Here is a 55,251-nt window from a genome sequence, read left to right on the forward strand (position 1 = left end):
TGGTTCGGGAAACAGGGGGGGGGAGGGAAAAAGGCGGCGGGCGATTTTTCTTCGTCAGCGTTTCAGTTCGAAGCTGCTCCGGGCGAGGTGTTGGCCGTTGATCAGGATGTCCACATCGTGACGTCCGGGATGATGCACGCGTGTGGTGAAATCGCGGATGCTCTGGCTGCGCGTGATCTCCACCGTCTCGCCCGGACCGAGCGTGAGTTCTTTCAACTTAAAAACCTTGGGCGCGGCGGCACCGGATTTTTTTACGTAGTGTATCGCGTAATCCACGACAAGGCGCTGGGGTTTGGTGGACGCGGAGGCGGACTCAAGGCGGAACGAGAGCGTGACACGCTGGCCGAGGCGGATGACGCCCGGATGGAGTTGAAAGTTGGATACACGAACGCGCGGTTTGCCGCCGGCGCCGATCACGGCCAGCGCCCGGCGGTCGCCGCGTTTGATGAGGGTGCGCAGGGCGCGTTTGACGATCCAGGTGGTGTGCGGGTTGTCGGTCAGCCAGGCTTCGACGCGCGCCAGCACCCAGGCGGGGTGGTCCTTGGTGATGTCGTTGAGGTGATTGCCGACGGATTTGCGCACGTAGAGGCTGGGGTCGGTCTTGAGGTTTTCCAGGATCGGCGCGACCGGCGACGGATCGGCGACAAGCGGCTCCAGCCGGAACGACCATGGCAGGCGCGGGCGGCAGCCTTCGCAGGCGAGGCGGCGAACGTGTTCGTCGGGGTCGCGCGACCAGGTTTCCATAATGGCGAGCGCGCGCGGCTGGTCGCGTCGCAAAAATTCGCGCACGGCAAATTCGGAGGAACCGAAGGTTGTGAAGAATTTCAACGTGTCCATCGACAGGTCAAAATCCGCCGGTGAAGTGTGGGCGGGACCGTACTGGCCGACGTAATCGGGCAGGGCGAGTGTCACGAAGCCGCGTCCGATCCGCGGGGCGAGTCGGCGCAGGAGGGCGAGCGTGGCGCGGTAGTCGGTGCCGGCGTCGGGCAGCGTGGCGTGCAGGCATTCGGTCATGCGGCGCAGGCGTTGCATGAGGGAGAGTTCGTCGAGGGCGGGACGTTGCGCGGTGCCGCGCAGGGAGAGCGCGAGGAAGCGGCGGGGATCGAAGCGGGAGTCGAGTCGCGCCACCTCGGCAGCGACGAATCGGAAACGATCCGCGTCGAACATATCCTTGAGCGCGGGAGCCGGTTGCGGGGCGGGGGAGGCGTTGGTTGCGGGCATGAGAGAAGCCTTTTCAACCACTAATGCACACTAATGGACACTAATGATCCGCATCGGAACCGTATCGGGAAAATAATTACCACACCCTTCTTATTAGTGTCCATTAGTGTGCATTAGTGGTTGAAACCCACGTTACCCCAGAAATCCGTGCACCAAGTCGTAGAGCTGCGGTGACTCCAGGAGGAACGAGTCGTGGCCGAGGTCGGTCGTGAGTTCGGCGTAGCTGCAACGGGCGCCGGCGCGCAGGCCTGCCTCGGCGATGAGGCGGTTTTGTTCGGGCGGGAATAGCCAGTCGCTCGTGAATCCCACCACGAGCACTTCGGCAGAGACGAAACGAAAGGCGTCCTCCAGCGACCCGTAGGATGCGGCGAGGTCAAACTGGTCGATGGCCCGCGTGATGTAGAGATACGAGTTGGCGTCGAAGCGGTTGGTGAACGAGCGCCCTTGATAGCGCAGGTAGCTCTCGACCTCAAAGCGCACGTCAAACGCCGCCGCCACGCCTGCGCCGACCGGGGGATCGTCGCTGATGGCCGCCTGTACCTGACGCCGTCCAAATTTGCGGTCCATCGACGTATCGGAAAGATAGGTGATATGGGCCATCATGCGGGCAATGGCCAGGCCCACACGCGGGCCGCCGCCGGGCGGGTAGTCGCCGTTGTTCCAGTCGGGGTCCTGCATGATGGCCTGGCGGCCCACCTCGTTGAAGGCGATGGCCTGCGCGCTCTCGCGGGCGGTTGTTGCCATGGCGACGAGCTTGCGCACGAAGCCGGGGTATTCGATTCCCCATTGCAGCACTTGCATGCCGCCCATGGAACCGCCGATGACGGCGTAGAGTTGTTTGACGCCGATGCCGTCGAGCCAGATTTTTTGCGCGCGCACCATGTCACGAATCGTGACGACAGGAAACGAGATGCCATACGCGCGCCCCGTGCGCGGGTTGGGGGAGGAGGGGCCGCTGGACCCCTGACAGCCGCCGATGACGTTGCAGCAAAGGACGAAAAACTTATTCGTATCCACGGCTTTGTTAGGGCCGATGAGGTTGTTCCACCAGCCGGGTTTGCGGTCGGTGAGCGAGTGGATGCCGGCGCAATGGTGGTCACCGCTGAGGGCGTGACAGATGAGCACGGCGTTGTCGCGCGTGGCGTTGAGGCGTCCGTAGGTCTCGTAACGCAGGGTGAAACCGGGCAGAATCTGGCCGTCGCCAAACGTGAAGGGTTCCGCCGTGGTGAAGTCGTGCGCCTCCACGATGCCCACTTCGCCGGGTTCGGCGGGCTCGGCGCGATGCTCGTGGCTCGTAGGGAGAAGGAGATCGTCGTTGTTGGCGTCGTTCATGGAGGCGTGAGCGGGAAACACACGCGCAAGCGCCTGCGATGGCAAGCTTGGTCCGGTGCCGTCGCGTGCTGGGTCACATGGCGTGTGGCACCTCGTCCTGCATTCTGGAAATAACCGTTTCGCCTTACGGCATGATAAACAGTCGCCAGCGTTCTTTCTCGTATCCGGGATCGGATACCTGCGGCGCAAGCAAGGTCAGAAAACCGTCATCCGTGTAATGCGAGGCGGCCAACGCGAGCAGTTCGCGGAGAACGGGACGCGCAGCGGTTTGGTTGTCGGTTTTCGAACTTTTGCTTTCCGCGGGCGGTGTCCAGCGAACCGGCGAATTGGCATAGGGGGAAACAAACTCAAGCGCCTTGCGCAGACGCGGCACGGCTGAGGTCGCTCCGGTTACTCTCTGATTCTCTGATGTTATCCGTGCCAACTATGCTCGATCCGCCACGCTGTCGCGTTCGACGAGTTGATAATCCAACACCGTTTCTTCCGGGAAATCCTGCCGACGGAGGCGGGCGTCGATCACATCCACGGTTGCGACCGCCAGCGCGTTGTAATCCTGCGTGATCGCCGTTTGCGGAGGAATGCAATAGCGCGAAACCATCGCCCGCTCGGAAACGACCAGCGATATGTCGTCGGGAATCCGCTTCCCATAGAGCGACAACGCATAGGCCGTAATGATGCCCCCCGAACCTCCGGGACTGAAAATCGCATCGGGTTTGTTTCGCAGCAACTTGCCGATTTCCTCCACGAAATTCGCCTCCGTCACCAAGCGCACCAAGGCCCTGCCCGACGGCAGATTTTTCTCCGCAAGGATCTCCTCAAGATGCCGCGCACGCTGCAACGGATTCCCCAGCTTCGACATGCTGACCATGCAGCCGATGCGCCGATGCCCGCGCCGATACAGATAATCCACCGCAAGCTCCATCCCCTGCCGCTCATTCGAGCGCACGGAAAACACCCCCGGGCACCGGGACTCCACCTCCCGGTCAACCAACACCAGCGGCGCATCGAAGCGTTTGCCCCAGTTGGGCCGCGGCACCTCGCCTGACCCAATCCGGATCGCCCCGCAAAACTGGATGCTCTCCAAACGATCCAGATTATCCTCCGGCAGAATCTCGATCCGGTAACCCCGTCCCGCGAGTTCACCAGCCAGATGCGACACCACCATCTCGACGTAGTTTTGAACCGGATACTCCGTCCTTGACGGCGTCATCAAGATCACATTGCGACGCCGCACGGACAGGCGCGGATGGTAATCATGTGAACGCGCAACCTTCAAAACACGCTCCCGGATACCCGCCTTCACGTTCGGGTGATTGCCAAACACCCGCGAGACAGTTGCCGTCGAAACCCGCGACTCACGGGCGATTTCCTGGATGGTTGTCATTGAAATAAAATTACTGATTGGATATCTATTGATGTGTTTTCAATAAACCCTGATATCTATTGAAAATAGAATCTATTTACATCGCATCTTTCAAGATGTTTTCAGGTTCCCGCTTGCCCCCGTCTCCTCTCTTCCGGCAAATTTTCGAGCAAACACCGGGAAGGAAAACCACCCTCTCGAAAACTCCATCCATCCAATGAAAGGTTACCGCATCGCCTATCCCGCCGCTCGAACGGCGAAACTCGAACCATTTGACCTTCCGGAAAACTGCCCGTCCGGCAGCGTGTTGTTGAAAACTGAATACACGCTGATCTCGCCCGGCACGGAAAAAGCCATGCTCCTCGCGATGCCCAACACCTGCAACGGCGCCGGATTCCCGCGTTATCCAGGCTACAGCGCAACTGGCAAAATCCTCGCTATCGGCGATGGCGTGACAGACCTCAAGGCAGGCGACCGCGTCGTTGCCTACCACAGCCCGCACGCGAGCATATCGATAAAAGAACAACGCCACGTCGTGCGCATCGAGGACGCCGCGCTCGATTCAAAAACCGCCGTGTTTGCCATCATCGCCGCGATGGGACTGCAAGGCGTGCGCAAATTGAAAGTCGAACTCGGCGAATCCGTCATGGTCATGGGACTCGGCCTCCTCGGTTTGTTCGCCACGCAATGCGCACGCCTCAGCGGAGCGATGCCCGTTATCGCCGTGGATTTTTCCGAAGCCCGCCGCGCCCTCGCCCTGAAACTCGGCGCGGATCACGCTTTTTCTCCCGACCACGACGCAAAAAATCTGGCCGCGACAATCAAATCCCTCACGGGCGGAGGCGTGAATGCCGTCGCCGAAATCACCGGCGCGCCCAACGCTGTCAAACAAGCCTTTGCCTGCATGGCTCCGATGGGACGCATCTCCCTCACGGGCTGCTCCCGCACATCGACGCCCGATGTCGATTTTTACAACGACGTTCACAAACCCGGCATCACAATCATCGGCGCGCACAATTTCGTGCGACCTTCCGAAAACTCCTTCCCAGGCTACTGGACCCTGCGCGACGACCTGAAAATGCTGCTGCGCTTTTTCGCCGCCGACCGCCTCCACGCCGCGCCGTTGATCTCCGACATCGTCGCCCCGCAAAACGCGCCGGAAGTTTATCAACGCCTCGCCACGGGCGACACAAACCCGCCCGGCATCCTCTTCGATTGGCGAAATTTTTAAGCCAGACCGTCTGAAACCAGCATGAAACCCAAACCCATCAAAATCGGCCAAATCGGCATCGGACACAATCACGCGTCAGAAAAAATGAATACACTCCGCCGCTTGCCGCATCTCTTCGAGGTGGTGGGTGTCGTCGAGGACGATCCCGTCTGGCGTGAACGCCGCGGCAACATGGCGGCCTACGCGGGACTTCCCTGGATGACCGAGGAGGAACTTTTTAAGGTTCCCGGCCTCGAAGCCGTCGCCGTGGAGACCGACGGTTTCGATCTCGTCCCGACGGCCAAACGCTGTGCCGCACGCGGCCTTCACATGCACCTCGACAAACCCGGCGGCGAATCGCTCCCCGCCTTCAAGTCGCTGCTCGACGACTGCGAACGCCAGAACCTCTGCATCCAGCTCGGCTACATGTATCGCAACAACCCCGCCATCAATTTCTGCAAACACGCCGTGCGCGCCGGTTGGCTCGGCGAAATTTTCGAGATTCACGCCGTCATGAGCCGTCTCGACAACGACGATTACCGCAAGTGGCTTTCCAACTTCAAGGGCGGCGCCCTGTATATTTTTGGCGGATACCTGATTGACATCATCATCTCGATGCTGGGTCGCCCCGACAGCGTAGTGCCATTTCAAGGACAGACGCGCGACGACGGCCTTTGCGACAACGGTTTTGCCGTGCTGCGTTATCCACGCGCCACCGCCTCCATTCGCACATCGGTTGTTGAAATTGAAGGATTCAAGCGCCGCCAACTCGTCGTGTGCGGCACGAAAGGCACGGTCGAAGTCTGTCCGCTGGAACATCACAACACCCGCTACGCGCTCGACCCGCTGCACGTGAAATTGACGCTCGCCGAACCCTGCGGCGAATACACCGCCGGCACGCACATCGTGGACGTCGGCATCATGAATGGGCGTTACACGGAACAGCTCACGGAACTCGCCCGCATCATTCGCGGCGAAATGAAAAACCCATTCCCGCTGCACCACGAATTTCTCGTCCAAGAGGCACTCCTCGCCGCCGCGGGCTATTGACAGGAAGACACTGAAAACCAACCGCGAATGAACGCGAATAGACGCGAATGATGGAAACCTGATTTTAATTTTCCCCGGTTTTAATTCGCGCTCATTCGCGTCCATTCGCGGTTAAAAAATTCAACACGCCACTCACCACACTATGAAACTGCAAAACCAAGTCGCCATCATCACTGGCGGCGGCGGCGTCCTCGGAGGCGCCATCGCCCGCAAACTCGCTGCCGAAGGCGCCAAAATTGCCCTCTTCGACATTCGGCAGGAATTCGCCGAAAACACCGCCGCTGCGATCACCGCCGCTGGCGGCGAAGCCACCGCGCACGGTGTTGACATCACCAACGCCGACGACGCCCGACGCAACGTGGACGACGTTTTTGCGCGATATGGACGTCTCGACATCCTCGTCAACTGCGCCGGTGGCAGCGCGCGCAAACAGATGAAATTCTTCCACGAACAAACGCTCGACGTCGTGCGCGACGTGATCGCCGTCAACCTCTTCGGAATGCTCAACTGCACCCACGCTGCCGCGAAGCATATGGTGGCGGCGCGCTTCGGCAAAATCGTCAACATCGGTTCCACCGTCGGCGTTCAGGGACTTGAGAAGTCGGTTGATTACGCTGCTGCGAAAGGCGCGATCATCGCCGCCACGCGAGCGCTCGCCAAGGAACTCGGCCCGCACGACATCAACGTCAACTGCGTGTCCCCCGGCATTGTTCTGCGCGAACCCACTGCCGACCCGCTCGCCTTCGCCAAAAAACATTCCAGCATGAACCGCCTCTGCACGCCCGACGACATTGCCAATGTGGTAGTGTTCCTGACCCTACCCGAGTCCGGCTACATCATCGGCCAGAACCACATCGTCGATGGAGGCCGCAGCCTCGCCATGATGGGAAGCGGCATCCGCTAGCGTCGTTTCATTTAACGTGTAGCCATTTTACACCTGGTAGGGAGGCCTCTCCGAGGCCTCCGCCTCCCGCCCTCCCGCCGTTTGCGAATGAAAACCCAAATGCCAAAAAAGAAGACTCCGACATTGGATGTTGGATGTTCGACGTTGGATGTTCGATGTTCGCGCGAAGCGCCTCCCCCCCCCCCCCGACCTATGAAACTCAAAGACAACGTGGCAATCGTGACAGGAGCAGGCGGCGGCATAGGCCGGGCCATTGCGCAACGACTCGCCGCCGAAGGCGCGACCGTGATTGTCACCGACATCAACGCCGACAACGCGCAAGCCGTTGCCGACGCCATCAACAACACTGGCGGCAGTGCGCTGGCCATAAAAGCCGACGTCACCAAAAGCCACGAAGTGGGTGACATGGTCCGCGCCACGCTCGACCGCTTTGGCCGGATCGACATCCTAGTGAACAACGCCGGAGGCAGTGCCGGACTGCTGAAAAAACTCAGCCATTTCAAAGACACCACCGAAGACATCTGGAAATGGGTGTTGGACCTCAACCTCAACGGAACCCTCATCTGTATCCACTCCGTCCTCACGCACATGGTGGACCGCCGGCGCGGCAAAATCATCAACATTGCCTCCATTGCCGCCGAAGTTGGCATCCTCAACCGCGTGGATTACTCCGCTGCGAAAGGCGCGGTCATTTCCCTGACCCGCGCGCTCGCCATGGAAGTCGGCCCGCACAACATCAACGTCAACTGCGTTTCCCCCGGCGCCATTGCCACGCGCAACTCCAACCTCGCCACCGGCACCTGGCTGGGACGCGAAGGCCAGCCCGCCGAAGTCGCCTCACTTGTCGCCTTTCTCGCCTCTGAAGAAGCCGCCTACATCACCGGCCAAAACCACATCATTGACGGCGGACGAGTCCTCGGTCCCAAAGCCAAATCACCGACAAACCACAACGTAACGAACCCATAAACCCACATGGAGTGCGGTGATTCATCACCGCTTTTGACGAAGCGATTTATCGCGTCGCCTCCCTCCTCCTCCCGCCTCCCCCCTCCTTCTCCCCTCTCCTTCCCTGTTTCTCCTCCCCCCCCCCCCCCCCCCCCCGCACACATAGGCGGGCCGTTAAAACGACCCGTCAAAGCGGCGATAAATCGCCGCACTCCATATCCTGCCCTGCCTCATGGAAACAACACAGACCGACAACGTAATGGATAACACACTACACGCAAATCCCGCCGGTGGCGCATGGCGCGTGGTCGTGATCGACCACCACCGCAACCAACAAAAAGGCGGACACGGCGTGCACCTCGCATTCACTGGATTGCCCGGCGTGGAGATGTGCGCAGTGGCCGATTCCGACGAACCCAGCCGCCTCTCACTGCAACAGGAAACAAACGCGACGCGGATCTACGCCGACTGGCGTGAAATGCTCGAACGCGAAAAACCTCACATCGTTTGCGTCTCCTCCCGTCTGCCCGGACAACACACGGAAATCGTCACCACTGCGGCCCGTGCCGGATGCCACATCTATTGCGAAAAACCCCTCGCCCTCAGCCTTGCCGATGCCGACCACATGATCGCCGCCGCCGATGCCGCGAACGTGCGTCTCGCCGTCGCGCATCTGGGACGCCACGCAGCGGTTTTCCAGACCGCCCGCAACATGATCCGGGCAGGCGGCATCGGGCGTCCGCTCTCCGTTCACTGTCGCGGAAAAGAAGACCATCGCGGCGGCGGTGAAGACATGCTCGTGCTCGGTTCGCACCTGCTGGATTTATGTCACTTTTTCTTTGGCGATCCGCAATGGGTCTTCGCCCACGTTGGCATCGGCGGACGCGACATGCTGCGCGCCGACATTCACGAACCCACCGAACCGGTCGGCCCAGTCGCGGGAGACGACATCGTCGCACTCTACGGATTCGCCAACAACGTTCGCGCAACCTTTGAAAGCCGCCGCGACCTGCACCGCGCAGGCGAATCGTTCCGCATGGGAATCACGATCACCGGCACCGAGGCGACGCTGGCTGTTCGTTACGACGACGAACGCCGTTTGCGTATCCGAAAAAGCGGACGCCCGCTGGAAGAAGGCGGCGAATTTCAGGAAATCGAAACGCCCTGGCCCGACGATCCTCCCGGTGCCACGCCTCCGCTTCTCCCCCGTTCGCATTCCGTCGGCGCGTCGCGTTATTACGCTCATTGCAACCGCCATGCCGCGCTCGATTTGTTGCGCGCCATCTCGGAAAACCGCGAGCCCTTGTCCAGCGGACGCGATGCGCGCTGGTCCCTGGAAATGATCCACGGCGTTTACGTTTCCCATCTCGCAGGCCGAGCCATCGCCCTGCCACTGACGGACCGACTGCATCCGCTCGCCTCAGTCGTATCCTAACTTCTGTTACAAAATAAAAACACAAACCATTACCATGAACGCTATCCTCATCGACTCTCAAAAAAACATGCGCTGGCAACCCGTTCCAACGCCCGAACCTACCGGCGCGGAAATCTTGATCGACGTGCACGCCGCCGCGCTCAACCGCGCCGACCTCCTCCAACGCGAAGGCAAATACCCCCCCCCCCCCGGCTGGCCTGAATGGCCGGGTCTCGAAGTCGCCGGCACCGTCGCCGCCCTCGGCCCGGAGTGTTCGGGACGCTGGAAACCGGGCGACAAAGTGTGCGCCCTGCTCGGCGGCGGCGGCTACGCCGAAAAAGTCACCGCGCACGAAGACCTCATCATGCCCGTCCCCGCCGGACTCACGATGGAACAAGCCGCCGCGCTGCCCGAAGTGTTCGCCACCAGTTGGCTCAACCTCGTTCACGAAGCCGCGCTCAAATCCGGCGAGACGGTCTTCATTCAGGCCGGAGCAAGCGGACTCGGCATCGCCGCAATCCAGACCGCAAAATTCCTCGGTGCCAAAGTCATCACAAGCGTCGGCTCCGACGAAAAAGCCCAAAGCCTCCGTCGCTTCGCGCCCGACATCATTGTGAACCGCGCCACGGAATCGCTCGCCGCCGTTTTCGACAAAAACCCGGTTCACGTCGCGCTTGATTGTGTCGGCGGCGATGCGCTTGCGGAGTGTTTTCCGAAGATGGCCACCGGCGGACGCTGGGTGCTCGTCTCCACACTTGGAGGCGAATTTGCGAACATCAGTCTGCGTCCCGTATTGAAAAGTGGACTACGCCTGATCGGCAGCACGCTCCGAAGCCGTCCGCTGGCAACAAAAGCCCGGATACTGCGCGAACTCACGGAAAAAATCTGGCCCGAAATCGAGGCCGGGAAAATCGATCCTGCCGTTTGCAAAATTTTCCCAATCACCGAGGCGGAGGCCGCCCACGGGGTCCTGCAACGTCGTGAAAACATCGGGAAAGTCGTCCTGTCCATTTGCTGAAAAAAGGCGCGCCATGCTTATCGATTCACACGTTCATCTCCCCTCGCCCGAAGTTTCCAAGGGGCACAGTTGCGAAGGCATTTTTCGCACGGTTGCCGACGCCGTTGCGCTGCTGAAAAAATGCGGTGTCACGGGCATCGTTTTCAATATGTGGCGGGGCGTTTTCGCCGACTCGGAAGAGGATGTAAACCGGGCCAACGAACAGGCACTCGCCTTGTATGACGAAGATCCGGGCTTCTTTTATCCGGGCGCTGTCATCCATCCCCTGTTTCCCGACGCATCGGAAAAATGGCTGGAGCGGTTTCGGGAAAGAAACCTGATGTGGGTTGGCGAAGTCGTCCCCTACCGAAGTCACGTCGAATTTGGTCAGCCGGAATGGATGCGTCTTTTCGAGATTTGCCGGCGCAACGGCCAGATCGCGCACTTGCACGGGAGCAAGGGTGTGCTCGATGTGGCGCGCGCAATGCCGGACCTGAAAATCGTTTCCGCTCACATTTTCCCCGATTTTCTCAAGGAACTGTCGGCCTGTCCCAACATCTGGCTGGACCTCAGCGGAGTGGAGAGCGGGCAGCGCCTCGGTCGCATGGAAATGGCGCTGGAACATTTTGGCCCCGACCGGCTGATCTGGGGCACGGATTTTCAGGTTTTCGACCCGGAGGTATTCATTGTCCGAGCGCGTAACGCATTTCCGGATACGGAGACGCGGGAAAAGATATTTGCCGGAAACCTCCTGCGGCTGCTGGCCTTGGCAGGGGGCGTCCCGGCGTTTCAGAAAAAAGCGGTTTGACCGACCGGCTTCCACGGATGCCACGTGCACGAACCATTTACTGGCGGATGGCCCTGCTGCTGGCCGCTACGGGGCTTTATTTCTTTGCCAACGTGCAACGGGTGGCGATTCCCGGCGCCATTTTCAACACGCTGCAAAGCGAGCTGGATGTATCCGCCGCGTGGATAACGGGCCTCGGCGCCGTGTTCATGTATGTGTATGCGATCAACCAGTTGGTCATCGGGTTTCTGGCGGAGCGTTACGGCGGGAGCCGGATCATTCTTTTTGGCGCACTGGTGTTTTGCGCGGGTTCGATCCTGTTCCCGCTTTCGCACGGATTGTTTCAACTCTATCTCAGTCGGGTGCTCGTCGGGTTTGGGGCGAGTTCAATTTATCTGAGTCTGGTGAAGGAAACGGGACGGGTGTTTCGCGGGAGACATTTCCCGGTCGCGCTTTCGGTTGTAATTTTTGTTGGATACGCGGGAGGGATCATGGCGAACGCGCCCTTTGTGATCGGGGCCGGGATGATCGGCTGGCGCAATCTCCTGCTTCTGGCCGGGCTCTGTTCCGCCGTGTGCTGGCTTTTGTTCATGGGCGCGGGGATCGTCCTGAAGGTTCCTGCAACGCGGGCAAAGGCGCGTTTCAGCGTTCGCCCATTCGTGGCGCTTTTGGCTAAAAGCAACAACCGTAATCTCTGTCTTTGCGCGGGAATCAACTTCGGCCTTTATTACGTGCTGCAGACGGTGATCGGGAAAAAATTTCTGGAGGATTTTTGCCAGATGGCGCCTGGGAGCGCGGCATGGATACTGTCGTTGATGGGGATATTGTCGGCGATGTCGGGGATTTTTTTCGCGGTGTTGAGCCGGGCGTTCGGGAACCGGAAGCGGGTTTTCATCCGGCTTTCCGGGTGTGTGTCGGCGTTTGTTTTCACGGCGATGGGGTGCCTGATTTTGCTGGACGCGAGGAGTTCATTTCCGGCGGTTTTGCTCTGCCTATTGTCTATGACGGCGAGCATTTCGTCGATTGCGATTCCGTTGCTTTACCAGACCAATGGACCAGGCGAGGCGGGGTTTTCGGTGTGTGTGTTGAATTTCAGTTTTTATTTTTTCGTCGCGATTTTTGGCAACGGGGTAGGTGTGTTATTGAATTGTTTCCAGCCGGAGATGAGCGGTGAGTTTCGGGTTTACACGCGAGGGGCGTGGCTGGCGGCGTTTGGCATGTTTTTTGTATTTTCGTGGATCGCCTCGGTATTTTCGTTCCGCGTGTCGGAGGGGCGATGGGGGGGGGGGGAGGGGGGAGGCGAGCCTAGAGTTTGCCGCGGCGTTCTTCGAGGAGGCGGCGGGTTTCGCGGGCGCGTTCTTCGGTGATGGGGAACCACCAGAGCAGGATCAGGGCAATGATGGCGGAGATGGAGGGGATGAAATAAAACCACCAGCGCATGGCGTCGATTACTCCGGCAGCTTGCGCGGAACCGGAGGCGGCTTGATAGCCGGTGACCGCCAAAACAAAACCGGCCAGAACCGCAGTGGCCGATGTGGAGAGTTTGCTGATCCAGGCAGAGACGGATCCAATGGCTCCTTCACGGCGAAAGCCGGTGTTGAGTTCGTCGTCGTCGCAGATGTCGGCCTTGATCGAGGCGATAAGCAGCCAGAAGCCGGAACTGGCTGGCACCGTGAAGAGGTTGACCCACAGGCTGAGCCAGGGCGACTCCGGGCGATAAAAGAGCCATTTGGCAAGTCCACTGACAACGAGCAGGAGCAGACAGATGACAAGTGTCTTGCGTTTTCCGATACGTTGCGAGAGGCGGTTGAGCAGGAAAACGGAAAGGAGGCCGACAACGAGGGCAACGTTGCCGTTGATGCCGGCAAGGATTCCTTGCTTCACCGTGTCGCCGTCAAAGAGGTAATAGAGGCCGATGTAAAAGCCGAGGTGGTTGACGGTGCGGCCTCCCACCACGGTGAAAAAGGTGATGCCCACCATCAGAAGAAAGGGACGGTTTTTCAGCGTCATTCCGACGGATTTCAGAATGGGGATTTTGGCCTGTTTTTGGGCGCTTTTGAAGAAGCGTTCCCGCAGAAATATCACTGGAATGAGGCCGCTGAGAACAATGATTACTCCGGCGCAGATGCCCATCCAACGGGCGCCGGTGAGGGTGCTACCGCCCCAGACCGGGAGTTGCGTGAAGGCAAAGCTCCAAGGGACGACAAGGAGGGCTGCGGTGCCTAGGTAGGCGCGCAGTTCCATGACGCGGGTGCGTTCATTGTAGTCGGGCGTGAGTTCGTAGCCGAGCGCCATGTAGGGGATGGCAAACAGGGTCTGGCAGGTGAAAAAGAGGATCGAAAAGGCGGTGAACCAGATGAAGAGGCCGGTTGATCCCAAGCCGCCGGGCACTAGCCAGATGAGTGGAAAGGTGAGGGCGGCACTGATGGCGCCCAGAAACATGAGGGGGCGGCGGCGTCCCCAGCGGGTGCGGGTGTTATCCGAAATCGCCCCGACGACGGGGTCGGTGATCGCATCCCAGAGGCGCATGATGGCGATGGCCACGCCGAGGAGGCGTGGGTCCATGTGGAGCGCAATGTTAAAGATGGGGTTGGCATTGGACATCAGGGTGTCCGTGCCGATGTGGTCGGAAAAGTTGCCCATGCCGTAGGCGACGCGTTTGGCGGGCGGAACGCGGTCTTCAGGCGCGGTGGGCTGGACTTTGTGAAAGAGTTTGGTTGCCACGAAACTTCAGGGAAGGAGGGACGAAGGAGGGGAGGGGGGGGGCGGCAGCTTCGCTGAACATCCAACGCCGAACGTCGAACATCCAATGTCAGCAGGACGGAAATAGAGATGTGTGGGGGGGTGGGGGGGAATGAGTGCACCCTGTGCCCACCGTGTTTTTCAACTATTACCGCCGACTGTTGCGGTGACGGGCACGGAGCACCAGAATCAGGATGGCTACGCCTGCAATGAGGACGGTGGTGGCGGGCTCAGGGACGGGAATGGGAACGGAGACCAGTAATTGCGATTCGTTTAGCACGCCGGTGGACAAACGGATTTCGTCCACATAACTCGCCATCTGGCGGGGGTAGGTCACCGGAGTTCCCGAGGCTGACAAGGCGGAGATTGAGCCGATTTCCACGCCCCACAGGGGATTAAAAATCGTGCCGAATGTGTTTTCCACGGAGACGGAGGTGAGCGAGGACGTTGGATCGCTCAAGTTTTGGTACCAGAAGGTTATGTTTCCTCCCAGGGTCGAATCGAAGGTTATGCCGAGGTAATAGTCCTTGTCGTTGGCCAACGTGATGCCGGATGAAATGGTGCCGCTGCTGGTGGCACCGGCTTTGCCGTCGACCGAATAGTTGAACACGACCTCGCCGTTGGCGTTTATGCGCACATACCATCCGCGCCGGTCACTGCTGGTTTGCCAGCGACCGACCAGGCCCTGGTAATCGGTATGCGTGTCATAATGAAAGATGCTTTCGATGGTGAAGCTGGGGCTGGCGGCGAACAGGTTTTGTATCGTGGTGCGGTCGACGGTTTCGTTGCAAGCGGCGTAGTTGCGGGTCGTGGTGCCCGTGCCAAAGAGGAGTGCACCGGTGTTGGCCGCGCCGGTTTGCAGGATCGTATCAGGAAACCAACTACCGGCCCCCGTACCGGGGATGGCAGCGTAACCAACATCTCCACCCAAAGTGAGGTTGAGTCCGTTGGAGCCTGAATCTTTGCCGAGGTTGGCTGAGGCTTCAAAACGCCAGTAGCCGATGGTGGCGGCTTGCAATGAAGTGGGGGCGAGCGCGAGGCTGGTAACGCCAACTGCAATGGCTAGCAGAGTGGTCAGGAGGCGGGTGTGCTTTGGGTCGGATAGCGAGTTCATGTTGGTTTGTTTTTCTTCGAGTTGTAATACGGTGGGTGAATTGTGCGGACGGTGGAGAGAGTGTGCGCGAGGAGGGGGGGGGGAGGGATATGTTAGCGGAGTGTATCCAAAAGTTCATTCGCCCGGTTTCCGTCGAGGACGATGTAGTGGGGGGCGTTGCCTGCGGCGGGCGGTTCGGAGAGGGGGTTGCCAAAGAGGTCGAGAAGACGCGTGCCGTCCGGCAGGCGGCGGAGTCTCCATGTGGAGGGCGCGCCGTCCGCGGTGAGGATGGCGGCAAAGGTGAGGTCTCCGCCTTCAAAAATAAGGGCGTTGATGTTGGCGGCGGGAGTGATGGTTTTTACGAGGCGAGCACCGGTGTTGAGGAGTTTGTTCAGGGCGGCTACGGCCCCGATGCCGGGGATGGGGACGCCGGTGGGTTCGAGGAGTTTGAAACCGCGTTCCTCGACCATGGCGGGGCGCACGTAGAGGGCGTAAATGAAGATTTTTTGCGCACCGTGGGCCAGATTGGAGAGGACGTAACGGGGATAGTCCGCAGCGAGGTCGAGTGGTGTGCCTTTGATCGCCCAGTCGGTGTGCGTGGCGTCGGGAATGGGGTTGACGGCGTCGAAGAAGGTGACACGGGGCATAGGTGAGCCTTCGGTATTCCAGAGCGGCGTGCGGCCTCCGCCGTATTTGACTTCTTCGGCAAGGAGTTTGGTGGGGTTGCCGACTTGGTCGAAGGGGTCGCCGTAGCGGCTGTAGGAGTGGTAGCCGAGGATTTTGTAGTGCGGGTAGATGCCGGCGGCGAAGGCGTTCTGGATGTAGGTGTTGATTCTGCCGCTGGAGGTGACGCCGACGAGGGTGATGGAGGGGTCCACGGCGGTTAGGGCTTCGAGGGCGGCTTTGTGTATGGCGGCGAGGTCGGCGGGGGTGGCGTGGACGGTGCGTCCGTCGCGGTAGTCGCGAAAGAAGGAACTGCTGTAGGGTTCGTTCCAGACTTCGTAGGCGTGGATGCGTCCGTGGTAGTGGCGGGCGAGTTGGGTGAGGAAGGTTTTGTAGTCGTCGAGGTCGCGTGGGGCGTAGGCGCGGCGTTGGGAGTCTTCTTCTTTGAGTTTGGCGTCAGGGGGGCGACGGTTGGCCCAAGGGGGGGTGGTGTCGATTATGCCGAGGAGGAGGAGGCCGTGGCGGGTGATTTTTTCGAGCATGGCGTCCTGCCAGATGAACTGGCCGCGGGTGGGTTCGACGTAGGACCATTTGGTGATTTCAAGGCCGGGTTTCATGTCGTGGTTACGCACCCATTTGAAGCCGAGGTTCCGGGCCATCGTCAGACCGGAATCGGTAATGCGAACGTGGATACCGGCTGGGGAGATGGGGTTGATTTTTTCGGGGTCGAGGGGCGCGGGGACGCGCATGAAGGTCATTTCGGAGGGGGGGCCGAGGGGTTCGCCAGTGGCGTTCACAACGCGGGCGGTCACGCGGAAGCTGCCGAGGGGTCGGGCGGGGTTGACGGCGTGGGGCGGCACTTCGATGTGGTCGCGGTGAATGTTTTCGGCAGAGGTTGCGTCGGGGGAGGGAAGGGGTAGCGATGGGAGGCTGGCGGTTTGCCCGAAAACGTCGGTGACGGTGAGGCGGACTTCGGCGGCGGCGTCCCAGCGTCCGGTCACGCCAAGAGGAAGGATGGCGGTTTCGTTTTCCAGATAGATGCCTTGGTTGAGGGTGGCGGGAGGGAGTCCGATGCTGATTTCGGCGCGGGCTTCGGTGTTGTAGTCACGGGCGTCGGGGCCTTCTTCCAAGCGGAGCCCGTCAAGGCTGATGGTTTTGGCTCTTGGGGAGCGGAGATTGATGTAAATGGTGTTGTGGGGGACGGGGGGGATGTCGGTGGTGAATGTGTGGCGTTCCCAAGTGGTGCCGACTTGCCATGTTTTGGAGACGAGGGGTTCGTTGCCGGTGCGGATGGTGGAGGAGAGGAAGACTTGGACGGGGAGGCGGGGGGTGGAGCTTTTGAGGTAAACGCTGAAGGTGTGCGGGCGTCCGGGGGTGATGCGGATGGGGGGTGTTTTGAGATAAAATTGTCCGGTGAGGCAGAGGGCGCTTTCGCCAAGAGGTCCGGAGTCCCGGGTGGCGCGGTTTATTTGTTCGTCAAAGCTCCAGGTGAAGGGGCCGCCGGGACCGGTGGGGAAGCGTCCGTTGGACAGGAGATTGTGGGTGGAGTGGGGGCCGTTGTCGCGGGGTGTTTCGATTGCGGTGAGCGAGAGGGCGTCGAGGTCCGCAGTGGCTTTTTCATGGAGCAGGGCGATGAGGCGGTAGGAGTCGGTTTCTGGGACGATGAAGGTGGTGTCGTATTCGCGCCAGTCCACGGTGAGGTTGGGGGAGAGGGTGGCGTAGGCGGTGTAGGGGGAGGAGCCTTGGCGGACGGCGAGTTCGAGGCCGTGGCGATGGCCGCCTTCGAGAGGGCTGTGCGGGCTGCGCAGCGAGGCGGCAAGGCGGTAGGTTTTGCCTTTTTCGAGGTGGATGGTTTGGGAGAGTTGGAGGCGGGTGAAGCGTTCGGAGCGGGAGCCGAGGTGTTGCATTCGCAGGGCTTGCTGGCCGTCGACGACGAGATCGCCGGTAGCGGAGTCACCGATTTTTGAATACTGTCCGATGACGTCATTCCAGCCGGAATCGTCGTTCCAGCTTTTGGGGAGCTCGCCGCTGATTCTGGCCTGACCGTTGCTTTTCCCAGAGGGGCGAAATGCGTCTTCGAAACCGCCGTTCCGGACGAGGTTGTCGTCAGCGGCCTGTGTCGTGACTACGGTCATGGCGACCGGCAGGAACAGCGTGAGGGCGACGGCGAGGATGCGGGCATGGGCGGAGGAGTGCATCCGTGGCCGTGGCTCAAAGGATCGTAGTTTTATTTTCATTACAAATAGATTTGCTTTCACTACCAACTGATTTCCCAGTTTTGGCGTGTGTCATCTATGGGAGTGTAAAATGAGGCATCGAAGGGCTTTACGTGGCCATCACCGAAGAGGGCGTTGGCTTTGTTTTTGTGACGCATGGAGATTGAGCCGACGGCGTCGGTATTCCTCCGGTTCAGGTGTGAGTCGGCTTTGCCTGCGTCATCCACGTAGCAGTCCGCCAGAAAGACCAATGTTGATAGGTTGTTGATTTGTGACATCTGAACGGGTGTGTCCATGGTGCCATTTTTTGGACGTATCCAAGTGTTCATGGCGTAGTGGCGCAGGAGTTGTTCTCCTTGATACTTCGCGGCGGGGCAGCGGGGCTGGGAGGGTTTGTAGGAGGCGCTGGTGGACTCCATGCGGGGGAAATAGGGAAGAATCAACTGGTCCCATGTTTTCTCTCCTTCCGGTTTTGTGCCATCGAAGACATAGGGGAGGAATCCTTTGTGCTCCACGGTGTAAAGGGCGAAGGCGTTGCCGTATTGCCGGATGTTGGAGAGGCAGGTGGCGTTGCGCGCGGATTCGCGGACCGTGCCGAGGACACCGAGGGTAAGTGCGGCAAGGATGCCGATGATGGCGATGACGGTGAGCAGTTCGATGAGGGTGAAGGCGGAGTTGCCTTCGAGGGTCAGGGGGCGAGTGCTATGGAGTTCGGCGGCTTCGCTTGCCGCGAACTCAGCTCTCAAAGGTGTCAGAAAATGAAACGAATAGCAGTGGTTGTGTTTCATGGTTTAGGGGAGAGAGAGGCGTTTGGGTGTTATGCGGGTGTTCGAGGTCAGACGGGTGGACTGTCAGTCGGATAGATGTAAAGTTTGATGCAACGTTGCACTAGGTCAATATTTTTCTGCTTTTTGAGGAGAATGTCAGGCGGGGGGGATGGATGGATGGCGGATGTTCAGATTTGGCTGACGCAGCTTTCGCCGGGGAAGATGGAGCCGCGGACGATGCGGCTGGTCAGCTGCCGGGCCGGGTTTGCGACGAGTTGCAGGAGCATTTCAACCGCCGTGTGACCCATCCGGTGGCGGTCGAGGTTGATGGCTGAAATAAAGGGCCATGCGCCTTGCAGCATGCGGGCGTTGTCGAGCGAAAACACGGCCATTTCGTCCGGGGTTCTGAGGCCGAGTTTCGCGGCGGTGAGGATGGCGTAGTAGGCGTATTGCAGATCGTAGGTGAGGAGCACGCTGGAACGGGAGTGTCCGCGTTTCATGTAGTCGTGCAGGCATGACAGGAGTGCTTGTGTGTCGGGTTCGTCGCCTCGGAGGAGCACTTCGCAACGGGCGGATCGGGTGGCCTGAGTGTGCGCGGAGGCGGAGGCATGGAAGGCGGCGAGTCGGGCGGCGGCACTGGGGTGGTCGCTTTCCTTGAGGGTGGTGCCGGTGTAGGTGATGTGTTTGTAGCCGTTGGCAACGAGATGGTCGAAGGCGAGGGCGACGTTATGGGGTTCGTCAGGAAAAATGCAGTTGCGGGCGGTTTGTTTGTCGGTGTCGAGCCAGACGACGGGGATGCCGCTTTTGCGAATGATCGCGCGCACATGGGAGGGGACGCCAAATTCGACAATGAGGCCGTCAACGATGTTTTCCCGAAAGATAAGGGGCGTTTCCTCTTGGAGATTTTGTCCGAGTTCGGCGACGGTGACGAGGATGAGGTGCCGGCCTTGCGCGGAGAGGGCGTGCTGGATGCCGAGCATGTATTCCACACCGGGCAGGTTGGCGGGGTGGGTCTCCTTGGTTTCGTGCCGGATGAGCATGGCGATGCAGCCGCTGTCGCGTTTGCGCATGGAGCGGGCGGCCACGCTGGGTTTGTAGTTGAGGCGCGCGGCGACTGCCTGCACGTGGCGCCGGGTTTTTTCGGGAAAACGCTCGAGATTTTTCTGGCGTAGTATGTAGCCGACGGTCGCCAGGGAATACCCGGATTCACGCGCCACGGTCTTGAGCGTTACCGCTGTCGCTGGATTGTTCATTTTGCGCGGAGCGTGCGCGAAATGGCTGCGACGGGAAATGCAAAATGCGCCGGGGGGGGAGGGAGGCGGGGACATCACATTGAGTTGCCCCCGACAAAACACCCCGTCTGAGATTGCATCTCGCGTAACATTCTCTCCCCCCTTTTTACTCCAAGCATGTCACTCACCCTGCAGATACTCATCCTCGTGCTTGTCGCCGCCGCGCTCGCGGGTGTCGTTTTCCTCCTGCTCCGGCGTCCGCCCCCGCCCGATTTTACGCTGCTCCTGCAAACCCTCGAAACACTCAAGGCCGGACTGTCTCACATTGAGCAAGCCTCACGCGACGACCTCGCCCGCCACCTCGGAGCGTTGCGCACCGAACTCGCCACGCAGCTTGCCCTCACACGCGAAGAGCAGGCCAGGTCCGCTGTCGTCACCCGCGACGACACCCGCGTCCTGTTCGCCGATTTCCAGAAAAACACGACCGCCGCACTCACCTCGATCCGCGAGGCGCAAAGCCAGCAATTCGCCGACGCGCGCCACGCCCAAAACCAGCAGCTTGCCGACACCCGCGAAGCCCAAAACACCCGGCTCAACGATTTTTCCAACCGCCTCGAAAAACTCCAGACCCTCCTCGCCACCGCCGCCGAGGACACGCGCGCCACGCTCGACTCGCGTCTCGAAAAACTCGCCGCCCAAAACGCGCAAAAACTCGACGAAATGCGCCAGACCGTGGACGAAAAGCTCCAGAGCACCCTCGAAAAACGCCTCGGCGAATCCTTCAAGCAAGTCAGCGAACGCCTTGAAAGCGTTCACAAATCCCTCGGCGAAATGCAGGCCGTCGCCACCGACGTCGGCGACCTCAAGCGCGTGCTCACGAATGTCAAAACCCGCGGCACCTGGGGCGAATACCAGCTTGGCGCCATCCTCGAAACCATGCTCCTGCCCGAGCAATACGAGACCAACGTGAAGCCCAACCCGCGTTCCGAGAGCGTTGTTGAGTTTGCCGTGAAACTCCCCGGACGCGACGAGGCGGGCAAACCCGTCTGGCTGCCCATTGACGCCAAGTTCCCCAAGGAAAATTACGAGCGCCTCTCCGCCGCCTCCCTCCGTGCCGATCCCGTTGCCACCGAACAGGCAGCCCGCGACCTTGCCGCCGACGTGGAAAAGTCCGCCCGCGACATCCGCGACCGCTACATTTCCCCGCCGCACACCACCGACTTTGCCGTCCTCTTCCTGCCCACTGAGGGCCTTTACGCGGAAATCATCCGTCGTCCCGGCGTGGCCGACAAAATCCAGCGCGAATACCGCGTCCTGCTCGCCGGCCCGAGCACCCTCGCCGCCCTTCTGAACAGCCTTCAAATGGGCTTCAAAACCCTCGCCATTCAAAAACGTTCCAGCGAGGTCTGGAAACTTCTTGGCGCGGTGAAGACGCAGTTTGGCACTTTTGGAGAACTGCTCGCTAAGGTGCAAAAAAAACTGGACGAGGCCAGCAAGGTGGTCGGCGACGCCGCGCAGCGGCACGGCAGCATTACGCGGCGCATCGCAAAAGTGGAGGAGATGCCCGCCGCCGAGGCCGCCGAATTGCTTCCCCTGGAGGCGGATCAGACCGCGGCAAAAGGCGGGGACTCCGACCTGATTCCCTCCTGATTCTACTTTGTTAGAAAATCATTTTGGTCACGCAGAGACTCAAAGGCGTGGAGTAGAAAACAGAACAGCCAGAATCCTTTGCTTTTCTCTGTGCCTCTGCGTCTCTGCGTGAGATTTCTTAACAAAATAGTTTTAGGGGGGGGGGAGTGTGTGGTTTTTGCGTATGATGGCGGCCAATGTGTTGCCATGGCTCGATGCGTGGCTACGGCATGATGCCCATGTGTTCGTGCCGTTGGATTTTGTTTGCCGTGCTTTTGTCCGCGCCGGTGTTGCTGCTGGTGCCGTACGTGGTCGCGGAGCAGGGTAGGGTGGGGGACGCGAGTTCGGTTGTGAGTTCGGAGGCGCGGGCGGGCGAATACGACACTGTGATCGTCCCAAAACTCAAAACGTCGATCTACATCGGGAGCGTTTCGCTAACGCTCGCCCCTTTGCGACGGGGAGGGAACGGCGCTTACGCCGCCGACTACAAGGCGAGTGTCGTGCCGTTCTTTTTTTACAACGAGGCCGGCCGTTTTCAGATCGATTTCACCGACGAACATCTCGCCCAACTGGCACGCGGCGAGCGCGTGATGTTCAAGGGGAACGCCAAGTCAACGGGTGGCGGCGAGCGTCGTATCGAGGGACACGCTACACCAGCTTCCCCGGGCGCAAAGACGGGGAAAATCAAGGTGCGGCTTTTTGTGGGCGCGAAGACCAGGCTGGTATTCGACTCCACCTACGCGTTTGCGGAGACGGAGAGGAATTGAAAAAAGTCCGGCGCGGCGTCTGGTCAGGCTTTTTTGACGAAGTAGCCACTTGAACATGCGCGAGTTTTGTCTGTTGTCAGGGGCATGTCCTTGGCCGAAATCAAAGAGGAAATCGCGCATTTGCCCTCTGCTGAATTGCACTATCTGGCGGCCTATACGTGGTATCTTTCGCGTCGGCAGGAACCGGGTTATGTCGAGGGACTGGACGCCAGCATGCGAGCCATGGATGGCGGAGAAAAAATGGCTCTCGATGATGTGTTGAGGCTGAGTGCCGACTTGCGGAAATCGGGAGCATGATGGGCTCAAACCATGGCTTGCCGGCGAGGCGACGCGCGCGTTGCTCGCGCAGCCGCCACGCAAACGCCTTCTCATGGAAGACGCCTTGCGGTGGCTCGCAGCCAATCCGTTTGTTGATCCTGATTTTTCCGTGAGGCTGCCGGACGGCAGAGTTTGCGGCGTTGTCTGTCGTGAAAAGGTCATTCTCACTGGTTTTTCGACGTTTTCAGTGGAGACTCGATAAGTTGATATAGCGGGAGTTGGCGCGGTAGCGCCCGTAGCGCAGGCATCTTGCCTGCCATCTAAATTGATTGCGCGAAGCGCGGTGACATCGGTTTGTCACGTAGTTCGGTGCTTTATCCTGAATGCTTGAATTGATTGGAACAGGTGCGATTTGGTGCGATTCTGTATGATTCGCCGGGATGGGGAGTTGCGGGAAAATGAAAAATGCCGTTCCACAAATGTTTGGAACGGCATCGGACGGGAACGAAAAATGTTTGGAATGGGTCAGCGACGCGATGTGGCCGCTCCGTTCGCAGCAAATGCTGTCAGCGCGTTTTCCAAGATGTCGGCAGCAGCTACTGGGTCGAGCGTGGCACAATAGGCATCTACTCGACGTAGGAAGTCGTCGGGGGTGTGCGACGTGGCAACCAATGCTTCCAATGGTGCAAAGGCTTTGCCGAGGGTTTGCGCAAGGCGTGCAGCACCCGTGCGCAAGATGGCGTCGTCAGCCTGATGGATGGCTTTTTTCGGGGAGGGGGAACGGTGCAGGCTGATGTTCATGGGGAACATTCCGCCTCCCCCCCCAGCAGTTTCATCGCGTTCGATGGGGAGGCCCAGACGTTCGGATAGGATTTCGAGGCCGGCGTCCTGAACGCGCAGACCACCGCCTTTCAGCGAGACGAGAAAATCGGAGGTGGCTTTCATCTCGGCGAGCGAGACGCTGCCAAAGACGGCTACGGGAGGTTTCCCGATGAGGCCGTTGTAACTCAAAATGTCAGCGAAGAGCTGGTCGCGCAGTGTCCGGGCAAGGCGGCGAGCGTCGTTGGAGCGTTTGTCTTGGCGAATGCCTTCTTGGATATTGGCGACTCCGCTGCCGAGGCCGGTTGAGGAAGCATCAGAGGAGAGCGTCTGTCCGAGGATTAGTTTGGAGATTTCTTCGTTCGCGACGCGGTGGAAGGTTTCGAAGGCGGAACCGGTGTCGGATGCTGCGGCTTGTTTGAGTTCAACCTCGGTTTCGCGGCTGATGATTAGTCCGCCGAGGCGGGTGCAAAGTGAGAGCGCCCGCTCCATGATGATTCGGGTGCCGTCATCGGCTTGATCGTATTTCCCGACGATGAACGGTGTGCCGTATTTTTCCAGGAAGCGTGCCCACCATTCACGATCCATCGAACCGAATAGCCACCAGAAGACGATTGAGCGCATCGGGCCGCCCCAATTGTCGGGAGCGCTGAGGGAATGGCCTCGGTGAATGATGTAACTGCCTCCATCGGCGACGTGAGAGGTGGAGAGCGGCATCCCGTTGGCGTCGGTGTCGAGGATGCGCAAGGTTCCGGTGGTGAAATCGAGCAACTCGTAGGGGACGGGGATGAGGTTTGCGACCTCGTAGGTTACGGGGTGTCCCTCGACAACCAGTGTGCTTGCGCGGAACGTTTTTTCCACGACGGAGACCGGGTAGAGTGTGCTGTCGAGAAGGTGTGCGCAGGCGGATTCCCAACTCGCGAGATTGGTGATTTGCTTTTCAATCACCTTGGCGGCGAGGCAGTCGTCGGGTGACAATTTATCTTCAGGCTGAAGACTGAGCGTGTCGCCGGTCACTGCCTCTTTGCGTTCGGAAAACCTTCCCTGCAAATGCGCGTGCGAAGCGATGATGTCGCGGTAAAGGGCAAACAGGTCGCGGCAATCTCCGCGCTCGGCGGTGCGCAGGATTTGATGGATGCGGTCAACGTCGATGTCGCTCGCAAGCTGTTCGCGCGTGAAGTGCAGATTGAAGTTTGTGCGGCGTTGGGAAGGCGGCGCAAGGGGGGGGGGGGAGGATCGTAGGGGGAGATGTGATACTGGATGCATGGCGATGTCGTTGGCGGGTCAGAGTGAGTGGCGATGTTGAGCGCGGCGGGCGCGGAGATTTTCGGGGGCGTAGGGATTTCTTATCCCATTGCGGGGAGGTCGGGCGGCGGCTTGGAACGCGCCGACTTGCGCAGCGTGGGCAGTGATCGGACCGCCCTTGGCTGTGACCGCGTGGATGGAGAGTTTGATAGCGTCGAACACGTCGCCGTGGTCGCCGTCCTCGGCAACGTCAGTGTCGAACGTGCCACGGTCGCGGGTGACGAGGCGGATGCTTGTTTTGACCCAATCGTCTGGTGGAAGGGCGACGTAACCGTCCTCAATCGTGTTCACGAACAGGTTGCCGAGGTAGCTCTTAAAAAGCATGGACTCGCCGCCGTAGCTCGTGGTCTCGCTGCTGATCACGAGTGAGACGGGCACGATCCCGGCGAGTTGCGAGCGGAGGTCGCTCGCAAAAAAGCGTTCACTTGTGGCGTCGATGCAAAGGCGTCGGGCACGGAGGCCGTGCGGCAGACCGCGCACAACGGTTTCCACAATGGAGCGCGTGACGGCGGGGTTGTCGGTTTTCCAGCGCACGATCAGGCGCATGACGTGCGTTAGCGACACCTGCTGATTGACGGCCAAGACGCTGGGATTGCTCTTTTTTTTCGTTGTGGTGCCGAGGTCGAGACCAAGGCCGATGCGCGGAAAATCAGGAAGGAAACTCTCTCGCCAGCGGACTGGCAGGACGTGTTCGGCGTTGACGGTTTTTTGCGGGCGGGAGGGTTTCATACTACCTCCTCACGATTGCGGGCCCAGTATTCGACGATCCTGCGTCCGATCCATTCTGCGCAGGGAACTGCAACGGCGTTTCCGAGCATTCGATAGCGCACGCTGTCAGAGTGTCCGGCAGTCCATCCATCGGGGAAACCTTGCAGGCGTTCGCATTCCAACGGTGTCAGGCGACGCACGCCGACCAGAGAGGAGACAACACACGGAGACGAATCTCCGCCGCCCGCGCCTGCGGTGAGCGCGCATGTTGTCTCGCTTGGTGTGCCGTGGCCGTTTCGTCCGATGCGCTGTTGAAAAGCGAACGCATCGGAAACGACGAGTCCGCGTCCAAAGTTTTTATCCTGATTGCGACAGTTCGACGTGAGGCAATCCGCGACAAGATTTTGACATTCGTCACTCGCCGGGCCACCCGTCCCCTTTTCCCATTTCGAGGTGACGGTGCGCGTGATCTGCGGTTGGGAAATCAACAGCCCTGAGTGTGCATCCTGGCCGTTAAAACCTCCGGGATGTGCGCCGGGATTCAGGGCTCCTGTGATGCAGGGGATGTAGGCACCGTGGCCGTCGAGGTCGGTTGTGCGTCGGCCACCACGCGCAGAGCAACTGCCAAGGGTGCCGGCAACGTCTTCCTGCGCTTTTCGGCGCGGCGCAGGATGCCCGCGCAAGCCTTGCGCGAGAGAAAGTATTTCGGCTCCGGCGACGGCTCCAAAATCTCCGCGAGCGAACACGCCGAAGAGCCTTCGTCGGGACTGGGCCACTCCGAAGTGTTGAGCATCAAGCAGCCGCCAAACCCCATGATACCCGATCCCTGCCAGCGCATGGAGGACACGCGCGAAATCCCGGCCTTTGTCGGAAGAGAGCAGGCCAGGGACATTTTCCCACACAACGAAACGAGGACGGAGTTCGGCGACGATGCGGACGAGTTCATAAAAAAGACCTGAGCGGGCGCCGGACAAACCAGCTCGCTTTCCAGCGACGGATAAATCCTGACAAGGGAAACCGCCGCAAATCACGTCCACGGGCGCGAGCGTGGAAACATCCACCTCACGGATGTCGGCGAATTTCTCGCATGTAGGGAAACGACGGCGAAGCAGGTCGCGGCAATTTTCATCAATTTCGATCTGCCAACAATCGTTCATCCCGGCGCGTTTGAAACCGAGATCGAAGCCGCCGATCCCGGCGAACAGCGAACCGAACGTCAGTGCTGGCGCGGCGGCAAGAGGGGGGGGAGGGCGGGGCGTCATGTCGTGATGGCCTCCGTGATGTTGACGCCGATGCAGCCGTTTTGCTTGCCCAGTTCCATTGCACGAAAGATTGCGGCGAGGGAAATGGCGGACGTGCCACCGGCGATGAACTGGATGGCGTAGTTGCGATCCCAAGCGGTCTTGTCGAAGGCGAGGGCGCGGTGTTCATCGGGCGTGATTTTCGCGCCCGTGTCGGGGTGGTGCATTTTCTTCCCGGCCAGCTCGGCATCCCAAGCGTCAACGCGGTGGATTTTCAGACCATACTCCGATGTGTAAAAATTTCCGCGCGCATTTGGCGTGAATTCTGTTCCCTCTTTTGGGAGCAACATCTCGTAAGAATAATGGGCGTCGTCGGGCGGCGGCGTAGTGGCGAGGCGGAGACGGAATTGTGGATTCGACTCCATGAACGGCTCAATCGCTTCGAGCACATCCTGACAATTGGGCCAGCGCCCGAACTCGTCACCGATGATGTGACCGGTCCAGCCGACCGCCGTGTTTGGGTTGGGTGCGATGACACGTGTGCGGCTGCACGTTGTGCGGTCATGCCAGAGTTTCGCCTCCAACTTGGAGTGTTCAAACAAGTCACAAAAACCGTCGAAATCGATGGTATCGGCGTTGGTCTCCAGCTTGAGATCAGCGGCGGCGGCGACGGCCTTGATGCGGGCGAGGTGTTCGCGCCACGACTGCGCTTCCTTCACAATGATTTCGGTGCCGAGCGCGATGGCGGCGGAGATGATTGAAGTGAGCACGCCGGGCGTTTCCATCATCCAGTCGAGGGCTTCGTTGCTGAGCAGGTAGCTCTTTCCGCCCTGCCTGCGCCACACGTAGGCGAGACGGCGCAAGGGATGGCGAAACCCGGCACGTTGGTAGGCGTAGAACGGGACCACGCCGGTATTCTTGTCCTTACTCATTTCCCCCTCCAGTCGCTTCCGTTTCGCCAAACATCAACAGGCGGAGTTGCTCCACTTTGACGGACGGCTTGGATTTTGAGTCTGCAATTTCAGCGGCCTTTTTATCGGCGTAAAACTTCAAAAATGCCTCGCAGGTTTTCACCTGAAATTGTTTTTCGGAGAGGGCAACCTGTCGCTCGCGTTGATCAAGAAGGCGTTCGCGCTGGCGTGATTTTCGCGCCTCAAGATCGGTGCCGCGCAAGGCAACGAGGGACTTGGTGAGCGCCCCCAGATCGTCGGGGCCGGAGGCTTCGATGGCCTCCAGAATCTTGCCGCTGAGGATTGCTGCGCCGCCCTCGGTCAGATCGCCGCCAGCGGCCTTGCCGAGCTTCGCGGCATAAGAGGAAAGTTCTTTGAGATGGGAAACTTTTTCACGTTTTTCGCACCAATCGGCGTAACCACCCTGCCTCCATTCACTGAGATTTTGCGGAGTGACCGGCTCCTCGCCAAAGTGTTCGTCCAACACGCGCAACACGGCTTCTTGGTTGTTGAGCCAGGGCAGGATTTTCGACGCCGGTTCGCCGTTCATCAGGCGATGATTGACCTCCTCACGGATGGCGAGGGGCAGGCGGGCGATTTTTCCTTTGCGTGTGATTTCAGACATTGTGGAGAGAGAACGCGGGAGGGGGGGGGGGGGGGGAGCTTAGGCGGGAGATCAGGGAGCGAAAGTTTGGGTGAGTTGCGCGATTTGCGCCTTTTCGACGTAGGTCGGACCTTTGGGCTTGTTGCCGTAGCGGGCGGAGATTGCGGCGTAGAGTGCGAAAGCTTGCGCAAGCGGGAAATCGAGTGCGGTTTGCAGCGGGCAGGAGTATTCGCTCATGAGCGTATCAAGCATCGTCAAAACCCAGCCGAGGCCGTTGCCGATGTCTCGGAAGAGAGAACCTTCGCTTCCTTTTTTTTTGCGGGCGTGATGAGCGTCGCAAAGGCGGCGTTGATGATGGTGGCGATTCTTTTGCCGAGGTCGCCCAGTGTGCTTGGCGGGATGCTGTCGAACATTTCGGCAACGGCATCGTCAAAGGCGGCGCGACCTTTTGCAAAAGCTGCGCGGGAAGTTTGCGGAGGGGTCGCAAGGATGTAAGCAACCTCCATGATTTCGGAGACAGAGATGTCGGTGTCGGGCGTGATCTGTTGATCCGCGAATGGCGAGTCGAGACGTTCGAGAAGGAGAAAATCAGAGATGGAAAGCGGGCGCAGTGTGAGATTGGCGACAGTGAGCGGTTCGGGCGCGAAGGCATCCAGCACTTCGTTTGGAGTGCGTTTTCCACTGGCGATTTTCGAGATGGTTTTCGCGGACATGACGTTGTTATTTGGCGGTGGCGGTATTGCGGTTGCGTTCTTCGGCGAGGGCGGCGGCGAGGTTTTGGGCCTCGCGTTCGCGGGCCTCGTAGCGGGCGGGCGAGTGCCAGACTTCATCCACTTGAGGGAGGTATGTCCCGTGCATCGTTTGCACCGGTTGCCCGGCGGGGAGCGCCAGCGTTGGCGGCTGATACAGCATCCGCGAGAACGCGGCGTTTGTGGAGCAGCCGCTCATGCAGGAGATCAGCACAAGCGTGATCAGCAGGATCAGTGCTGAGGCGAAGTTTTTTGATTTCATTGTCCAGTTCCTCGCATTCGCGCTCAACGCGGTCGGGGTAGCGCAGCGCATAGATGTAAAGCGCGGACGCAGCCGCACGGAAAAACCATTCGAGCGCACCCCACATGTTTGCCGCTTGTTAGTTGCTGGTGGTGGTTTCGGCTTCGGTGATTTTTTCACCGGTCTTTTTTCGGGCAAGGATTGTCCAGACGACACCGATCAAGGTGGCGGCGGCACCGGCTCCGGTGGCGATTTCCGAACTGCTGGCCAGCCCGGATGAAGTGAGGAAGCCACCGCCAAAGGTGAGCCCCTGCTGGATGAGTTTGATGATCGTTTCTTTATTCATTGTATTTGGATTTCACTTACATTTGACCGCCGGAGCCGCACCATGCTCCGGCGGGTTATGTTAGCTATGTAATCGCCCGCGTGGTGTTGACGGTGCGCACAGCACCGCGCGGGAAAGTGTGTCAGGTTCCCGCGCCTCCGCGTTCGTGTGCGAGGACGCCGGCGGCGCTTGCCTGATAGTATTTGGTCGCGCCCATTTCGTGGGGGATTTCGCGAACGTGACCGAGGGACACGAGAAAGGAGAGGGCTGCGCTGGTGTCGGCCACGGCAAAAGCGAAGTCGAGTAGTTGAGTGCGCACTACGCGGCGCTGAATCACATCAGCGGGGAGGGCGACTTGCTGGGAAATTGCGAGCTGTTCGCGGACGGCAAAACGCAAGTCTTCGCGCTGGGTTTGGGTGAGGTTGGGGCTAGTCATGACGGCTTGAGGGGGAACCTTCGATGCGTCCGATGGCACGTTCGATTGTCTGGACGTTTTGGGTGAGTGAGGTTTGCAGCCGGTCGAAGCGGGTGTTGATTTCGGCTCGAACGCCTTCGATGCGGTCAAAAATATCCTTCGAAGATTTCGCGGTGTAGGAACGCTGGGTGGAAATGTCGCGTTCCAGCTTTTGTTCGAGAATCGTCATGCGTTCCTCGTTACGTTTATTGAGCTGAGTCAACAGGTCGATTGAGGCGGTGAGCTTACTCAAATCCACGTCCACGGTCGGCTGGCGACGGCGGCGTTGGAAAAACCCATCAACCTTGTCGGCGAGGGCAACGAGAGTGAACAGACCCAGAACGAGCATTCCCAAAAACATGGGATCAGGCGATGTGGGCGTTTCGGAAATTGCGGCGAAAATCATGACCGCATCTTAGCGTCCCCCCTCCTCCTCCGCATCTGGCTTTGGCACGGTTGCGGGGGACTGGCTGGTTTTGATTCGAGTTGGTTTGGATTGGATTGGTTTGAAATAAAAATGCCCTGCCTCTCCTTTTCCGTCGCACGATATTTCCCTGATCATGGAGGACAGAATGCTGGCGGAGAGGCAGGTGGGAAAGTGGTCAATCGTCGCCGGTAGCGTCCGCTTCGGGGGAGGACAAATCCACGTCACACCAGCCCTCGGTGATGAGGGTGGAGAACGCGGGGTCGGTGACAGCGAGCACGCGCCACGGGGTAGCGAGGATAGCGTTGGCGCCGTTGGCTGCTGCACTTTCGGGGGTTTCTTCCATCGTAACTTGCGCGTGGTCTTCGCGGTGATGGACCGTCCCTTCCGTTTCAACGCGGGTGTATTCCTGACATTCGAGGTAGTTGGATTTTGCTCCAGCGGCTATCTGGGCATCGGTCAGGCCGGTGTTGTCGTAATGCGTAGTCACGGTAAGGGTCAGCGATGCGTCTTCGTTCTGGGTTTGCTCTGTCACCGGGGGGCCGTTTTGCACGAGTTGGAATGTGTTGGGGACGATGCTGTAGGGGTCGCGAATATCGACGGGCTGACCATTGATCGTGTCGCCGGCGGGCCAGTCTTGGACATTGCCTGTGGTGTGTTCCCATGTCGCGAGAACGGGGGTGGGTACGGAGCCGCTTTCTTTCTGCTGTTGCCAGAGTGCGCTGGTGCCGCGCTCGATTTCGGTGGTGAGGTAGATTTTTCCGTCAGGACCAAGAGTTTTGCCGCTCGTGCTCGTTGGGTAGTCCTGCATTTGCGCTTCGATGCGGATGTAGTTGTGCGCCTGTTCTGGTGGGATTTCGTCTCCGTCCGGCGATGTCAGCGAGATGATGCCGTTCCAATCCTTGTAACAGAAATCGTCAGGGAGGACGGTGGCGTCTGACTGGCCGGGGATCGCCGGGCGCACTACCATCTCAACGGGTGCGGATTCGCCGCGCAGTCCGGCGGTGGGGGGAAAGACGAGGGGTTCCGCCGGATCGCTCACAGCCCCGGCCTGATGGTTGCCTGTAGTTTTGGCCCAATACGTTTTCAACCTCCCGACAACTTTCCAGCCTGCTCGCCTGTCGCGAGCGACCACGCGCAAGCGAACGTAGTGGTAGGCGCGGCGTCCGAATTGAGTGAGGTTGGCGATGTGCGCAAACACCACAGTGTCATCGTTCGTGAATCGTCCTGTCGGGAAAACATAATCAACGCCTTGGCTGGCGGTGATGTTTGGCTTCTCGTAATCGACCCAACCGAACTCCGACCACGAATGCGGGATGGGGCGCATATAGCGGGTGATGGTCTTTTGCGTGTAGGAGCAGGCAAACTGCGCCGGCGGCTCGTCTTCGCCCTGCAAGGGATAGGATGCACCGCTGAGTTTGCCGACCAGCATCACGGGGAGCGGGGGGGGGAGGGGGGGGGGACCGATGCGTTTGACCGCGTGCGTGTGGGTGACGCGCCCCAGCGAAGCTGCCAAGGCACGCGGCATGGTGAGCCTGTGTCGGTAGCGGATCAGGCAAAGGCGAAAGGTATCCGCGCCGTTTGCGGCCAAAAGCAGTGAGGGGGAGGCGACATAGAGATTGGGGCAAAAAGCAACGCCGCCGGTCACATCCTTTCTGGCATGGTAGGGGGATATGAGAGCATTGTAAGGGTCCGTGCTGGGCGGCACGCTGGCCCAGTCTGTCCCGTCCGTTGCCCAACTGTGTATCCACTCCGCCATTATCTCTGGCGTGATCGGATCAGACCATGTTTCGTGCAAGGCACGGTGCCATTTTCTGTTTCTGTTCCCGTTTTCCGAAGTGACATCTGACTTGTAGTCAAAATCCACACCGTCGAGTCGGCGTGTGCAATTGGCTAGGGCCATCAAATCCTTCGCGAATTGGGACATGGCTGCGGCACGCTCTTCGGTCGTCATGTTGGCCCATCCCGGCCCGCCTTCGGGATTTTGCGGGAAACCATTCCAGCTCCCATTTTTTTCCGACCAAGCATCATATGCTCTGTCCAAGTAGGATGACAGGTCATCGTTGTAGCTAAGTTCACTGCCACCTATTGGCACACCTGATGGCCATCCTTCTGACACATCGTCAGGGTCCGGGCCCGAAAGTGCCTCATGATTTTCGACTTTGTGTTCGACCCCATCTGTCCACGTGATGGCGACGGTGGTTTTCCAGTTCCAGGATGGATAGGGATCGCGCTGTGAGACGCTCCACCCCGCCTCGCCAGAGGCAGTGCCATCCCATACCCATGCGCGGGCAACAGGCGACCATCGCAAGGTGCGTGTCTCCGAGTAAGAAAGATAACTCGAAGATGAGTAGCCATTCGGGGAGTAGGATTCGGAACCACTCCGATTGATGACAAAATTCCTAGTGCGAAAAACCGGAGGGGGCACAGTCTGTTCGCGCAGGTTGTGGAAGATAGCATTTGCGTAGAAACGACTCCATCCTCTGTAACTCCTCGTGAGGACTGGGAAGGTATCAACAAAGCGGGCGGGCTGGTTGCTCTCACCAAACAAGGCGGTCTTAACGGGTGAATACGCCCGCATCTCGTATTCTACTGTCGGATACGGGAGGCTGATGCGTGAGCTTGTATCGGCGAGGGTCGTGTTGCCATCAGCGCGGCGGAAAAGCACGCAAGGCGAGGACGGCATAAGGGCGGGGACGCTGCCTTGCGCGCTGACTTCACGGCTCATGCTGTGGACCTCCGGTTACGGAAGAAAACGACTTCGCGCGCCATCATCACCTTGGGCGGGTGATCGGGAATGTCGGCGGCGGTGAATTGCACGTAGCCATTCGTGCCCTGAATGACGCTGCGGAAGGAACCCTGATCGGTGTTGTTGGCGACGGGAGTCTTGGTTTGCGCCGCTCCGGTGCCCGTAACGCTGACATAACAATAACCGAGGAGCAGTCGGAACTTGAGGCGCCAGCCGGTGGCCGCGTCAATCGGATCGGCAGTGAGGGCGGGCGTGGACGACGTGTAGGCTTCCTCCTTCAGCCAGACGTGAGTCCAAAGTGGATACTGATTGATCGGGCCGCTCCACTCGCATTCCAGATGCACGCGGCGGGTCGTCGTCTGCGAGACGTTGCGGGGGATTTCGCACACAGGCGCAATGAAAGGACTCTGAGCATCCACGCGCTCCGGTGTCGAATAATCGACTGTCCCGAATGTCAGCCAAAACCGATATGGCACGTTGTCCGGGTCGGTCTGGTCGGTCTCCGGCGCCACCCAGCCGGACGGCGGCGTGGTGGTGAGTGTCAACGGCGCGATGGGGCTGACAGCGATGCTGGTGGTGCCGCGTTTGGGCCTGTCGATAACCTCGGCGGTGGCACCGCCTGGGCGCACATCCCACGTCAGGCTTGACGAAGGACGCGGCGTGATCGCTCGCACATAGTCGATCAACTGGTTGAGCGTTTGCGCTCTCACTGGCTGACCTGCACTGACCTTGTTGGGCAACGTTAGCATGGGGAAATTCTCAAGCCGTGGAGTTCGCGTAGAGATCGGTGTCGATCTTTTCGGCACCCGTCCATTCGCGCACACGCTGCCACTTGCCATTGTTGCCCGTGCGCGTGGACTTGTCGGCGGTGGACAACCATTGATAATTGCCCGGCGCGGTCTTAAATGGTTTGGAAGTTCGCCGCTTGCCCATTTGCGTAGCGGTTGGCGCAAGCCATTCGTTGTTTGTCAGGCGTGCGACCGGCGCGGGGCACACGTAGGTTTCTTGCCCGCGCAGGATCTTTTGCGCTACCTCCTTCGCATTGGCCGAAAGCTCCACGGGCTTGCCGTCCTTCCCCGTATATTTGAAGTCCTTTTTGAGTGTGGCATCGTCCTCGCCCTTCCACTTCTCAATGTTCACGAGATCGGCATTCGTGAGCGCCTTTGTCCCTCCCTCGGAATAACGTGGATGGCTCAAAATACTTGGGTTGAGGTCGATCCACTCGACCTCGTAAACAGGCTGAGTGCCATCGTCACTTGAGACCCCGCCCGACGAACCCGACTCGTCTTTGATCGTGATCTTCAAAAAACCTCCGCCCTCCTGTCCTGTCTCATCCGGGTAAACCTCCGTCTGGTCAACGAACCCCGCGTAACCCTCAACCCTCACACCATATTTTGGCTTCTTCGCCTGCGCGGACTTGAACGGCCCATGATAAAGAAGCTCGGTGGCCGAGCCGCTCGCATTTTCCACGATGCGCGGATAGCCCGGCTGCAACAACAACTCCCGACTCCCATGCCAGCGGTGTTTTAATGAAGACGATCCAGATGCGTTTGCCATCCCCCGATCCTGACACAAAAAATCCGCACCCGCATCTCGGCCTGGCACGGATCAGGGGCTTTGGCTAAATACGCGACAAGGGATTACTCCCATTTGATTTCATAGATGACGGCAAAATTCGCCTTCCCAGTTCCCTCCGAATAATCGCATTCGAGCTCGATTCTTGGATTCTTGGGATCACTAACTGTGCCTTTGCCAAAACAGTTTGGGCAACGGCGACTCTCTATCAGAATGACATGAAAAACATGTCCGGCCTTGAGTGCTGTCACGAATTGATCGCGAGTCAGATCGGGCGCAGCGGGGACTTCGACATATCTTCTTACTGTTCGTTTTGCGCCCAAGACGGTCGTGAAACTGACCGTGCCATCCACTCGCGTTGGTCGATTTGGGATTATGTCACCATCGGCAAAATCTGCCGGTTTGAGAAGGACAAGAACGCTGTTCCCGACCAGATACGTGCGAGCATCAATACGCTGTGAAATTTTCCAGCCTTCAACCCGTGGATCAAGCAGGTCTTTCGGGATAGCTTTGCCGTCTTTATCGGCTGTCCAGCGTGCCGCGACTTTCTCAAAAAGGACAAGCAACTGCTCTCGCGTTTCCGTTGATGTCACTCCGCCCACACGAGAAACCAAAAACGTCTTTTGCTCTGCAAACGGTGCCCCTCTTACCTGTTCGTTTGGTGCCTGCCATTGTTCTCCGCCAACGTAGCGGAATGGGTTGAGTGGCAAGTTCGATGGAGCGGCAAATGCAGCACAGGCAAACGCGATAAATGCGCTGGTGTGAGCGACCGTGCATGGAATGCTCATTACACTTTCCCGCCGCACTTGGTGCATCTCCAGGGCTGCTTGCAAATCGAAGCTATAATCCAAACCGGGAGCCATAGCCCGAAGAGAAACAGGGTGATGATAGCGTGAACCAGATGGCTGGTCCCCTTACGTTGGGCTAGGACATGTGACTGGCAGTGTGGGCAGTGTTTTTGAGTTTGTTCGAGGGACATAAGAGGCTGTCCAACTAGGCGGAGTCGCCTGTTTGATCAAGTGCATTGAGTTCATCGATGCGCAGATGCACACAGACCTTACCCCATGCGTAACCCAGACCACCTGGCACACGCTCGGCAACGTCCAGATAGGCGGAGATGCGCTCCTCAATTTTTTCGCGTGTAATCACAGGTGTCGGGACAGGGGTTTCGTAATCAGCAGAGGGACGGATCATCGTCTCTTTTCTGACACAAAAACTAGGCGCGTTAGATTTTGGTGTCAGATTTTTTTCTGCATCGGCCAGCTTCTCCCATGTCTTTTCGGTCACTGGAACCTCCCCCCTTAAGGTTGCATAAAGATGCTGACGGGATAGTTTTAGAATCTGGGCCGTTCCTTTCATATCTAGGCGCAATTGCGCCCGCATCTTGTTTACCCTGTCAGAAAATTCAGTAAAAGTGTCAGATTTCGCTTGCATGGTGTAAGATTTTCAGGAGTTTCTTCCATGTTCTCCCATAGAACATGAATATCACAACCCAGAAACAAGAGCTGAAAAAGCGCATGAAGGCAGTCGGGATGAGCTACCGGCGCATGGCCCCCGTGCTGGATGTCAACTTTGTTTACCTCTGCGAAATCCTGAATAACCGACGCTCGAATTCCGGTCGCGCCCTCTGCGCCCGGATGGATGCCCAACTTCGGCAAATGGAGAAAAAATCATGAGCCGTCCACGTCTTGGCCGCAACCCCTACATGTCAGGCATTATCGCCCGCGATGCCGGGCACTCCATCGCCACCTGCCCCGTCACCCCGCGCAGCCGATTCTACCGACAATGGTGCGCCGGCTGGGCCGATCGTGACAGCTTTCTCCGTTCCTCCACCTGCGCCGCGCTCCGCACGGCAGGAAGAAAATTCCCCCTCTGAACTCCCCCCCCCCTCTTCGCCTCTCTCTCTCTCAATTTTCCTATGTCCGACACCACTGAAAAACAATTCACGTTCCTCCCAGCCGAACTCACCGAACACCCGATCCTCGCGCACATCCCGATGTGGGCGAACACCGAGCCGGAATTTCAGGCACTCGCCGCGTCCGTGCGCGAACGCGGCTTCGACTACCCCGCGCTCATCACAAGCGAACGCCGCATCGTTGACGGTCGCAACCGCCGTAACGTTGCCGCCTTCCTCGGCATCTCCCTGCCATGTCGCATCGTCTCTGCCGATGAAGTCGCTGCCATCGCATTTTCGTCGATTGCACACCGCCGCAACCTCACCAAATCAGCCTTGGCTTATCTCGTTTTCCCGCTCGTAAAACCGGCCTTCGACGAAGCCAGACAACGCGCACTGAGTAACCTGAAAACGGGTAGTGAATCCCCGTCTCCAACTAAATTGGAGACGGGAAAGACCATTGAGACACTCACCGATGAAATTGGCATCAATCGCGAATACATGCGGATGGCCAGCGACATCCATGCGGCCTTCAAAAAACATCCGAAATTGCGGGAGCAATTCGAGGCCGCCCTGATTTCCGGCCAGTCGAGTTTGACCGCCATCCGGCACGCCATTGACGGGAAAATTGCCGCAAACGAAGGCAAAACAACACCCGATAAAAACGACGCCCCCTCGCTCATCGTTCGCGCCTTTACCGACCTGCGCAACCGCTGGTCGCGGTGGGAAAAAATTCCCGAACCCAAGCGTCAGGAAGTCACCGCGAAAGTCGTGACCGCAACAGCCGAGTGGCCGCGCGAAATCGTGATAGCGACCGCCGCCGCGTGGAAAAAGAACGGCATCATTTAATCAATCCCCCCCCCCAACCTACCGATGGAAAACGAAGGTAAGACCGAGACGCCAGTGACCGCCGCGCAACTGGAGGAAGCCCATCGCCGACGCCAGTTGGTTGAGGCGCTGGCAGGCTTTCCTTCATTGCGCGTTGCGAGCCAAGTCTTGGGCGAACCAGCCGCCAACCTCTGCCGCTACCGGCGCGCATGGGACGGCACGCTCGATAGCCTCATGCCCACCGGTTCCAGCGGACGCCCCCCCGTTGCCGATGCGCTTTCCTCCGAGGAAATCGCGGTCGCCAAAACCTACCTCCTCAAAACCGAAAGCCTCCCCCTTGCCTTGGAGCTGCTTGCCGACTCCTCGCAATGCAGCCACGCATCACGCGACCTCCTCAACCGCTTCCGCGACACCCGCCGCTACCCGCCGAGCATCGTCCGCGCCGTCCGCTTCACCGAGGAAGAATGGGCGGAATTCCACGGACGCAAACACGCGCAAGGCACCGCCCTCGTCACCCGACGCGGCATGTTCGGCACACGCGAAGACGGCGCATCCATCGAAGTGTTTTCAGGCGACATCGTCGAAGCCGACGACGTATCAATCGACACCCCCTATTTTGTCACCCAGCCCGACGGCACCGTGCGCACAGGCCGCCAAGTCCTCTGCTATCGCGACCTCCGCAGCGGCAAATGGCTCTACGCCTGCGCCGTCGCACGCGACCGCGACAGCTACCGCGCCGAAGACATCTTGCGCGCCTCCCGCTGGCTCGTCGAAGCCCACGGACTGCCCGGCATGTTTCGCTTTGAACGCGGCAATTGGGAGTCCGACGCCGTGATCGGGCACAAAGTCGAAGCCGGCATTCGCTGGGGCGGGCTCGCTCAACTCGTCCCCATCCAAACCATGTTTTCCAGCAACGGAAAAGCGAACATCGAAGGCGGCTTTCGGATGCTCCACAAACTACTCGGCCTGTCCGGTATCCGAATTGGCAAGACACGCAGCGAATACGAACAAGCCACCGCCGACATGCTCGCCGTCAACTCCGGCAAACGCGACCCCCGCGACTGCGGATTCATCCCCTGGGAAAAACTACTCGCCGAGTTCGATGCCGCCTTCACCCGCCTCAACGGACGCGTGAGATTCGATCAACACTCCGCCGAGAAAATCGCCCCCGACGACCAGTGGTGGCGCGACATGCAAGCCCGCAAAGGCAAACGCCTCCCCGCCTGCCCCCCCGAACTCTTTTACCACTTCGCTCCCATCAAACGCCAAGTCTCCATCGGAGCCGTCCGCGCCGGTCACGTACAAATCTCAGTCGAAGGCCACGCAAAACCCTTCCTCTTCCGCTGCGCCGGCGAAGGCATCCCCTACCTCGAACGCCTCCACAAAGTCTGGGTATCCTTTGACCCCTTGGACGCCGCCGCCGGTGCCGAGATTTTCAACGACGATGCCAGCCCCCGCAACCGGGACGGCTGGCGTCCCCGCCAATTCCTCTTCCGCGCCCCCCTCGCCGAAGATCGTGCGCAATACGACCACCGACCCGCCGGCACACGCGGAAGCGACGAAAGCGCCGCCGCTCGCAAAATCCGCAAAGCGCAAATTCGCGCCGTGGGCACAAGCATCGGCATGTTCGGCACCGGTTCCCGTCGCGTCGAAATTGCCGGGGACGGCGAAGGCAACGCGGCCCGCATCGAACGCGGCGCGATGGCACGCTCGCAAGCCGCCTCCACAACACCCGATGCACCCACCGTGCAAACCCCGCGCATCCCCCGCGCACGCCCCGCACCAGTCATCGTCGAAGACCTCGATCTCACCACACGCGAAACGGCACCCGCACTGGAAAATCTGGACATGCCTGCCGCCGCATTCGCTGCCCCTCGTCCGCATTTTCCCCCTCCCGCCTCTCCCGCCCCTCCCGCCTCCATCCTGATCGAAGAATTGGACCTGCGCTAACCCGCACGCACTTCGCGCGAACATCCAACATCCAACGGCCAATCACTGAACCCGCCATGACCACAAACACAAACACCACCACGATTGACACGCCCCCCCCGCCCACACTCGACGGGAAAGAAAACCGCCGCCATGCCGGAGGTATCAATCACACGGATACGCCGCGTGGCAACGCCGCCGCCCGCTTCACCATTGCTGGCGACAAAATCGCCGCCGCCACCTCCACCCTCCCCGACGACCAGCGCGAAGCCCTCCGCTGGGCCGCCGGCTACTGCCGCGCCCGCAACATCACACACGCCGAACTCGCCGGCATGTTGAAAAAACCAGACGGAGAAACCTACTCCAAAGACTCCGTCTATCATGCCCTCACTGGCGGACGCACCTCCGAACAACTCGACAACATGGTAGCCGCCATCCAACGCCTCCGCCGCGTCGAAGAAGCACGCGGCGAACAAGTCCGCGTCGGCTTCATTGAGACCGCCGTCTCCCGCGCCATCTTTTCGACACTACGCAAAGCCTTCCTCCGCCAAAAAGTCGCCATGATACTCGCCGAGTCGCAAGTCGGCAAAACCACCGCTGCCCTCGAATACGCCCGCACCCACAACCACGGCGAAACGAAAATCGTGCGGATGCCCACCGGCGGCGCACTCTCCGCCTTTCAAGTCGAACTCGCCGACACCCTCGGCCTCCCCACCTGTCTGCGCGGAGCCGATGTCCGCCGCCGCATCTTCGCCTGCTTTGACGAACGCACCCTGCTCATCGTTGACGAAGCCCACGAATGCCTCACCAGCAATCAGAACGGCGGCGTGCGCACCCTCAATTTCATCCGCGAAATCCACGACCGCTGCAAATGCGGCGTCGTCCTCATTGCCACAAAAGTCTTTCGCCATCACCTCCTCCAAGGCACCCACGCTCGCAACCTCCGCCAACTCTGGCTCCGCTCCATGCGCCCCACCGAGTTGCCCGACCGCCCCGGAAAAAGCGACCTCGTCGCCTTCTCCGCCGCCTACGGACTCCCCCCCGCTCCCGATCAGGAAATCGGCATCCGCGTAACTGCTCTTGACGCAGACGGTGAAGAACGCACCCGCACCATCACTGCCAACCCGCTGAACCTGCAAACCCAGATCATCGCTGAAGACGGCTTGGGCCGATGGAACATGATCCTGCAAGAAGCCAGCGACACCGCTCGCGAAAAACGCCGTGCCATGAGTTGGGGCATCGTCCTGCACGCATGGCACTCCTTTGCCCAACTCGAAACCCTCGCCGACACTGAGGAGTCCGCATGAACGCCAAACGGAAATCGAACACCAAACTCCGCATCCCACCCGGAGCCATCCCTGAAATGCGCGCACGCCTTTGCCACCAGATCGCTCGCTTAGGGGCAATCAGCGACCAACTCACGATGATAGATCAAATCATCCGCAATCCCGAAACGTGTATTGCCACTGATAATACAGCCATCTCTGTTGCCCTGGGCACATGCTGCGTCGATTCCGTGGAACTGGCCGTCGATGCCGAATCCCTGGCCGAAGCGATGCACACGCTGGAAAGCCTCTGCTCATGAACACGCCGCGCCCGCTCACCCTCCCCGACGATCCCCCGACGATCACCTTGCAACGCCGCACGCTCGCCCTGGCCTTCGCCAACGCCTTCGGCGCCGGGTTCCTCACCGCCATCATCATCATCGTCCTCTTCATTCTCCCGTAAGCAAAAGTTCACCACAGAGGCACAAAGACACAAAGGCCAATCAACAGAAGCTAACTCCTCCGAACTCTGTGCCTCCGTGTCTCTGTGGTGAAAAAACAAATACATAAACACACCCGCCATGCCAAAAATCGAAGTCAACAAAGTCGCCGAAATTCTCAAACGCAACGAACTCGAACCGCCCGTCATGCGAGCGATCATCGAGGAAATGAACTCCCTCGTTCAGCCCGAAGTGGACGATGAAACGCCGCCGCCGGTCAAAAAACAGTGGTGCATCCTCATCTCAGACCCCAACGGTCTCATCCCCGACAACGAGGATTTCACCGGCTGGGTTCTTCAAATCCCCGAAAACGAGAGCGTGCTTACTACGCAGGAACGCATTCACAAGGCCGCCTACGAGTTCAACACCACCAAAAAAGGTCGCATGTTGCCCGCCGAAAGAATGGGCGACGCCATCGAGAACATCCCTGCCAAGCACTTCAAAGAGCAGCAGGTCTGGGTGAAGTCGAAAGCCCCCGTCCTCATGCTCCGCACAGACAACGAAATCCCGATGGAGAGGAAGGAATAACTCACGCGGAGACGCGGAGGCGCGGAGAAACCCAATTCTGAAAATCCTGTTAATTCTGTCCAAAACAAAACCACCCACCATGTCCACCATCGCATCAACCGTGACGCCGCTCGAATTGCTCGACGTTCACACAAAAGCCTACGCCGAGGCCCGCCGCGTTCTTAACGAACGCGTCAACGCCCTCGAAGACGAAATCCGCGACGCCCAACGTCGCAAATTGCCCGGCATCAAAACCGCGCTCTCCGTCGCTGCGGATACGCAGGCCGCGCTTGCGGCTGTCATCCAGCAACACCCCGACCTCTTCGTGAACCCGAAAACGATCACCCTTCACGGCATCAAAATCGGATTCCAAAAAGGGAAAGGAAAACTCGTTTGGGAAGACGACGCGAACGCCGTTGCCCGCATCGAAAAGATGTTCGGGCTGGATGCGGAGACTTACCTCATCATCAAGAAAAAACCCTCTGCGTCCGCGCTGGGGAATCTCGACGCCAAAGACCTCGCCAAACTCGGCATCACCAGCGAGCAGGCCGGGGAACAAGTCTTCATCAAACACTCCGACAGCGCCGTCGATAAGCTTGTCAAAAAGCTTCTCAAGGAAGGTGCCGTCGAAGAGGCCGAAACCTGAACCACCCACGGCGTCCCACGTCCTGCGTCCCAAATCCAACCCACCATGACCCTTTTCACCAACGAACAAAAAGCCCGCGTCGCGCAGCTCGCCCGACGCGCTTATGACGCACGGCCCGATCGCGAAGAGTTCGAGCTAATCAACTCGCATCTCAGCAAAACCGCCTGCTTTGAACACTGGCGCAAGTGGCAGACGGGACGTGCCACGGGCGGCGTGCAATCGCTGCGCGAGTGTGTATCCGAACTCCACTACCTGCCCTTGCTCGCGCATTTCTCCGACATGCTCGGCGATGGTGGCGGTGCCCTCAATCTCCTCCTCCGACATGCCGAGGAGGGGCGCATTCGCGTCTTCTTCAAACTCCAGGAAGCCCTCGCCGAACGCGATCTCAACGAAGCCTACGCCGCCTCCATCTGCCGGCGTCAGTACCGTTGCGACCTCGGCGACGCCTCTGAAAAACAACTCTGGTCGCTCTTTTTTACTGTGCGTAACCGGCGCAAAGCCGTCGCAAAACCCAAGCGCACTGCCCCCCGCTACGTCCGCAACGCCATCGCCACACTCTCCACGCCCACCGATGGAAACCCGTTTTGAACCACTGATGCACACTCATGCGCACTAATAAAAACCGCAGCTCAAAACCCGAGATCATCGGCTACCTCATCCTTACCAAAGACGGTCAACTGGCACCTGCCGCCATCATCGGCGGACGCGAAAAACAGCGTGGAAAAATCAGACTTTTCCCCTCCTACGAATCTGCCCGCCGCGTTGCCCGCCGGGGTGAACGCAATGTCAACGCTGCACGCAACGCCGTCTTCGGCGACTGGGATCATCTCACCCGCCTCGCCGCCATGCTCCCCCTCAACATCCAACCCGTCCACGGCAAACGCTCTGCCTGCCAGAAACCGGGGGAGGGGGGGGGGGGGAGGATCGTCAACAAAACCCCCTCGCTAAAATCGCCGTGCAAAGGCCGTGCAATGACACAGCCGCAATGTTCTGAACGACACGACAACAGAACCGCCTCCCAAAACCCTGCCCCTTATTTTCAACGGAATCGAAAACACACAAACGACAGAATCAGGACACTGGAAAATGGAAACTGAACAGAAACCCAGAGGACACACACGCGTGCCGGTGATTGGTGCCAACGATGGCGTCACCATCGAAGTTGTGCCGGGGCGCAAGTATGTCCCGCTCCCGCCCGACGCCGTGCCCCCGATTGCCGTGCGCGAGATCGTCTCCGCTGGCGACGGCACATGGCGCTGGGTGGCCCATGTGTGTCCCGTCTGGTTTCCCATCCGCCACAAAACCCTCACCAAACTCGGCATCAGCGTAAGCATCCAAAACATGCGCCGCCTCTGCGCCGCCGGCTTCATCGAATTCCGCCAGATCACACCCGGACACTACAACTTCAACTACATGGACTACCTCAAACACGAAGAGGCCACCGCCTCGCCGGGCTTTTGGGCGCGCACCGAACCCGGCCAAGTCCTCACCAACCGCCAACGTTACTCCGCCGTCATCGGCACAGCACCCCTCGCGGACGAAACCGAGGAAGTCGTGAGTAGCGAGTAGCCCTCCCCCCCCCCCCCGCTGGAAGAAATTAAGAATTAGAAATTAGGAGTTAGAAATTCCAGGCCACTCAAACCACAGCACAGCCGAAGTCCGTTTTCCTACTTCCTAATTCCCTCCCTCCTATTCCTCACATGGCCAAATACCTTTTTACACCTGCGCCCAACGAAGCCGCCGTCCGCTTCCTGAAGGACAAGTCGCTTGTGGCGAAAACCGTCTTCGACGGCTTGGTGCCCGAATTGCGCGGACTGGCCTTCACCATCACGGGCATCGAAAATCTCAACGTGATGAAGCGTGCGCGCGACATAATCGCCAAACTCCCGGCAGGCGCGGACTGGGAGAGCACGCGAAAGACACTGGCGGCGGAACTCTGCCCCTGGCTGGGAGACGGTGCGGAAAAACGCGCGGAGACCCTGCTCCGTGTTCATGGATTCTCCGCGCAAGCGGCGGCGCAATACCAAGTCATGGACCGCCAACATGACGTGTTCCCGTTTTGGCAATATCAGAGCGCGGAAGACGAGCGCGTGCGCGAAACACACGCCGCGCTGGACGGCAAAATCTTCCCCGCCGACTCCTCGTTTTGGAACACACATTACCCACCTTGGGAACTCAACTGCCGTTGCTCGGTTGTCGGCCTCACCAAAGAAGACGTTGACGAAATCGAAGCCGAGGACACCAAGGCCAAACGCCCCCCCGAAGCCCGCCGCGTCGTTTCGGGTGCAAATCTGGCATCGGCGGAAAACAACGGTGTACTATATAGTGTGGCGGAGGGCGGCGTTCCCCGCCAACTCGACGTGCGCAGCCCTCGTGAGAAATTCGGCGGGAGCGGTTTCTATCACAACCCCGGCGACCTCCACCTTGATCTGGATGCGTTGAAAGCCCGTTACGCAACCACGCCGGAAGTCTGGAAAACCTTCGAAGCATGGGCAGGCAACACAAAGCTCGGCAAGGGACGCGGCTCGGTCATGGACTGGCTCCAACGCAAATTGCCGACAGCGACGCCGGCGGATGGATGGCCCGATCTTGGAAAACTGGTGGAGGTTCGCAAACTCGGCGGCTCGACCGGCGCGGTTCTTGTCCGCGCACCGGACGGGCGCGAGTTCGTGATGAAGCGCGGCAACTCCCCCGCGCACGTTCAGGAGGAAGTCACCGCCGATGAACTCTACCGCTCCCTCGGCGCGAACGTCCCCGCGTGCAAACTCTACACCGGCCCGGACGGAAAACCCGTGAAGCTGGCGGAGTTTGTTCAGGGTGAGACCTTGCAAGCCGCGCTCGCCAAAGCCACGCCGGCGCAACAGGCCGCGCTCCTTGCCGAGGCTCGAAAACATTTTGTCGGCGATGCACTTTTGGGCAACTACGACGTGGCCGGGTTGAGCTTGGACAACATGCTCGTGGACTCCACTGGCAAAGTCTGGCGCATCGACAACGGCGGTTCGCTCCGCTTCCGCGCACAGGGCGCGATGAAACCCTCGTTTGGTGGGAAAGTCAGCGAGATCGAAACCTTGCGCGATCCTGCAATCAACGCCGCTGCCGCGCGTGTGTTTGGCGGATTGTCGGAGCCGGAGTTGCGCGACCAGCTTGCCGAGGTCGTGAGCAAACGCGCCACCGTGCTTGCCGTCACACCGCCTGAATTGCGCGAGGCGTTGAAAGAACGTTTTGATGATCTGGACACCCGCCTCGCCAGTCTGCGCGGTGAGTTCACACCAGAGTTCGCCGCGAAGGTAAATGAAGCCCGAATCCTCGGAAAAGCACACCTCGGCGACGCCGACAAAGTCGAAGATTTGCAAGTGCTCTGGTATCAGGAAAAGCGCAACGGACAGGATTGCACCATCGCCCGCTTCAAGCTCACGTCGGTGGGCGGCGAGGCCGTGCGCGAGGCGCACAAGGAACTGCTCAGCGCCAAGCCGCCACCTGATCCGTATTGGGAAAAAATTTTGCCCGTCATCAAACACGTCGGTTTCCACGCGAAAGATGGAGCTTACAACGATGCCAAAACCGCCGCGCCGCTGGCCGTGCTCAAAGCGCAACTGACAAAAGCTACGGCAGCGGAACGTGCGCATTACGCTGAAATCATAAAAGAACTGGAGTCGGCGATGGCGGAGAAACGCGCCCCCAAGATGCTTGGTGCCTATCTCCCCCCGCCTCCAAAGTCGGCGGAAAATGGCGACCTCACCCTCAGCGCGTCGCCGTGGACATATTCCCTCAAAACCCGCAACCGGGGATTTGCGGAAGATGCCGGGCAGAAAATCTACGAGGTCAAAAACGCCATCGGCGGCACACACGCAGGCACCGGCGCACAAATTCACGCTGTGCTCCCTGATGACAAAGACACTCCCTACGCTTTGCGAGGAACCGTCGAAATCGCCGTGCCAGGACGCACCGGACTCGACGCAATCAAAGCCGCTGCCGAAGCCGCAAAAGCCCTCGGCGTTGATGTTGCACCCGCAACGCCCGCCCGTCGCGAACTCACCTACCTTGCCCGCAACCTCTCTGTTCTTCACAAGACAATGGGCGAGGCAGACCGCAAGGAATGGCAGACCATCGTTGCCGACGAAAAGACCGGCGAAACCGACCGTGCCACACGCTTGCGCGGCTGGGTGAAAAACAAGCTCGGCATAGATGTTGGCGACGGTCGCGCCTACTCGCCGGATGGCGCGGAAAACGCCTTCGGCAACGGCTGGAAACGCTGGGAGCGTTGGGATATGCCGCGCACCGAAATTGAGAAGGAAATGAAGGGTTACACACTGCATCACAAGTTCTCGTCAGACATGGTGAATGTGCTGGATAGTTTCTTGAACGGTGGCGGCGAGGTCACTCCCACCGTCGAGAGGTTGCGCCTTGGTGTCCCGATCACAGACGGCATGAGCCCCGACTCCGATCTGGCAACAGGCGGGGCAAGTTACTTTTTTACCCGCATCAAAAAAACCGCCGAGTCGGAAAAAACACCGGGCATCACCTTCAAAATCGGCAACCTCGCCCGCCTCGACGCTTACAGTTTTCGCAGTGATGTGTTTGGCGATGTCCGGCCTGTTGGTGAAAATAGCCACGACATCAACCCTCCCCTAGACAGGGGCATCAATGCATCAGAATGGAAGGCGTTTTCGAAGGTCACGAGCAACGAAACCAACTTTAAGAACGGCTTTCACCTTCTTGATGACATGGAATCCATCATCACTCTGACGGGAGCCCAGCGCACACAAGTTTTGGCGACGTTCGCCAAGCATGGTTACGAAGAGCTTCCCGATGGGCGGAAAATCGCAGATGTTGTCCGCGTGAAAAAATGAGTAATATGAACGAACCGAAACAAGAATGGCTGCAAACACTGACCCGCACGGTGCGCGAAGGCGCACGACTCTATTTTCATGACGGGAAAAACGGCACGATCAACATCGGTGCTGTCGAATGGTGTCCGGGGCGCGGTCTGGCATTTGCCGAGATGGGGGCGCAGCATCAGGGGCACGTTCATCTTCTGCCCGCCTCACGCCTCGCGCCGGACGGCGAAACCGCCTTCGACTTTTTTGATGGAAAAGATAATTTGCTCTTCACCATTTACCCGGAAGACGAACTCGCTGGCCCGGCAACTATCTGGCAAGCGTCCATTGATAACGAACATTGGAGATACTTTTGGAAATCCGAAGTCGATCTCCACAAAACAGCTTTCGACCAGTTGAAAAGCTAACCCTGACAACCAAAAGAAACACCATGTGGCTCTGCACCAAAATCGGCTTTTACTCCATTGTTCAAAAACTCCCCAACGAGTTCCATGTCCGTGCCCGTTGCGAACGTGACCTTGTAAATCTGCGCCGCCATTGCACCGCCAGCATTCCCGGCGCGTCAGCGTGGCAAATCCATCGCAGCGAGCCCGCCGACTACCGCTGGCGTCTTGTTGTTGGTGCCGGGGAAATCGCCGCGATTTTCGCCGCTCTGTCGGCGTCCATTGACTACTCCAATTTCAAAAGCGAAATCGCCTGCACCCCCGGCCAGCGCGACAAACTCGCCGCGTATTCAGCGTTCCATCACGATCTCGAACGCTGGCAAAAAGACTGATTTTGTCCCCTCCACAAAATCGGCCAAACCCCCTAATCCGTGCCACGCCAAGATGCGGGCACGGTTTTTTTATGCAAAAATCGCAGCATGTTCATCCGCTCCGTGCGCTGCCATTACTCCACCCTCCCCCTCGAAAAAGAGGGCGGGCTACCCGCGCGCATCCTCATTGGCAAATGGGGCCGCAACAAATCCGTCGTCGAAGACTACACCATTGATGCCACAACCCTCAAACTCCTCCCCCAAAACCAGACCCGCGCAGGCTTCGACACCGTAAGCCTCGACTTCGAACACAACACCGTCCCCGGCACCCCCGAATACAAAGCCGGACAAGAACCCCGCAAAATCGCCGCCACCGGCACCCTCGAAATCATCGAAGGCGAAGGCATCTATTTCCACGCCATCAACTGGACGCCGGAAGGACGCGAAGCCGTATTGGGCAAACATTACCCCGACCTCTCCCCCGTCGTTGTCACAAACAAAGACGGCAAAGTGGTCCTCATCCACTCCATCGCCCTCTGCCGCCAGGGAGCCACCGAAGGCCTCCGCCTCTCCCTGCATTCAGTCGGGATCGGCGACGAAAAACTTTCCGATCCGAATGGGTCGGCGAACTCAAATCAATCCGCCAACGCCAACACCAACACGATGAAACCCGAAGACATTGCCAAACTTTTCCTCCAACTCGCCGGACTGGATGAAACCGCGACCGCCGAACAAATCCAAGGCGCACACGCCTCGCTCCAAAAACAAATCACGGACGCCAAAACCGCCACCTCCGCCAACGCCGACGAAAAAGCCAAAGCAGACGCCTCCGCTGCCGAAAAAGCCAAGGCTGATGCCGCCGCCGCCGCTGCCAAGACCGACTCCACCGCGCAGACCCTCCAAGCGCACTCCATCGCAATCGAAACCCTCACCAAACAACTCGAAAACACCGAACGAGCCAACATCACTGCCGCCGCGATCCGCGATGGAAAACTCATCCCGCAAAGCGCGCAAAAACTCACGCTGGACCAATTCCGCACCCTGGTCAGCGAACTCCCCGCCAACGTCGTTCCCCTCCAACAACGCACGCCCGAAGGCATCAAAGCCCACTCCATCTCTGTCCCCACCGCCGCTGATCTGGTTGGCGAGGATGTCCGCCGCCAACTCGGCATCAGCAAAGAAGACTGGGCCAAACAGTAACTCCTGAAAAAGCTGAAAAGCTGAAATAAAACCAACCCGTATCCAACCACTCAACACCTGCTGCACTCTGATTTCAGCTTTTCAGCTTTTCAGTTTTCAGCCTTTCCAAAAATGCCACTCACCGAACCACGCAACACCGACACGCGCCTCGCCGACATCCTTGCCCTGCCCGTCGCCGCCGCCGCCAAAATCTGGAAAGGCGGACTCACCGCCATCAACGCAGCCGGTTTCGCCGTGCCTGCCTCTGACACCGCCGGTCTCAAAGTCGTCGGCCTCGCCATCATCAGCATCGACAACACAGACGGCGCAAACGGTGCCGCCCAAGTCGAAGTCAAACGCGGCTGTTTCCTCCTCGCCAATTCCGCCGCGAATGCCGCCACCATCGCCCACATCAACGGCCCGGCCTACGTCATCGACGACGAAACCGTCGCCACCCAATCCACCCACTCCATCCCTGCCGGACGCATCCACGACATCGCCGAAGACGGTAGTGTCTGGGTCGATACCGCCCAACCCGCCATCATCCCTTCCGCCGAATAACTCAACATCCGGCGTCCAACCTTCAGCGTCCCATTTTTGACCTAAGCTCCAACACCTGATTTCACACCATGATCATCACCACCACAGCACTCGCCGGCATCCAACGCGGATTCCGCAAACTCTACGACGGCGGCCTCGCCAAAGTCGGCGAACCCCGCATCAACAAATTCGCTCTCCGCGCCCCCTCCACCGGCGCAGAGGAAACCTACGGCTGGCTCGGTGCCCTGCCCAGCATGAGAAAACTCGTCGGCGAGGTAAACATCCGCAACCTCGTCGATCACGGCTGGGCCGTCAAAAACGACGAGTTCGACGTCACCGCCGCCGTGGCACGCAAAGACATCGAACGCGACAAACTCAACCTCTACACCAACTTCTTCTCCGCGATGGGACAGAACGCCGGTCGCCACCCCGACAAGCTCCTGGCCGCTGCGATGGTCAACGCCTTCGACACAAAATGTTACACAGGCAAAAACTTTTTCGACACCGATCACGCCCCGCAAAAAGGAAAGGCAAAGTTCACCAACAAAACCACTGCCAAGCTCTCCATTGAATCCTTCGTCGCCGCCCGCACCAACATGAAAAGCCGTGTCGATGCCGAAGGCGAACCCGTCAACGACGACCCCGACCTTACCCTCGTTGTCTCCCCGCAAAACGAAGCCCTCGCCCGCCAGATTCTCGAAGCCGACTTCATCCAGCAAACCGCGAAAAACGGCGATGCCGTTGTCGGTGGCTCTGCCGTCACCAACGTCAACAAAGGCACCGCCAAACTCGAAGTCTGGAGCCGCCTCAGCGCCAACCCCAACTACTGGTTCCTCTTTGACCTCGGTGCCGTTGTGAAACCCTTCGTCTTCCAGGTGGAAAAAGAAACCGAGTTCAACTCCGTGGATGACCTCACCGATTCCCACGTCCTCCTCAAACACGAATTCCTCTACCAAGCCTATGGCCGCTACAACGTCGCGGCCCTCGTGCCTGAACTCGCCTACGGCTCCACCGGCGCAAGCTAACCGAAATTAGGAAGTAGAAGTTAGAAATTAGAAAATCCAAGCCACTCAAACCACAGCACAGCCGAAGTCCGGTTTCCTAATTCCTAATTCCTACTTCCTAATTTTTTTTAAAGTCCGTTTTCCTAATTTCTAATTCCTACTTCCTAATTCCCTCCTCCCCCCCCCCCCCCCGCTTCCCTCCATTTTTTCTAAAACTCCGTTTCCCTAAAACCACTTAATTTTCCATGCCCGCCACCACTTCCGCCAGCACTTCCGCCACCACTCCCATCGTCACGCATTATGTGACGCTCGCCGAAATGAACGGCCTCATCCCCGCTCAATTCCTCGTGCAGGCTCTCGACGACAACAACGACGGCATCGCCGACTCCACCGCATGGACCGACGTTCTCGGTGCCGTGCAACGCGAAATCGACGGCATTGTCGGCATCCGCTACGCCGTCCCCTTCCGCAACCCAATCCCCGCAATCATCACGCACGCCGCGCAAATCTTTGCCGCCGAAATGCTCTACAACCGCCGTGGTTTCTCCGGTGAAGAGCGCAACCCCTGGACCTCCCAAGCCAAGCAAATCCGCGCACGTCTCGAATCCGTTGCACAGGGAAAACTCCCCCTCACCCCCGACACCAAACGCGAAAAACCCTCCGTCTCCATCGTCGGCGAACAAGCCAAAACCACCAGCCTCGCCGGAAAACTCGCCGTCTGATTCCGCCTCCGTGTCTCTCTGTGGTGAACCTCTGAAAAAAACATCATGCAAAACGGACTCGAACCCGCGCACATTCTGCAACTCCTCCACGACGACCTGAACGCCTTCGTCAAAGACCAGGCCGGCCTCCTTTCCATCGCCGACGACCCTTGGAACTTCCTTGAGTTGCTTGCCGAAAAACCGACCGGCTGGCGTTGCATCCTCCATTGGGATGGCGACACCAACCTCATGGACGATCCGCGCGCGGGCTGCTTTTGCACCAACAACTTTTCCATTGGCCTCACTGCGCAAAAAGGACTCTCCGCCAAACCACAGGAACAAATCTTCCGCCCCCGCGCGGACGGCGCGCCATCATTGCTCGCCCTGGTCGCGATGCTTCGCGTCCGCGTGCGCGGCTTCCTTTTCCCGCGCAACATCAGCCAGCAATCCCCGCTCTACCTGGGTTGCGAATCCATCGCGCTCCCGGACGGCACCCCGCTCGGCGGCTACCGCCTCCGCTTCTCAATAAAAACCACACCCAGCCTCGTCGAATACCGTCCCACATCCGGCTGATCCATTCTCCGCCAGCTCACTACTCGCAACCGCTCCCACCATGCCCGACTACAATCCAACCATTCGCGGCGACAACACCGTCCTCTTCGGCACCCGCAATTTTTACGGCAACGCCATCATCAATTCCGGCACCATCCAGAAGGCCACCGACAAACTCGAAATCCGCAACAACGACGGCGTCGTTGTCACCACGATCTACTACAACCAAAACAGGAAAACCTCCTTTGAGATGATCGTTCAGGCCACCGCCCCCGACATCGGTCCCGGCGACGTTCTCACCCTCGGCACTGGAGCCGGCAGCGCCAAGTTCATCGTGGACGATTGCACCGAATCCTGGAGCAACACCGACGTTCGCAAATACTCCGTCAACGCCACCGCCTACACAGGCATCCCCAACCCCGCCTAACACCCGGTATCCACACCTGTCCCCACGTCCTGAGTCCGGCGTCCATTCGTAATCCCTCCCCCATGAAACTCAACGCCCTCCTCGATCTGGATACAGCAGGCTTCACCGCACCGCTGGCGGGTGCGGCCAAAATGCTCGGCGGATTTGCCGCCAGCATGGCGGCACTCGCCGGCGTCTCCGCAAGCATCGGTGGCGCACTTGCCGGCATGAAGCAGGCGCTGGATTTCGGCGGCATGTTGACCGACCTCAAAGCGCAAACAGGCATCGCAATCAAAGACCTCGTTGTCATGCGCCAGGCATTTCAAGATGCCGGGGCGGGAGCGGATGCGGCAGCTCCGGCGATCAACCTCATGCAACGCGCCATCGCGGGAATCAGCGAGTCGGGACAACCGACAAAAAAGATCTTTGCCCAACTCGGCCTCTCCATTGCAGCGCTCAAAGACATGGGTGCGACGGAACAATTTGAGGCCATAGCCGCCAAAATCCGGGCCATCAAAAACCCCGCCGAACAGACAAACGCCGCGATGGAAATCTTCGGTCGCAGTGGAGCGGCAATGCTCGCCCTCATCAAAAACGGCGGAGCGATGGACGCGGCCCGAACCGTAGTCGGTTCGCAGGCCGATATTCTGGAAAAAAACGCGGCGGAATTTGACCGCGTTAGCGATGCGCTCGGCGCGACAACAACAAAAGTGCGTGGCTTCTTCGTCGGCATGACGGCCTCCCTTTTGCCGTCGATCACGGGAGCCATCGACAAGCTCAACGGGATCGACCTCGCTCCCATCGGAGAAAAATTTGGCGCGGCGATCTCCTCGGCAATAGACACCATTGTCGGCGCATTCCAAAACGGGACGCTCATGCAGATCATCGGCACCTCCCTGACCTTGGGTTTCAAGAGTGCGGTAAACGCATTTGTCGGTGACTTCATCGGACGTTTCATGGCGGCAAAAGAACTGCTCTTCAGCGGCGACTTTTGGGCAGGCGTCCTCGTCGGCATCACGTCCATCGGCGAGGCGCTTGTGAAAGCATTCGCGAGCGCGATCTCCTTCCTCGAAGCCGGCATCATCAAGGCCACCGAAGAGATGACAGCCGCCATCGGAAAAATCCCCGGCCTCGGAAAATACCTGGGCCTGAACGGAGCCGAGGCGCGAAGTTTTTCCGATATTTTTGCTGACACAAAAAAGAACGGCATCGGTGCGGCGGTCTCCGGTTTTGTCGATGGCGCGGGCAATCAAGCCGCAGAGATGACCGGCTTCACCCCCGAAAAATTCGGTGCCGCATTCTCGGCTGCATTCGCGAAATACAAAGAGGGTTTCAGCATGGGCAAGGTCTTCGACACGGAAGGCTTGAGCACAGAGCTTGCAGCCTTGGTCCAAGCCGCGAAAGAAGCTGCCATTGCCGCGCGCGAGGCGGGCGGCAATGCACCAGCGGACAAAAATACCGGGGCGGGCAACAAGGGGGGCGCAACGACGACGGAACAGAGCATCGCGCCTGTGCTGTCAGACAGACTCTCAAAGATCGGCCTCTTTGTCGGTGGCGCGGGCGGGCCAGCCGTCGATTACCAACGCCGGACAGCCTCAGCCACAGAGAAGACCTTTTCCGCCGTGGAAAAACTAGTCCAGAAATTGCCGACAGGAGGCGGCGCGGTCGCCCTTTACGGTGCCTGATTTCTCCCCCGTTTCCCACTGATTTAAGCCGAATTATGTCGCCTTAAATCGAATTGCCCCCCCCCCCCCCCCCCCGATGAGCATGACGATCATCCACGACTCCCTCTCGCCGGCCTTGCGCAAAGCCGCCGCCGCGTTGCGCGACAAAAAGCCGGTCCTCGAAGCAATGGCCTTCCTCGTGGAAAACGCCGCCCGACGTTCGTTCAATGACCCCTCGCAACGGGCAACACCCTGGGCACCGCTTTCGTCCAAAACGATCGCGCAAAAACGTCGGCACAACGAACGCCCTGACACCATCAAAATCAGCACGGCATTGATGAAACGCACCACGCACCTCTGGCATTCATGGCATACGCTTGTGACGAGCCAGCACGCGATCATCAGCAGCACGGCCACAACCAAGAAAGGGCAATTCTACGCCGTTTTCCACCAGTTTGGCACGAACAACGGCATCCCTGCGCGTCCGATGCTCCCTTACATCGGCCAAGGCGATTCCGCGCAACTGGCACCCTTCATCCGCCAAAAAATCGAGAACGTCGCGATGGCCAAAATCGCCTCATTACTTCGCCAGAAAGCAGGGATTTCCACGTCTTGAACAAGCGTAACACCTGATTCTGCGAACGTCTCTTCGTATATCGAAAAGACTCTGAAACGTGGGCATCCATGCCTCAGCCCCTTTTTCAGGCGAGGCAAAGTGACCAAACCCCCTCAACCGTGCCATACCGATTAGCGGATGAAGCGGCAAAACGCTAGGCTGGCTGTCCTTCCCGACAACCCAGCCCATGCCGCTCAACCGCGTTTCCGAAATCTTTCTCGACACCGCCCGCCCCTCCGGGAACGTCCTGCGCCGCTCCGTCAACGATCCGACGCCAGCCGACACACCACTCTGGATCGAAGCCGACAAGTTTTTCATCCGCATCCGCTTCGTTGAACAAGCCCCGGATTCCCTTGCTGGCGGAACCGCAATTGACCTTGGCGACGAAGCCACCGTCATCCTCGGCGCAAAACGTGTGCGCGGTTCAGGCAACCTGCTCTTTTCCGCATCGAACTTCCAACGCATCATCGTTCACGCTCCCCCCTCCCCCCCCCCCTCCGCACACCTGAAGGTGAACCCCCAGGAAACGCCCCCGCCACACCAATCATCGACGTGTATTACGAGGCCCGGCTCAACCTCAACACCGAGACCATGCCCCCCGCCTTTGGCTCAGACCAAAGCATCCAAGTCTGGTGTGATGTGGAACTCCAAACCCCCGTCCCCGGAAGCCCCGACCCCGACCGCCTCACATGGC

Annotated in this window: 61 protein-coding genes (1 of these 61 only partly in view); 35 read left to right on the forward strand and 26 right to left on the reverse strand. The window is 59.2% G+C overall.

Annotation, left to right across the window (positions count from 1 at the left end; genetic code table 11):
- Nucleotides 1-54: 54 nt before the first annotated feature.
- The 4 genes from OBACDRAFT_RS13110 to OBACDRAFT_RS13125 all read right to left on the reverse strand — a co-directional run bounded on the left by OBACDRAFT_RS13110 (nt 55) and on the right by OBACDRAFT_RS13125 (nt 3,937).
- Nucleotides 55-1,221, reverse strand: a complete 1,167-nt coding sequence (locus OBACDRAFT_RS13110) for a DNA alkylation repair protein (protein WP_052361940.1) — start codon at nt 1,219-1,221, stop codon at nt 55-57.
- Nucleotides 1,222-1,353: 132 nt separating this feature from the next.
- A complete protein-coding gene (metX, locus tag OBACDRAFT_RS13115; RefSeq protein ID WP_052361959.1) occupies nt 1,354-2,553 on the reverse strand; it encodes a homoserine O-acetyltransferase MetX in 1,200 nt (399 codons plus the stop codon).
- A gap of 124 nt (nt 2,554-2,677) precedes the next feature.
- Nucleotides 2,678-2,926 carry a hypothetical protein gene (locus OBACDRAFT_RS13120; protein ID WP_043586278.1) on the reverse strand — a complete coding sequence of 83 codons (249 nt, stop codon included), beginning with the start codon at nt 2,924-2,926 and terminating at the stop codon, nt 2,678-2,680.
- 51 nt (nt 2,927-2,977) lie between these two features.
- Nucleotides 2,978-3,937 carry a LacI family DNA-binding transcriptional regulator gene (locus OBACDRAFT_RS13125; RefSeq protein WP_043586280.1) on the reverse strand — a complete coding sequence of 320 codons (960 nt, stop codon included), beginning with the start codon at nt 3,935-3,937 and terminating at the stop codon, nt 2,978-2,980.
- A gap of 196 nt (nt 3,938-4,133) precedes the next feature.
- Here OBACDRAFT_RS13125 and OBACDRAFT_RS13130 point away from each other — a divergent pair, with 196 nt between their 5' ends.
- The 8 genes from OBACDRAFT_RS13130 (at nt 4,134) to OBACDRAFT_RS13165 (ending at nt 12,590) form a co-directional block, all read left to right on the forward strand.
- Nucleotides 4,134-5,147, forward strand: a complete 1,014-nt coding sequence (locus OBACDRAFT_RS13130; protein ID WP_043586282.1) for a zinc-dependent alcohol dehydrogenase — start codon at nt 4,134-4,136, stop codon at nt 5,145-5,147.
- A gap of 21 nt (nt 5,148-5,168) precedes the next feature.
- Nucleotides 5,169-6,176, forward strand: a complete 1,008-nt coding sequence (locus tag OBACDRAFT_RS13135; protein WP_043586283.1) for a Gfo/Idh/MocA family protein — start codon at nt 5,169-5,171, stop codon at nt 6,174-6,176.
- 142 nt (nt 6,177-6,318) lie between these two features.
- A complete protein-coding gene (locus OBACDRAFT_RS13140) occupies nt 6,319-7,080 on the forward strand; it encodes an SDR family NAD(P)-dependent oxidoreductase (RefSeq protein WP_043586284.1) in 762 nt (253 codons plus the stop codon).
- Between the two features lie 87 nt (nt 7,081-7,167).
- Nucleotides 7,168-8,046 carry an SDR family NAD(P)-dependent oxidoreductase gene (locus OBACDRAFT_RS13145; RefSeq protein WP_232767107.1) on the forward strand — a complete coding sequence of 293 codons (879 nt, stop codon included), beginning with the start codon at nt 7,168-7,170 and terminating at the stop codon, nt 8,044-8,046.
- Nucleotides 8,047-8,257: 211 nt separating this feature from the next.
- Nucleotides 8,258-9,460 carry a Gfo/Idh/MocA family protein gene (locus OBACDRAFT_RS13150; RefSeq protein WP_232767108.1) on the forward strand — a complete coding sequence of 401 codons (1,203 nt, stop codon included), beginning with the start codon at nt 8,258-8,260 and terminating at the stop codon, nt 9,458-9,460.
- A gap of 34 nt (nt 9,461-9,494) precedes the next feature.
- Nucleotides 9,495-10,457, forward strand: a complete 963-nt coding sequence (locus OBACDRAFT_RS13155; RefSeq protein ID WP_043586285.1) for an NAD(P)H-quinone oxidoreductase — start codon at nt 9,495-9,497, stop codon at nt 10,455-10,457.
- A 13-nt stretch (nt 10,458-10,470) separates the two neighbouring features.
- A complete protein-coding gene (locus tag OBACDRAFT_RS13160) occupies nt 10,471-11,244 on the forward strand; it encodes an amidohydrolase family protein (protein ID WP_043586286.1) in 774 nt (257 codons plus the stop codon).
- A gap of 17 nt (nt 11,245-11,261) precedes the next feature.
- Nucleotides 11,262-12,590, forward strand: a complete 1,329-nt coding sequence (locus OBACDRAFT_RS13165; RefSeq protein ID WP_081722035.1) for an MFS transporter — start codon at nt 11,262-11,264, stop codon at nt 12,588-12,590.
- Here the strand turns inward: OBACDRAFT_RS13165 and OBACDRAFT_RS13170 are convergent.
- The 5 genes from OBACDRAFT_RS13170 to OBACDRAFT_RS13190 form a co-directional block, all read right to left on the reverse strand.
- Complete coding sequence (locus OBACDRAFT_RS13170; protein WP_043586287.1) at nt 12,529-13,947, reverse strand: MFS transporter; 1,419 nt, start codon at nt 13,945-13,947, stop codon at nt 12,529-12,531. The two genes, OBACDRAFT_RS13165 and OBACDRAFT_RS13170, sit on opposite strands and share 62 nt — an antisense overlap.
- Before the next feature lie 166 nt (nt 13,948-14,113).
- Entirely contained in the window at nt 14,114-15,079 is a 966-nt protein-coding gene (locus OBACDRAFT_RS13175; RefSeq protein ID WP_043586288.1) for a hypothetical protein, read from the reverse strand.
- Between the two features lie 92 nt (nt 15,080-15,171).
- Nucleotides 15,172-17,919 (reverse strand): carbohydrate binding domain-containing protein, encoded by a 2,748-nt coding sequence (locus OBACDRAFT_RS30740; RefSeq protein WP_043586290.1) that lies wholly within the window; start codon nt 17,917-17,919, stop codon nt 15,172-15,174.
- Between the two features lie 59 nt (nt 17,920-17,978).
- The gene (locus OBACDRAFT_RS25410; RefSeq protein ID WP_052361944.1) at nt 17,979-18,725 is read right to left on the reverse strand and encodes a prepilin-type N-terminal cleavage/methylation domain-containing protein; all 747 of its coding nucleotides are present in this window, start codon (nt 18,723-18,725) and stop codon (nt 17,979-17,981) included.
- 167 nt (nt 18,726-18,892) lie between these two features.
- Complete coding sequence (locus OBACDRAFT_RS13190; protein WP_198529901.1) at nt 18,893-19,957, reverse strand: LacI family DNA-binding transcriptional regulator; 1,065 nt, start codon at nt 19,955-19,957, stop codon at nt 18,893-18,895.
- Nucleotides 19,958-20,113: 156 nt separating this feature from the next.
- Between OBACDRAFT_RS13190 and OBACDRAFT_RS13195 the strand changes: the two genes are divergently transcribed.
- The 3 genes from OBACDRAFT_RS13195 (at nt 20,114) to OBACDRAFT_RS13205 (ending at nt 22,629) form a co-directional block, all read left to right on the forward strand.
- The gene (locus OBACDRAFT_RS13195; RefSeq protein WP_043586293.1) at nt 20,114-21,586 is read left to right on the forward strand and encodes a DNA recombination protein RmuC; all 1,473 of its coding nucleotides are present in this window, start codon (nt 20,114-20,116) and stop codon (nt 21,584-21,586) included.
- A gap of 248 nt (nt 21,587-21,834) precedes the next feature.
- Nucleotides 21,835-22,332: a hypothetical protein gene (locus tag OBACDRAFT_RS13200; RefSeq protein WP_157837062.1), complete on the forward strand. Its 498-nt coding sequence runs from the start codon at nt 21,835-21,837 to the stop codon at nt 22,330-22,332.
- Nucleotides 22,333-22,416: 84 nt separating this feature from the next.
- Entirely contained in the window at nt 22,417-22,629 is a 213-nt protein-coding gene (locus OBACDRAFT_RS13205) for a hypothetical protein (RefSeq protein ID WP_043586295.1), read from the forward strand.
- A gap of 486 nt (nt 22,630-23,115) precedes the next feature.
- On the opposite strand, the gene OBACDRAFT_RS13210 is transcribed toward OBACDRAFT_RS13205, so the two are convergent.
- From OBACDRAFT_RS13210 to OBACDRAFT_RS28250, 16 genes are all read right to left on the reverse strand, one after another.
- Nucleotides 23,116-24,675, reverse strand: a complete 1,560-nt coding sequence (locus OBACDRAFT_RS13210) for a phage portal protein family protein (RefSeq protein ID WP_043586296.1) — start codon at nt 24,673-24,675, stop codon at nt 23,116-23,118.
- Nucleotides 24,676-24,693: 18 nt separating this feature from the next.
- Nucleotides 24,694-25,443 carry a hypothetical protein gene (locus tag OBACDRAFT_RS13215; RefSeq protein WP_043586297.1) on the reverse strand — a complete coding sequence of 250 codons (750 nt, stop codon included), beginning with the start codon at nt 25,441-25,443 and terminating at the stop codon, nt 24,694-24,696.
- Complete coding sequence (locus tag OBACDRAFT_RS28240; protein WP_052361947.1) at nt 25,440-26,684, reverse strand: DNA cytosine methyltransferase; 1,245 nt, start codon at nt 26,682-26,684, stop codon at nt 25,440-25,442. Before OBACDRAFT_RS28240 ends, OBACDRAFT_RS13215 begins: the two co-directional genes overlap by 4 nt.
- A complete protein-coding gene (locus tag OBACDRAFT_RS13225; RefSeq protein WP_157837063.1) occupies nt 26,681-27,571 on the reverse strand; it encodes a hypothetical protein in 891 nt (296 codons plus the stop codon). Before OBACDRAFT_RS13225 ends, OBACDRAFT_RS28240 begins: the two co-directional genes overlap by 4 nt.
- Before the next feature lie 16 nt (nt 27,572-27,587).
- Nucleotides 27,588-28,238, reverse strand: a complete 651-nt coding sequence (locus tag OBACDRAFT_RS13230; RefSeq protein ID WP_043586300.1) for a hypothetical protein — start codon at nt 28,236-28,238, stop codon at nt 27,588-27,590.
- Nucleotides 28,239-28,289: 51 nt separating this feature from the next.
- Nucleotides 28,290-28,454: a hypothetical protein gene (locus tag OBACDRAFT_RS13235; protein WP_157837064.1), complete on the reverse strand. Its 165-nt coding sequence runs from the start codon at nt 28,452-28,454 to the stop codon at nt 28,290-28,292.
- A 17-nt stretch (nt 28,455-28,471) separates the two neighbouring features.
- Nucleotides 28,472-28,930, reverse strand: a complete 459-nt coding sequence (locus OBACDRAFT_RS13240; RefSeq protein ID WP_043586304.1) for a hypothetical protein — start codon at nt 28,928-28,930, stop codon at nt 28,472-28,474.
- A gap of 7 nt (nt 28,931-28,937) precedes the next feature.
- Nucleotides 28,938-29,228, reverse strand: coding sequence for a hypothetical protein (locus OBACDRAFT_RS13245; RefSeq protein WP_043586306.1), 291 nt, complete (start codon nt 29,226-29,228; stop codon nt 28,938-28,940).
- Nucleotides 29,229-29,346: 118 nt separating this feature from the next.
- Nucleotides 29,347-29,553, reverse strand: coding sequence for a Pam3-gp28 family putative phage holin (locus tag OBACDRAFT_RS13250; protein WP_043586308.1), 207 nt, complete (start codon nt 29,551-29,553; stop codon nt 29,347-29,349).
- A 121-nt stretch (nt 29,554-29,674) separates the two neighbouring features.
- Nucleotides 29,675-29,968 (reverse strand): hypothetical protein, encoded by a 294-nt coding sequence (locus tag OBACDRAFT_RS13255; protein ID WP_043586310.1) that lies wholly within the window; start codon nt 29,966-29,968, stop codon nt 29,675-29,677.
- The gene (locus tag OBACDRAFT_RS13260) at nt 29,961-30,392 is read right to left on the reverse strand and encodes a hypothetical protein (RefSeq protein WP_043586311.1); all 432 of its coding nucleotides are present in this window, start codon (nt 30,390-30,392) and stop codon (nt 29,961-29,963) included. Before OBACDRAFT_RS13260 ends, OBACDRAFT_RS13255 begins: the two co-directional genes overlap by 8 nt.
- Nucleotides 30,393-30,588: 196 nt before the next feature.
- Nucleotides 30,589-33,138: a hypothetical protein gene (locus OBACDRAFT_RS13265; protein WP_157837065.1), complete on the reverse strand. Its 2,550-nt coding sequence runs from the start codon at nt 33,136-33,138 to the stop codon at nt 30,589-30,591.
- Nucleotides 33,135-33,908, reverse strand: coding sequence for a hypothetical protein (locus tag OBACDRAFT_RS13270; RefSeq protein ID WP_043586315.1), 774 nt, complete (start codon nt 33,906-33,908; stop codon nt 33,135-33,137). Before OBACDRAFT_RS13270 ends, OBACDRAFT_RS13265 begins: the two co-directional genes overlap by 4 nt.
- A 10-nt stretch (nt 33,909-33,918) precedes the next feature.
- Nucleotides 33,919-34,716 (reverse strand): hypothetical protein, encoded by a 798-nt coding sequence (locus OBACDRAFT_RS13275; protein ID WP_157837066.1) that lies wholly within the window; start codon nt 34,714-34,716, stop codon nt 33,919-33,921.
- An 83-nt stretch (nt 34,717-34,799) separates the two neighbouring features.
- A complete protein-coding gene (locus OBACDRAFT_RS28245; RefSeq protein ID WP_157837067.1) occupies nt 34,800-35,585 on the reverse strand; it encodes a hypothetical protein in 786 nt (261 codons plus the stop codon).
- A 142-nt stretch (nt 35,586-35,727) separates the two neighbouring features.
- Complete coding sequence (locus OBACDRAFT_RS28250) at nt 35,728-36,168, reverse strand: hypothetical protein (protein WP_157837068.1); 441 nt, start codon at nt 36,166-36,168, stop codon at nt 35,728-35,730.
- Nucleotides 36,169-36,212: 44 nt separating this feature from the next.
- Between OBACDRAFT_RS28250 and OBACDRAFT_RS13295 the strand changes: the two genes are divergently transcribed.
- The 23 genes from OBACDRAFT_RS13295 (at nt 36,213) to OBACDRAFT_RS13400 (ending at nt 54,557) form a co-directional block, all read left to right on the forward strand.
- On the forward strand, nt 36,213-36,410 hold the full coding sequence (locus tag OBACDRAFT_RS13295) for a hypothetical protein (RefSeq protein ID WP_043586324.1): 198 nt from the start codon (nt 36,213-36,215) through the stop codon (nt 36,408-36,410).
- The gene (locus tag OBACDRAFT_RS13300) at nt 36,407-36,610 is read left to right on the forward strand and encodes a hypothetical protein (RefSeq protein ID WP_043586326.1); all 204 of its coding nucleotides are present in this window, start codon (nt 36,407-36,409) and stop codon (nt 36,608-36,610) included. The genes OBACDRAFT_RS13295 and OBACDRAFT_RS13300 overlap by 4 nt, the downstream gene beginning before the upstream one ends.
- Before the next feature lie 42 nt (nt 36,611-36,652).
- Nucleotides 36,653-37,477, forward strand: a complete 825-nt coding sequence (locus tag OBACDRAFT_RS13305; protein WP_043586328.1) for a ParB N-terminal domain-containing protein — start codon at nt 36,653-36,655, stop codon at nt 37,475-37,477.
- Nucleotides 37,478-37,501: 24 nt separating this feature from the next.
- Complete coding sequence (locus tag OBACDRAFT_RS13310; RefSeq protein WP_043586330.1) at nt 37,502-39,406, forward strand: hypothetical protein; 1,905 nt, start codon at nt 37,502-37,504, stop codon at nt 39,404-39,406.
- A 56-nt stretch (nt 39,407-39,462) separates the two neighbouring features.
- Nucleotides 39,463-40,692, forward strand: coding sequence for an AAA family ATPase (locus tag OBACDRAFT_RS30745; protein ID WP_043586332.1), 1,230 nt, complete (start codon nt 39,463-39,465; stop codon nt 40,690-40,692).
- Nucleotides 40,689-40,970 carry a hypothetical protein gene (locus tag OBACDRAFT_RS13320; protein ID WP_043586334.1) on the forward strand — a complete coding sequence of 94 codons (282 nt, stop codon included), beginning with the start codon at nt 40,689-40,691 and terminating at the stop codon, nt 40,968-40,970. Before OBACDRAFT_RS30745 ends, OBACDRAFT_RS13320 begins: the two co-directional genes overlap by 4 nt.
- Nucleotides 40,967-41,113 carry a hypothetical protein gene (locus tag OBACDRAFT_RS28255; RefSeq protein ID WP_157837069.1) on the forward strand — a complete coding sequence of 49 codons (147 nt, stop codon included), beginning with the start codon at nt 40,967-40,969 and terminating at the stop codon, nt 41,111-41,113. Before OBACDRAFT_RS13320 ends, OBACDRAFT_RS28255 begins: the two co-directional genes overlap by 4 nt.
- 118 nt (nt 41,114-41,231) lie before the next feature.
- On the forward strand, nt 41,232-41,678 hold the full coding sequence (locus tag OBACDRAFT_RS13325) for a hypothetical protein (protein WP_043586336.1): 447 nt from the start codon (nt 41,232-41,234) through the stop codon (nt 41,676-41,678).
- Nucleotides 41,679-41,757: 79 nt separating this feature from the next.
- Nucleotides 41,758-42,303 carry a host-nuclease inhibitor Gam family protein gene (locus tag OBACDRAFT_RS13330; protein WP_043586338.1) on the forward strand — a complete coding sequence of 182 codons (546 nt, stop codon included), beginning with the start codon at nt 41,758-41,760 and terminating at the stop codon, nt 42,301-42,303.
- Between the two features lie 45 nt (nt 42,304-42,348).
- Nucleotides 42,349-42,891, forward strand: a complete 543-nt coding sequence (locus OBACDRAFT_RS13335; protein ID WP_043586340.1) for a hypothetical protein — start codon at nt 42,349-42,351, stop codon at nt 42,889-42,891.
- A gap of 17 nt (nt 42,892-42,908) precedes the next feature.
- The gene (locus OBACDRAFT_RS13340) at nt 42,909-43,400 is read left to right on the forward strand and encodes a hypothetical protein (protein ID WP_043586341.1); all 492 of its coding nucleotides are present in this window, start codon (nt 42,909-42,911) and stop codon (nt 43,398-43,400) included.
- Entirely contained in the window at nt 43,390-43,872 is a 483-nt protein-coding gene (locus OBACDRAFT_RS13345) for a hypothetical protein (protein WP_043586343.1), read from the forward strand. Before OBACDRAFT_RS13340 ends, OBACDRAFT_RS13345 begins: the two co-directional genes overlap by 11 nt.
- Before the next feature lie 131 nt (nt 43,873-44,003).
- Nucleotides 44,004-47,153, forward strand: coding sequence for a phage head morphogenesis protein (locus OBACDRAFT_RS25420; protein ID WP_052361950.1), 3,150 nt, complete (start codon nt 44,004-44,006; stop codon nt 47,151-47,153).
- Between the two features lie 50 nt (nt 47,154-47,203).
- The gene (locus OBACDRAFT_RS13355) at nt 47,204-47,548 is read left to right on the forward strand and encodes a hypothetical protein (RefSeq protein WP_198529902.1); all 345 of its coding nucleotides are present in this window, start codon (nt 47,204-47,206) and stop codon (nt 47,546-47,548) included.
- 23 nt (nt 47,549-47,571) lie between these two features.
- Complete coding sequence (locus OBACDRAFT_RS13360; RefSeq protein ID WP_043586347.1) at nt 47,572-47,916, forward strand: hypothetical protein; 345 nt, start codon at nt 47,572-47,574, stop codon at nt 47,914-47,916.
- An 87-nt stretch (nt 47,917-48,003) separates the two neighbouring features.
- Nucleotides 48,004-49,095, forward strand: coding sequence for a phage protease (locus OBACDRAFT_RS13365; protein WP_043586349.1), 1,092 nt, complete (start codon nt 48,004-48,006; stop codon nt 49,093-49,095).
- 111 nt (nt 49,096-49,206) lie between these two features.
- The gene (locus tag OBACDRAFT_RS13370; protein WP_052361952.1) at nt 49,207-49,635 is read left to right on the forward strand and encodes a hypothetical protein; all 429 of its coding nucleotides are present in this window, start codon (nt 49,207-49,209) and stop codon (nt 49,633-49,635) included.
- A gap of 68 nt (nt 49,636-49,703) precedes the next feature.
- Complete coding sequence (locus OBACDRAFT_RS13375) at nt 49,704-50,639, forward strand: Mu-like prophage major head subunit gpT family protein (protein ID WP_052361954.1); 936 nt, start codon at nt 49,704-49,706, stop codon at nt 50,637-50,639.
- Between the two features lie 224 nt (nt 50,640-50,863).
- Nucleotides 50,864-51,340: a phage protein Gp36 family protein gene (locus OBACDRAFT_RS13380; RefSeq protein ID WP_043586351.1), complete on the forward strand. Its 477-nt coding sequence runs from the start codon at nt 50,864-50,866 to the stop codon at nt 51,338-51,340.
- A gap of 45 nt (nt 51,341-51,385) precedes the next feature.
- Nucleotides 51,386-51,892, forward strand: coding sequence for a hypothetical protein (locus tag OBACDRAFT_RS13385; protein WP_043586353.1), 507 nt, complete (start codon nt 51,386-51,388; stop codon nt 51,890-51,892).
- A 40-nt stretch (nt 51,893-51,932) separates the two neighbouring features.
- On the forward strand, nt 51,933-52,298 hold the full coding sequence (locus OBACDRAFT_RS13390) for a hypothetical protein (RefSeq protein ID WP_043586354.1): 366 nt from the start codon (nt 51,933-51,935) through the stop codon (nt 52,296-52,298).
- Nucleotides 52,299-52,360: 62 nt separating this feature from the next.
- Complete coding sequence (locus OBACDRAFT_RS13395) at nt 52,361-53,962, forward strand: hypothetical protein (protein ID WP_043586356.1); 1,602 nt, start codon at nt 52,361-52,363, stop codon at nt 53,960-53,962.
- Between the two features lie 76 nt (nt 53,963-54,038).
- Nucleotides 54,039-54,557 carry a phage virion morphogenesis family protein gene (locus tag OBACDRAFT_RS13400; protein WP_043586357.1) on the forward strand — a complete coding sequence of 173 codons (519 nt, stop codon included), beginning with the start codon at nt 54,039-54,041 and terminating at the stop codon, nt 54,555-54,557.
- 154 nt (nt 54,558-54,711) lie between these two features.
- On the opposite strand, the gene OBACDRAFT_RS28260 is transcribed toward OBACDRAFT_RS13400, so the two are convergent.
- Nucleotides 54,712-54,897, reverse strand: a complete 186-nt coding sequence (locus tag OBACDRAFT_RS28260; protein ID WP_157837070.1) for a hypothetical protein — start codon at nt 54,895-54,897, stop codon at nt 54,712-54,714.
- Nucleotides 54,898-55,109: 212 nt separating this feature from the next.
- Here OBACDRAFT_RS28260 and OBACDRAFT_RS13405 point away from each other — a divergent pair, with 212 nt between their 5' ends.
- Nucleotides 55,110-55,251 carry the beginning of a hypothetical protein gene (locus tag OBACDRAFT_RS13405; protein WP_043586359.1) on the forward strand. The gene runs 443 nt beyond the window's last position, so the window shows 142 of its 585 coding nt (coding positions 1-142); the start codon lies at nt 55,110-55,112; its stop codon lies off the right edge, out of view.

Source organism: Geminisphaera colitermitum TAV2, assembly GCF_000171235.2.
Lineage (GTDB): Bacteria > Verrucomicrobiota > Verrucomicrobiia > Opitutales > Opitutaceae > Geminisphaera > Geminisphaera colitermitum.

Coding starts and splice junctions, on each gene's coding strand:
- OBACDRAFT_RS13110 (WP_052361940.1), bottom strand. CDS start 1,221: ATGCCCGCAACCAACGCCTCCCCCGCCCCGCAACCGGCTCCCGCGCTC.
- metX (WP_052361959.1), bottom strand. CDS start 2,553: ATGAACGACGCCAACAACGACGATCTCCTTCTCCCTACGAGCCACGAG.
- OBACDRAFT_RS13125 (WP_043586280.1), bottom strand. CDS start 3,937: ATGACAACCATCCAGGAAATCGCCCGTGAGTCGCGGGTTTCGACGGCA.
- OBACDRAFT_RS13130 (WP_043586282.1), top strand. CDS start 4,134: ATGAAAGGTTACCGCATCGCCTATCCCGCCGCTCGAACGGCGAAACTC.
- OBACDRAFT_RS13135 (WP_043586283.1), top strand. CDS start 5,169: ATGAAACCCAAACCCATCAAAATCGGCCAAATCGGCATCGGACACAAT.
- OBACDRAFT_RS13140 (WP_043586284.1), top strand. CDS start 6,319: ATGAAACTGCAAAACCAAGTCGCCATCATCACTGGCGGCGGCGGCGTC.
- OBACDRAFT_RS13145 (WP_232767107.1), top strand. CDS start 7,168: ATGAAAACCCAAATGCCAAAAAAGAAGACTCCGACATTGGATGTTGGA.
- OBACDRAFT_RS13150 (WP_232767108.1), top strand. CDS start 8,258: ATGGAAACAACACAGACCGACAACGTAATGGATAACACACTACACGCA.
- OBACDRAFT_RS13155 (WP_043586285.1), top strand. CDS start 9,495: ATGAACGCTATCCTCATCGACTCTCAAAAAAACATGCGCTGGCAACCC.
- OBACDRAFT_RS13160 (WP_043586286.1), top strand. CDS start 10,471: ATGCTTATCGATTCACACGTTCATCTCCCCTCGCCCGAAGTTTCCAAG.
- OBACDRAFT_RS13165 (WP_081722035.1), top strand. CDS start 11,262: ATGCCACGTGCACGAACCATTTACTGGCGGATGGCCCTGCTGCTGGCC.
- OBACDRAFT_RS13175 (WP_043586288.1), bottom strand. CDS start 15,079: ATGAACTCGCTATCCGACCCAAAGCACACCCGCCTCCTGACCACTCTG.
- OBACDRAFT_RS30740 (WP_043586290.1), bottom strand. CDS start 17,919: ATGCACTCCTCCGCCCATGCCCGCATCCTCGCCGTCGCCCTCACGCTG.
- OBACDRAFT_RS25410 (WP_052361944.1), bottom strand. CDS start 18,725: ATGAAACACAACCACTGCTATTCGTTTCATTTTCTGACACCTTTGAGA.
- OBACDRAFT_RS13190 (WP_198529901.1), bottom strand. CDS start 19,957: ATGAACAATCCAGCGACAGCGGTAACGCTCAAGACCGTGGCGCGTGAA.
- OBACDRAFT_RS13195 (WP_043586293.1), top strand. CDS start 20,114: ATGTCACTCACCCTGCAGATACTCATCCTCGTGCTTGTCGCCGCCGCG.
- OBACDRAFT_RS13205 (WP_043586295.1), top strand. CDS start 22,417: ATGTCCTTGGCCGAAATCAAAGAGGAAATCGCGCATTTGCCCTCTGCT.
- OBACDRAFT_RS13210 (WP_043586296.1), bottom strand. CDS start 24,675: ATGCATCCAGTATCACATCTCCCCCTACGATCCTCCCCCCCCCCCCTT.
- OBACDRAFT_RS13215 (WP_043586297.1), bottom strand. CDS start 25,443: ATGAAACCCTCCCGCCCGCAAAAAACCGTCAACGCCGAACACGTCCTG.
- OBACDRAFT_RS28240 (WP_052361947.1), bottom strand. CDS start 26,684: ATGACGCCCCGCCCTCCCCCCCCTCTTGCCGCCGCGCCAGCACTGACG.
- OBACDRAFT_RS13230 (WP_043586300.1), bottom strand. CDS start 28,238: ATGTCTGAAATCACACGCAAAGGAAAAATCGCCCGCCTGCCCCTCGCC.
- OBACDRAFT_RS13235 (WP_157837064.1), bottom strand. CDS start 28,454: ATGAGCGAATACTCCTGCCCGCTGCAAACCGCACTCGATTTCCCGCTT.
- OBACDRAFT_RS13240 (WP_043586304.1), bottom strand. CDS start 28,930: ATGTCCGCGAAAACCATCTCGAAAATCGCCAGTGGAAAACGCACTCCA.
- OBACDRAFT_RS13245 (WP_043586306.1), bottom strand. CDS start 29,228: ATGAAATCAAAAAACTTCGCCTCAGCACTGATCCTGCTGATCACGCTT.
- OBACDRAFT_RS13250 (WP_043586308.1), bottom strand. CDS start 29,553: ATGAATAAAGAAACGATCATCAAACTCATCCAGCAGGGGCTCACCTTT.
- OBACDRAFT_RS13255 (WP_043586310.1), bottom strand. CDS start 29,968: ATGACTAGCCCCAACCTCACCCAAACCCAGCGCGAAGACTTGCGTTTT.
- OBACDRAFT_RS13260 (WP_043586311.1), bottom strand. CDS start 30,392: ATGATTTTCGCCGCAATTTCCGAAACGCCCACATCGCCTGATCCCATG.
- OBACDRAFT_RS13265 (WP_157837065.1), bottom strand. CDS start 33,138: ATGAGCCGTGAAGTCAGCGCGCAAGGCAGCGTCCCCGCCCTTATGCCG.
- OBACDRAFT_RS13270 (WP_043586315.1), bottom strand. CDS start 33,908: ATGCTAACGTTGCCCAACAAGGTCAGTGCAGGTCAGCCAGTGAGAGCG.
- OBACDRAFT_RS13275 (WP_157837066.1), bottom strand. CDS start 34,716: ATGGCAAACGCATCTGGATCGTCTTCATTAAAACACCGCTGGCATGGG.
- OBACDRAFT_RS28250 (WP_157837068.1), bottom strand. CDS start 36,168: ATGCAAGCGAAATCTGACACTTTTACTGAATTTTCTGACAGGGTAAAC.
- OBACDRAFT_RS13295 (WP_043586324.1), top strand. CDS start 36,213: ATGAATATCACAACCCAGAAACAAGAGCTGAAAAAGCGCATGAAGGCA.
- OBACDRAFT_RS13300 (WP_043586326.1), top strand. CDS start 36,407: ATGAGCCGTCCACGTCTTGGCCGCAACCCCTACATGTCAGGCATTATC.
- OBACDRAFT_RS13305 (WP_043586328.1), top strand. CDS start 36,653: ATGTCCGACACCACTGAAAAACAATTCACGTTCCTCCCAGCCGAACTC.
- OBACDRAFT_RS13310 (WP_043586330.1), top strand. CDS start 37,502: ATGGAAAACGAAGGTAAGACCGAGACGCCAGTGACCGCCGCGCAACTG.
- OBACDRAFT_RS30745 (WP_043586332.1), top strand. CDS start 39,463: ATGACCACAAACACAAACACCACCACGATTGACACGCCCCCCCCGCCC.
- OBACDRAFT_RS13320 (WP_043586334.1), top strand. CDS start 40,689: ATGAACGCCAAACGGAAATCGAACACCAAACTCCGCATCCCACCCGGA.
- OBACDRAFT_RS28255 (WP_157837069.1), top strand. CDS start 40,967: ATGAACACGCCGCGCCCGCTCACCCTCCCCGACGATCCCCCGACGATC.
- OBACDRAFT_RS13325 (WP_043586336.1), top strand. CDS start 41,232: ATGCCAAAAATCGAAGTCAACAAAGTCGCCGAAATTCTCAAACGCAAC.
- OBACDRAFT_RS13330 (WP_043586338.1), top strand. CDS start 41,758: ATGTCCACCATCGCATCAACCGTGACGCCGCTCGAATTGCTCGACGTT.
- OBACDRAFT_RS13335 (WP_043586340.1), top strand. CDS start 42,349: ATGACCCTTTTCACCAACGAACAAAAAGCCCGCGTCGCGCAGCTCGCC.
- OBACDRAFT_RS13340 (WP_043586341.1), top strand. CDS start 42,909: ATGCGCACTAATAAAAACCGCAGCTCAAAACCCGAGATCATCGGCTAC.
- OBACDRAFT_RS13345 (WP_043586343.1), top strand. CDS start 43,390: ATGGAAACTGAACAGAAACCCAGAGGACACACACGCGTGCCGGTGATT.
- OBACDRAFT_RS25420 (WP_052361950.1), top strand. CDS start 44,004: ATGGCCAAATACCTTTTTACACCTGCGCCCAACGAAGCCGCCGTCCGC.
- OBACDRAFT_RS13360 (WP_043586347.1), top strand. CDS start 47,572: ATGTGGCTCTGCACCAAAATCGGCTTTTACTCCATTGTTCAAAAACTC.
- OBACDRAFT_RS13365 (WP_043586349.1), top strand. CDS start 48,004: ATGTTCATCCGCTCCGTGCGCTGCCATTACTCCACCCTCCCCCTCGAA.
- OBACDRAFT_RS13370 (WP_052361952.1), top strand. CDS start 49,207: ATGCCACTCACCGAACCACGCAACACCGACACGCGCCTCGCCGACATC.
- OBACDRAFT_RS13375 (WP_052361954.1), top strand. CDS start 49,704: ATGATCATCACCACCACAGCACTCGCCGGCATCCAACGCGGATTCCGC.
- OBACDRAFT_RS13380 (WP_043586351.1), top strand. CDS start 50,864: ATGCCCGCCACCACTTCCGCCAGCACTTCCGCCACCACTCCCATCGTC.
- OBACDRAFT_RS13385 (WP_043586353.1), top strand. CDS start 51,386: ATGCAAAACGGACTCGAACCCGCGCACATTCTGCAACTCCTCCACGAC.
- OBACDRAFT_RS13390 (WP_043586354.1), top strand. CDS start 51,933: ATGCCCGACTACAATCCAACCATTCGCGGCGACAACACCGTCCTCTTC.
- OBACDRAFT_RS13395 (WP_043586356.1), top strand. CDS start 52,361: ATGAAACTCAACGCCCTCCTCGATCTGGATACAGCAGGCTTCACCGCA.
- OBACDRAFT_RS13400 (WP_043586357.1), top strand. CDS start 54,039: ATGAGCATGACGATCATCCACGACTCCCTCTCGCCGGCCTTGCGCAAA.